This window comes from Acinetobacter sp. YH16031 (assembly GCF_013417335.1).
Classification (GTDB): domain Bacteria; phylum Pseudomonadota; class Gammaproteobacteria; order Pseudomonadales; family Moraxellaceae; genus Acinetobacter.
On the sequence record NZ_VPED01000027.1, the window covers coordinates 1 to 47,306 of the forward strand.

Below are 47,306 nucleotides of genomic sequence, written 5' to 3' on the forward strand. Positions count from 1 at the left end.
ATAATTCAAGTGAATTTGTTTGAAAGAAGAACTTTAAAAGCTTTATTTTCACCCGATAAAATACCCATAAAACAAGAGGAAGCTCATTTGAGCTTCCTCTTGTGAAAAATTGTGGGACAGCAATGGACTTTAAGTCGCCTTTTTTATTGCTTGGATTCTTATTAAGTTATTTAAATGTGCTGCCCGCGATAAGACAAGGCTTCCGATAAATGTCCAGTCTGAATATCTGGACTTTGATTAAGATCGGCAATGGTACGGGCAACACGCAAAATGCGATGATAGCCTCTTGCTGATAAATTCAGTTTCTGCTGCGCCAGTTCAATCATTTTCTGAGCTGATGGATCGAGAGGGGCATATTGCTCCAGTTGTTTTGGACTAAGGCTCATGTTCAAGGCATTTTGCCGTTCGATCTGAATATTATAGGCGCTGATCACACGCTGTCTGACCGTTTCAGAGTTTTCGACAGGTTTATTGTCTTGTAACTCCTGTGCCTGTAAAGGTGGTACGTCAATATGCAGGTCAATCCGGTCCAGTAATGGACCAGAAATCCGGTTCTGATAACGCTTGATGCTTTCAGGTGAACATTGACAGCGGCTGTCCTGATTAAATGCATAACCGCATGGACAAGGATTCATGGCTGCCACCAGTTGAAAATTGGCTGGAAAAGTAATTTGCCGGGAAGCACGTGAGATTACAATTTCTTTGGACTCAAGCGGCTGACGTAATACTTCTAAAACCTTGCGGTCAAACTCAGGCAGTTCGTCTAGAAATAAAACGCCCAAATGTGCCAGTGTGATCTCTCCAGGTTTAGGATGTGAGCCACCGCCGACCAGTGCAATGGCAGACGCAGTATGATGCGGTGCCCGAAATGGCCGCTGGCCAAAGGGATGATTGGCATTGGCAATTGAATAGATACTAGCAACTTCCAGATTTTCCTGAGTATTTAAGGGAGGTAAAATACTGGCGAGGCGCGATGCTAATAAGGTTTTACCTGTACCAGGTGGGCCGCGGAACAGCAGGGAATGGCCACCTGCAGCTGCAATTTCCAAGGCACGTCGTGGTCGCAATTGTCCTTTCACATCCGCAAGATCAAATTTATAAAAAGAGTGCTGATCTAATGGACTGGTCTTAAACGGGGGCAAGGTTTCTGCTTGAGCCAGATGTGCACAGACTTCCTGTAAATGATTGGCAGCAAATACCTGAAAATCCGGAAGCTGAGAGGCTTCCTGAGCATTCGGACTAGGTAAGATCAGTTGATGCTGTGCCTGCTGGCAGGCGATTGCAATACTCAGGATTCCTGTTACTGGCCGCAATTGACCATCCAAGGCCAGTTCACCAATAAATTCAAGATTATCTGTGCAATTTTCTGGAAGCTGTCCTGAGGCCACTAAAATTCCTAGCGCAATCGGCAAGTCCAAACGTGAGCCATCTTTAGGTAGATCGGCAGGTGCCAGATTAATGGTCAGGCGTTTGGTCGGAAACTGAAAGCCACTATTCAGAATGGCAGAGCGAACCCGGTCCTTACTTTCCCTGACTGCGGCTTCAGGAAGCCCCACAATAGTGAGGGAAGGCATGCCAGAACTGACATGAACTTCGACTTCAATTAAAGGTGCATGCAGGCCTAACAGGCCTCGCGTATAAATTTTGGCAAAAGACATATTGTTGTTCCAATATAGTGCATTATTTTTATTGTTCTCGTGTCTTTTGTGCACTGTAGTTGTGCTTATTTTTTAATCGAGACTTTTTCTTCTAGCTCTTCGACTTGTTTTAGTAAATCATTTAAACGCTGATTGGCATTATTTAGGGCAGTGCGTTGACGTTCGAGCTCTTCTTTAGACACTAAATCCATTTTACTGACGGCTTCATTGAGCAGGGCACGCAGATTGTGCTCCAGGTCCTTTTTAGGGTGTTCAACTTGCTGCAAAATTGCTTGTAACAGGGTTTCAATCATAATCTGATCCATCGCCATATAAATGCGCGGACAGTGTAGCATTGCTGCAAGAGTGACTTACAGTATTTCAGATAAAATATAGGCTGCTTCGATTAGTAATATTGTAAAAATCCACATAAAAAATATCCAATTTGTGCAGATTCCAATACGTTATAAGTATAAAATAAAAGAGCAAGAAACATCGTGCCGGGCTTTCTAATTTCCCCCGACCTTAGGAATCTTGGCATGAAATTTGAACATAAAACCTTACTGGTGAAATAAGCCGAAGGAAAACAAACATGAAGCTCGTAACTGCAATTGTAAAACCTTTCAAATTGGATGATGTGCGTGAAGCATTATCTGAAATTGGTGTTCAAGGCATCACTGTGACTGAAGTCAAAGGCTTTGGTCGTCAAAAAGGCCATACTGAACTTTATCGTGGCGCTGAATACGTTGTAGATTTCCTACCGAAAGTCAAAATTGAAATCGCAATCAGCGACGAAATGGTTGATTCGGTAATTGAATCAATTACTCGTGTTGCAAGCACTGGCAAAATCGGTGACGGAAAAATTTTCGTAACTAACTTAGAACAAGTCATCCGTATTCGTACCGGTGAAACAGGTGCAGACGCTGTTTAATTTGGCACGAAGTTTGCTGAGTACCTAATAACTCACAAAAAACATGGTTGGGGGATACGAATGAAAAAAATGCTAATGGCGTTCGGCTTGTCCAGCGCTCTTTTAGGTGGTTCTGTTGCGTGGGCTGAAGAGGCCGTAACAGCACCAACACCTACTGAAGAAGTCGCACTCGTTGCAGAGACTGGTGATACTTCACTTACAACAACAGACACAACTACAGCAGAGATTGCTGAAGTGGCGCCAGCTGAACCAGCAGCGCCTGCAGAAGAAGAAGCTACTCTCGATACTGGCGATACAGCCTGGATTCTCACTTCAACAGCCCTTGTATTACTGATGACCATTCCAGGTTTAGCCCTGTTCTATGGTGGTATGGTCCGTAAGAAAAACGTGCTGGCAACAATGGCACACAGTTTTGTCGCTGCAGCCGTAGTCAGTATTGCCTGGGTCGTGATTGGCTATACATTGGCCTTTGGTGAAGGAAATGCCTTTATCGGCAGTCTGGACAAGCTCATGCTAGCCGGAATAACTACCGATGCGCTTTCAGGCACGATTCCTGAAATCCTGTTCGTGATCTTCCAAATGACGTTTGCCATCATTACGGTTGCCATCATCAGCGGTTCGATTGCAGAACGTATGAAGTTTGGTGCTTTTGTGGCATTCATTGCACTCTGGGTGATTCTGGTTTATGCACCAATTACTCACTGGGTATGGGGTGGCGGCTGGTTAGGCAACGACGGTGCGCTTGACTTTGCTGGTGGTACAGTCGTTCACATCAACTCAGGTGTAGCGGGTCTGGTTGCAGCCTACATGCTTGGTAAACGTATGGGCCTTGGCCGTGAATCAATGGCGCCACATAATCTGACTTTAACTGTAGTCGGTGCAAGCTTACTTTGGGTAGGTTGGTTTGGCTTCAATGGTGGTTCAGCATTGGGTGCGAATGGTTCTGCAGGTTATGCGCTGATCGTAACTCAAGTTGCAGCAGCGGCAGCAGCGATCTTTTGGTTAATTACTGAAAAAGTAGTACGTGGTAAAGCCTCTGTATTAGGTGGGGCTTCTGGTGCGGTAGCAGGTCTGGTGGTGATTACTCCAGCGGCTGGTTTCGTTACTGTCGGTGGTGCACTGGCAATGGGTTTGATCGGTGGTGTGGTATGTTTCTGGGGTATTACTGCTCTGAAACGCGCACTAAAAGCCGACGATTCTCTAGATGCCTTTGGTTTGCACGGTGTGGGTGGTATCGTTGGTGCGATTCTGACAGCATTCTTCGCAAGCGAATTCATCATGGGTGATGCTGCTCCAGCAAATGTAATGAGCCAACTTTGGGTTCAAGTTGAAGGTGTACTTGCAACCATCGCTTACTCTGCAGTATTAACTTTCGTGATTCTTAAAGTGATTGATCTGATCATCGGTATCCGTGTTTCTTCTGATGATGAACGTATGGGTCTGGACTTGAGTCAACATGGCGAACGCGTAGAATAATCTGCTAAAACAATAATCAATATATTGTGTAAAACAGCCCATCTGGGCTGTTTTTTTTCTATATATTGCGTAAAACTCTACAAAGTTTAGAATTTTTGCTACACTCGGAAATCATCAGGATTTGTTCAATTAAACCGCTATGCATTGCCCATTTTGCAATACACCAGACAGTAAAGTGATTGATTCACGCCTGGCCGCTGAAGGTTGCCAGATTCGCCGCCGTCGTGAATGCGTCAGTTGTAATGAACGTTTTACTACCTTTGAAAGTTATGAAGTGGTGATGCCGCGTGTCATCAAATCCGATGGCAAGAATGAACCCTTTGATGAAGCCAAATTGCGCCGTTCCCTGATGCATGCCTTGCAGAAACGTCCTGTGACGCAAGAACAGATTGAAACGGTGCTCAGTGATATCCAGTTGCAGATTCGCCGTCTGGGTGAGCGTGATGTCAAATCACGTACCATTGGTGAAATTGTCATGCAATCTCTATTTGCACTTGATCATGTCGCTTATGTCCGTTTTGCTTCGGTGTATCAGGACTTCCAGGATGTCGAGGCTTTTCGTCGTCAAATCGAACAGATGCAGCAACGTGGTGAGTTTCAAGAATAAGCATGACTGAACTCACTCAAGATCAAATCTGGATGCGCCGTGCCATCGAACTGGCACGTCAGAGACAGTACTCCACCAAACCCAATCCGAATGTCGGCTGTGTCATTGTCAAAGATGGCGTAGTCGTGGGTGAAGGTTTCCATCCTAAAGCCGGTCAGCCTCATGCTGAAGTGTTTGCCATGCGTCAGGCCGGAGAGCAGGCACGTGGCGCAACAGCATATGTGACTTTGGAACCTTGTGCTCATTATGGCCGTACACCACCATGTGCTAAAGGATTGGTTGAAGCAGGTGTGGCAAAAGTTGTGGTGGCCTGTCCTGATCCAAATCCATTAGTTGCTGGCAAGGGTGTGCAAATCCTGAAAGATGCCGGTATCGATGTTGAAGTTGGCATCTGTGAAAATGAAGCACATCCCCTGAATGATGGCTTTCTGAAAGCCATGGCAACCGCTATGCCTTATGTGCGTCTAAAAATTGCATCGAGTCTGGATGGCCGTACCGCCATGGCATCGGGTGAATCAAAATGGATTACCGGTGTGGAGGCTCGACAGGATGTACAGCATTGGCGTGCGATTTCTGGTGCCGTGATTACCGGCATCGACACTGTACTAGCAGATGATTGTCAGTTGAATGTCCGCAGTCTGAAGGGTATCGATGACATCAGCAGCATCGTTCAGCCAAAACGGATTATTCTGGATCGCCAAGGCCGTTTTCCACTGAATGCCAAAATTTTAGAAAATCCAGAAACGGTGATGGTGATGGGGCCTTATCGTCAGGAACTTGCCGATCTGGGGGTGACCCAACTGGCAATTCAGCCTTTAAAAGAATTGTTACAGCAACTGGTTCAGCAGCATCAGATTTATGATGTGCTGGTGGAAGCAGGAGCGACCTTATCTACCGCATTTTTACAGGCAGGACTGGTCGATGAACTCATCAGTTATGTTGCACCGACCTTATTGGGGCAAACTGCGCGTAGTATGTTCAATGCAGAATTTAGCCGAATGGCAGAACAACTTCGATTCAAGTTGCAGGACGTGACCCGTTTGGGTGATGACGTGCGCTTCAGGTTAATTCCTTCTCAAGAGACACTATGAATTCAGAGTCTACGGTTTATCACAAACGTCGCCATGCGGCACGTACCACAGATGAATATCTTTTCCATCAGTTGGTTCCTTATTTGGGGAACAAACGCCGTTTACTACATTTAATTCTGGAAGCACTTGAGAGCACGGGAACCTTAAAACGTGAAGATGGCCGTGCGCCGATATTTGCCGATTTCTTTGCCGGTTCCGGTGTGGTTTCGCGTCTGGCACGTCAAAATGGCTATCGTGTGATTGCCAATGACTGGGAACCCTATAGCCATGCGCTGAATCATGCAGTTCTGGCTTGTACTGATGCACCTGCATTTAAAGAACTGGGTGGCTATCAGAAAGCAATTGATTATCTGAACCGTCTGCCTGAAGTCAAAGGCTGGGTGACGCATAACCTGTGCCCACGCAATGATGAGATCTATGATCCGACCCGGGACCGTTTGTTCTTCAAACGCCGTAACGGGATGCGTATCGATGCGATCCGTCAGCAGATTGCCACTTGGCAAGCGCAAGGTGCGATTGATGACGTGGAAATGAGTGCCTTGCTGGCACCATTACTTTATTCAGCCAGTTTTGTCAGCAATACCTCAGGCGTATTTAAAAGTTTCCACCATGGTTGGGGCGGTAAAACCCAGACTGCACTAGAACGTATTGAATCTTTACTTTGGTTAACGCCAAGCCGTTTCTGTGAAGATGCTAAGCATCAAGGGCCTGCCGCAGAAATGTGGTGTGTCGATGCCCAGCATCTGGCCAATCAGATGAGTGGTTTTGAAGTCGATGTAGCTTATCTGGACCCACCGTATAACCAGCATGCCTATAGCAGCAACTATCATGTGCTGAATGCTTTAACACTATGGGATCAGGTAGATCTACCGACACCAGATACTAAAGGCTTCAAGAGCGGGATTGACCGTGCATGGCGTAAAGAACGTCCAAGTCAGTACAACTCATCCAAGCATGCCAAAGAGGCCTATGAAACTTTGTTGGCAACCATTAATGCGCGTTTTATCCTGACCAGTTATTCGACTGATGGTAATATCAGTGCCACAGATTTGCTGCAGGCTAACCTGAAACGTGGCCGTGTAACCTTGCTCACTCAGGATGTGCCACGTTATCGTGTCAGCAAACAGCGCCAGTCTGAACGTGCACGCGTACTGGAATTTATCGTGATTACCGACACGCATGCCAAGTCAGGACCGCCAATCCGTCAATTACTGAGCCAGTTGCATCATTATGCCGAGCTGGGCGGTGTGGATACGACCGGCGTGAGCACCCAGTTGGCCTTGTGGTAAGCGCAGAGAAAAAGGAAATAAAGATGTTTACAGGTATTATTGAAAGTCTGGGCAAGGTCGAGAGCCTGCAAAGCGTTGGCGGTGATGTGCGTTTACGCATCCAGACGGATCTGGATATGTCCGATGTACATCTGGGTGACTCGATTGCCACCAATGGCATCTGTCTGACCGTAATTGAGTGGGGCGAGAACTGGTATGCTGCAGATGTATCACGTGAAAGCCTGGACCGGACTACACTGGCTAACTGGAAAGTCGGCCAGCCTGTAAATGTCGAAAAGGCAATGCTGCCAACTACACGTTTTGGCGGACATATCGTCTCTGGTCATGTCGATGCTGTAGGTGAAATTACGGTGGTACGTTCAGATGCTCGTTCCATCTACTTTGAAGTGACTGCACCAAAAGAAATTGCCAAATATCTGGCAGAGAAGGGCTCTATAACAGTAGATGGCATCAGCCTGACCATCAATCACTTGCGTGGAAATATCCTTAGTCTGAATCTGATCCCGCATACAGCCGAACGTACCAATATTGGTACCTGGAAGTTAGGCACTAAAATCAATCTGGAAGTGGATGTACTGGCACGTTATATCGAGCGTTTATTGCTTGGTGAAAAGGCCGCAGAAACTTCAGAGCAGTCTAAAATCAGCATGGAATTCTTAGCCGAAAATGGTTTTTTGAAATAAATCCACTGAGCAATTACCAGACAGTCTAATTGAAAAATTAGACTGTCTTTTTATTTTTCGGGATAATACGTTGCTCAACTCGCGATTTTAGCCCCAGTGGACAGGTCGAATGCTCGATTTTTTACTTCATCTTGAACAGTCTTTACCTCTATTGCTAGAGCAGTATGGGGTGTGGATCTATGCGATTTTGTTCCTGGTGATTTTTGCGGAAACAGGTTCGCCGTTTTTCTTCTTCTTGCCCGGTGACAGTCTGTTGATTGCTGTCGGTGCGCTGTGTTCCAGCTCCGATTTGATTACCTTGCATTCTATGGGTTTATTGCTGCTGATTGCTTCGATTCTGGGTTATACCGTGAATTATTATTCGGGCAGGGTGCTCGGATTAAAGTATTTCAATGAGCATTCACGGTTTTTCAAACCTGAATATATGGTTAAAACCAATCATTATTTTATGAAACATGGCGGTAAGACGATTCTGATCGCGCGTTTTATTCCCTTTGTCCGTTCCTTCGGACCTTTTGCGGCAGGTTCTGGGCATATGAGCTTTGCGACTTTCAGTTTTTATAATGTGACTGGGGGAATTCTTTGGATTAGCACTTTGCTAGGGGCAGGCTATCTGCTTGGTAATACCGCATTTTTACTGGCTGACTTGTTTTAATTTTAAAGTAGATTTTAACTAGATAGAATAAGTTTAAATAAGGCAAGCAAGAGCTAAGGCTGAAAAATAAAAAGACTCTTTCAGCCAACTGACTATCAACTTTACTCAGCCAGATCAGAATTTTTCAGAATATAGTCAATTTCTTCCTTGGCTGCAGCGCGTAATTTCTCACGCAGTGCATTGACGGTTTGTTCAATCACAGTTTCTGCTTCGAGTTCCAGACGTAACCGTAAGCTTTCCAGCTCAGACAAAATCTGGGTATCGTCGATATTTAAGCGACCTTTGGCAAAGTCAAGCACCTGGTCCGGATTTTTCTGATAACGCGCGGCATAATCCTGAACCTCAGTATCCAGCATATGACGCATTTCAGCCAGCTTCTGGGTTTGCTCGGCAAATTTTCGCTCTTCATCACGGCGTAGCTGTTCAGCATAAGCCTGTTCTTCAGCACGTTTTTCGGCTAAGGCTTTTTCGAGTGCCCGTTGTCTGCGAATGCGTGCTTCTTCAATCAGTTCGGCCTTGCGCTGTGCATACGCTGCTTCAATTTTACGCTCAGACTCTTTCTGTAACTGTTGGTCGCGAACGAGCCATTCTTCTACAGCAGTTTCAGGCTTAAGTACTTCACAGATGCGCGAGAGGTCATCGATAAAGGTCTGACGTACAGCCTCAGGCGTGTTTAACCAGCGCTGTTTAAAATCTGGACCTACATTTAATGCCACTTGCATCTCCTTGTTCACGTGATTACTTAGAGCTTAAAGGTATTTGGCTGAATGCCAAAGCGACGATATTGTTTATATTTCTCACGTCCCAGCTGTTTAGCCGGTTCATTGTTTTCAATAATCTCAATAATGTGACTAAATTTCGCATCAGGTTCAAGTGCTTCCGGATTAAAATTAAAAATAATCCAGCCAGGCTGCTCTGGTAATTGAGCCGATATACAAACGGTCGCATCTGGCTGATCGATTCCATGCGGAATAAAGCTGGCAGGATCAAAGTTCCATAGCTTTTCATCCAGTTCCTGCTGTAAGGCAGGATCGGCACACAGCAGCCAGATACGCTCTGGCTGACGCAAAATTTTACGGCATAAACGACAAGTGCTGTCCACTTGTCGTTCAGGGCTTTTTTCAAATAAATAAAAGCTGACCTTAGCCATGCTTTTGAACGCGATTAGCCAGGAATTGCATTAATAGAGGTACTGGACGGCCAGTTGCGCCTTTATTTGGACCTGAATTCCATGCAGTGCCTGCAATATCCAAGTGAGCCCAGCGATATTCACGCGTGAAACGTTGCAGGAAGCATGCAGCTGTTACAGAACCGGCTTTAGGGCCACCAATATTGGCAATATCAGCAAATGGTGAATCCAGTTGTTCCTGATAGTCGTCCAGTACTGGCATGCGCCATACACGGTCAAATGCATTTTGGCCGGCGGTTTCAAGCTCTGCAGCCAGCTCATTGTCTGGCGTAAACATACCGGTCAAGACTGAACCTAAGGCCACTACACAAGCACCGGTTAGAGTTGCAATATCAATCACCAGGGCAGGGTTGAAGCGTTTCACATAAGTTAGCGCATCACAGAGTACCAGACGGCCTTCAGCATCAGTATTTAAAATTTCAACAGTTTGACCACTCATGGTGGTTACGATGTCACCTGGACGGGTAGCTTTGCCCGATGGCATATTTTCCGCTGCAGCAATCGCACCTACCACATGAATTGGTAAACGAGATTCGCATAGTGCACGAAGCGTGCCCAGAACTGAAGCTGCACCGCACATATCGTATTTCATTTCATCCATGCCAGCGCCTGGTTTTAATGAAATACCGCCGGTATCAAAAGTAATGCCTTTACCCAGTAATACAACTGGTGCTTCTTCACGATGAGCCAGATATTCAATTGTAATAATACGGCCTGGACGGTCTGAACCTTTGCTAACTGCAAGGAAGGCACCCATACCAAGGTCAGCCATTTGCTGTTCATTAAGTACAGTTACTTTAAGCAGGTCCGGATATTGAGCCGCCAGCGCTTGCGCCTGTTCTGCCAGATATTCTGGGAAACAAATATTGCCAGGACGATTACCCAGATCACGCGCCAGATTCTGACCAGTCTGAATGGCCTGAATCAATTGCAACTGTTCAGCTGTTAGCGGAGTTTCGGCAGCGATGAAATCAATCTGCTGCAGAATAAATTCGTTCTTTTTTGACTTGTATTCGTCATAGCCGTAGCTGGCTTGAGTTAAAGCCAATGCAAACAGATAGTGCAATTCTTGTGGAAGTTGTGTCAGATCAACAGAAATCTGTTTGAATTTTTTTTGAGAGCCTTTAATAATGGCTTGGGCAATTTTCGCCAGTTTTCCCGCTTGTAATTCGGCAGTCTTGCCGAGGCCGATCAGGGCCGCATGCTGAGACTGGCTGACCTGTCCAATCAGGCTTAAACTTTCTGCCAGACCAGCCTTGAATTGAGATGCTTCAATTAATGTATCTAGGCTGTTGATTTGGTATGTTGATGCAGCGCTCTGAATCTGTTCTGAGTCGACTAAAATCAACAAAGATTGACTTGATCCATTCTCTGGGAATGACGTATTAATTGTAAGGTTCATATCTTGTTTTCACGCCTGTTTAGATTTGCAAATCATTCAAGCATTGAAACATTTATCCGAATAGATTTTCAATGGGCAGAGCCACCTAGGTTTTATATTTTTGCTATTCGGGTAAACTAGCACTCGTTTTATGGAGCTCATTTTGGAAGAACTAATTTGATTATTCGGCGTTATCTGGTCAAGCAAGTGGTATCGACCTCCTTGGTGGTGATTGCCTTACTGACCCTTATCATGATGGGCGGTCGTTTGATCAAGTATTTTGGTGTGGCCGCACAGGGGCGTCTGGATGCTGGAATCCTGTTCAGCATCATTGGTTATCGTTTGCCTGAATTCCTGACCTTGATTCTTCCACTTGGGTTCTTTATTGGCTTAATGCTGGTCTTTGGTCGTCTCTATGTTGATCATGAGATGGCGGTCTTAAATGGTAGCGGAATTAGCCGGCATCAGCTGGCACGTCTTTTGATTCCGATGACTTTGGTCTATCTCCTTGCACAAGGCTTTCTCATGTTGTGGGCTTCACCGTGGGGGATTCGACAGTTCGAAGCCTTGACCAGTGAGCAGGCAGTACGAACCGGCTTTGATCTGGTTCGGCCCAAAGAATTTATCTCTTCCGGACCTTATACCATTTATGCCGGAGATCTATCCGAAGATCGCAAAAACCTGAAAGATATCTTCTTCTATCAGCGTGCGGAAAAAGAAGGCAAGCCAGATGTGATGATTCTGGCGCAGGAAGCGACCCGAATTGAAATGCCGAATGATGCGGCCAATGTGGTCGATCTCGTCAATGGCCGCCGCTATGAAATTTATCCAGGCACGCCGCAATATACCCAGGCTGAATTTGAAAGCTATCGTTTACGGATCGAAAGTGATAAAGAAGCAGAACTGGCCAGTGATGAAGTCGAGGCCTTGCCGACCGGACAGCTTTGGAAAAACCGTCAGGATCCGGTGGTAGCCAGTGAGCTTGGCTGGCGTGTCTTTGTACCATTTGCCATTGTAATTGCCCTGATTTTGTCTGTAGCCCTGTCTGAAGTGAGCCCACGTCAAGGTCGCTATCTCAAATTATTCCCGGCACTGATGATCTTTGCCAGCCTGATCGTCGCCCTGATGGCGATCAAAACCCGGGTCAGCAAGGCGGAAATGGGCATTTGGGCTTATCCATTGGTCCTGATCATATATGCCATAGCCGGTGCATTGTTCTCACGTAAACAGAATTTGGCGCCAAAAATTAAAAAACGGATTCAGCGAGTGAGGTCTTAACAATGTTAGCACGTCGTATAGTTGCCAAACATGTGACCGGAACCACCGCGCTGGCGATGCTTGGGGCAACCGCTGTTCTTTCAGGTCTGCAGGTCTTATTTACGTATTTAGGTGAATTGGGTTCCCTGAAAGAAGGCTATGGTGCCTGGGATGCCTTGAAATATGTACTCTGGGGGGCACCGAATTATCTTTATGAAATCCTGCCAATTTCGGCACTGATTGGCGCGGTACTCGGTTTAGGTACATTGGCTTCCAATAGTGAACTGATCATAATGCGTTCAGTCGGAGTCAGTCTGTGGCGGATTGTCGGCTGGGTGATCCGTTCAGCATTGCTATTGGTCGTATTATCGTTTGCCCTGAGCGAGTGGGTGATTCCATATACCAATGAACAGGCCAAAGCAGTCAAAAGCTATAACAAGCCAGTCAAAATTGGTGAAGTGAAAGGTTACTGGACGCGTGAGGGTAATCGCTTTATCTATATTGATTATGCCAACGCCAAGGGCCAGCTGAAAAATGTACAGATGCTGGACTTTGATGACAATTACCGACTGCGGGGTACTCTGGATGCCAAGCAGGGTGAATTCGTCAAAGATGGGGCTTGGAAACTAGATAGCACAGAACAGTTTGATATTTTACAAAACGGCAATGCGACACTGGTACAGCATGATGAGCAACCACTGGCTTTGGCTTTGCAGCCGAAATATGTGCATATGGTCACGATTGATCCGGAAGATTTATCACCAAGTCAGTTAGTGAGCTTTATGAGCTATATGCATGAATATAGTCAGGTACCTAAAACCTATCACCTGGCCTTCTGGCAGAAAGTCGGTTCGCCATTTGCCCTGATTGCGCTGGTAGTGATTGCCTGTTCATTTATCTTTGGGCCATTGCGTCAGCAATCGATGGGCTTCCGTTTGGTGATTGCGTTATTCGCAGGGTTAGGCTTCTTCTATCTGCAGGATTTTCTCGGTTATGCCAGTCTGGTCTATGCGCCGTCACCGGCATGGTTTGTATTTATTCCTATTTTGCTGATGTTTGCTATTGGCGGCTACTTGCTCCATCGGGCCCGCTAAACTACAGGAAAATAGAAGAAATCAATCGCAACAAGAGGCTTAAACCATCGTCTGGTCATGGCCTCTTTTTGCAAAATTCGGTAAACTAGAGCGATTAATTCGTAGACGAAAAGAGTATTTCATTATGACGGATGCAACTGCTGGCAAAATCCCTCACGTGTTGGTGATTATGGATGGTGTGGGTCATCGCGAAGCGGTCGAAGACAATGCGTTTTTAGCGGCTAAACGACCAAATTTAACTGCTATGCAGGAAAAGCATCCGCATGGTTTGATCTCAGGTTCAGGTGAAGATGTCGGCCTGCCTGATGGTCAGATGGGGAACTCTGAAGTCGGTCATATGAATCTTGGTGCTGGCCGTGTGCTGTATCAGGACTTTACCCGTATTACCAAAGATATCCGTACTGGGGCTTTCTTCGAGCATGAAGTGCTGGTAGATGCGGTTGAGAAAGCCAAAGCAGCAAATGGCGCAGTCCACATTATGGGTCTGTTGTCTGAAGGCGGTGTGCACTCACACGAAGATCATATCGTGGCGATGGCTGAACTGGCTTTAAAACGCGGTGCTCAGGTTTATCTGCATGCGTTCCTCGATGGCCGTGATACACCACCAAAAAGTGCGCAACCCTCTTTAGAAAAACTGGATGCATTATTTGCTCAATATCCGGGCCAGGGTCGTATTGTCAGCATGATCGGTCGTTATTTTGCCATGGATCGTGACAACCGTTGGGATCGTGTAGAGCAAGCGTATCGTCTGCTGACTGAAGGTGAAGCAATGCGTACTGCAGCTACTGCAGTTGAAGGTCTGGAACAGGCTTATGCTGCAGAGGAATCAGATGAATTCGTAAAAGCGACTCGCATTGGCGACACTGTGAAGATTCAGGATGGCGACAGCGTCGTATTCATGAACTTCCGTGCTGACCGTGCCCGTGAATTGACTCGTGCCTTTGTTGAAAAAGATTTTGCCGGTTTTGAACGTAAGGTTGTACCGAATCTGGCGAAATTCGTAATGTTGACCCGTTATCAGGCGACCATTGATGCACCAGTAGCCTATATGCCAGAAGCGCTGGTAAATTCTTTAGGTGAGTATCTGTCGAACCTGGGTAAAACTCAGCTACGTATTGCAGAAACTGAGAAATATGCGCATGTAACTTTCTTCTTTAGCGGTGGCCGTGAAGATGAATATCCAGGTGAAAAACGTATCCTGATCCCATCTCCAAATGTTGCGACTTATGACCTGAAACCGGAAATGAGTGCCTATGAAGTAACAGATGAACTGGTGGCAGCGATCAATTCAGGCGAGTTTGACCTACTGGTTGTAAACTATGCCAATGGTGATATGGTCGGTCATACAGGTGTATTTGATGCAGCAGTGAAAGCCGTTGAAGCCGTGGATACTTGCTTAGGCCGAGTTTATGAAGCTGTGATGGCGAAAAAAGGTCATATGATTATTACTGCAGACCATGGTAATGTGGAGCAGATGCAGGATTATCAGAGCGGTCAAGTGCATACCCAGCATACCACTGAACTGGTTCCATTTATCTATGTGGGTCCAAGCTCTGCAACAATCGCAGAAGGTGGCGTATTGGCTGATGTCGCACCAACCCTGCTGAACTTGATGCAAATTCCGGTACCAGCTGAAATGCAGGGTCGCAATCTTATTGAGCTGCACGCTTAATCTTTTATAAAACAGGTATAAGAATGATAAAAACACATGGCAAGTCTGTAGTCTTATTCTGCTTACTGATGTGTTTGAGTCATTCCGCCTGGAGTGCTGTTTCGACCGAGATGGCACTCGATGAACTGGAAATGGATGAACAGGTCTATAATGAAATTCCTGTTACATCCATCCAGGAATTTGTTCAGATTTATGGCATCGTCAAAGATAATTATATTCAAGACAAAAATGACGATGTGCTTTTCCAGCAGGCCATTCAAGGTCTGGTAAGTGGCTTAGACCGCTATTCCCGCTATTTATCTCCTGAAGACTATAAGCAGCTACGTGAATATACCGAAGGTGATTTGGCCAGTATTGATTTTGATCTGCACTTTAATCCGCAGTTAAAACAATGGATGGTACAAGGCTTGAGTCCGGATGCTGACTCTGCCAAGCAAGGCCTTCGCAATGGTGTCACAGTTTACAAGATTGATGATCAGGTCTTGAGTACACTGAAACGTGAGCAGGTGCGAGATTTATTGACTGGTGCTATTGGCTCTACTTTAACGCTACAGCTTTCTGCGCAAAGTGTTCCAATCACATTGGTTCGCAATACTAAAGTGGATACCGAGATTAAATCGACCCTACACAGCAATCAGGTTCTGGTGCTGCAGGTCAAGGTCTTCCAGCAGGATACCGCTAATGAAATCAAACGGATTATTGAAAGTTATTCAACTAATCGCCTGAAAGCGGTGCTGTTTGATCTGCGTAATAATCCCGGTGGTTTATTGTCCGCAGCTGTTGAATCGGCAGATTTATTTCTGAATCAGGGTATTATTGTTTCGACTAAGAGTCGTTCTGAAGGCAATCAGCAATTTCAGGCACTACCAGGAATTGAGTTTCAGAACCTGAAAGTCGGGATTCTGATCAATAACCGTTCCGCTTCTGCTGCAGAAGTATTTACTGCTGCTCTGAAAGAACATAATCGTGCCTGGGTGGTAGGGGAAAAGAGCTATGGCAAAGGGGTGGTACAGAAACTGTTTCCTTTGAGCAATGGTTCCGCTTTGCAGATGACGGTGTCGCAATACTTTAGCCCGAGCGGCAATATGATCGAAGGACAGGGGATTCAGCCACATTTCACCTATCCTCTCGGTCAGGATGCGCGTGAGGAGAGCTATCTGGAGCACGTCACAGACTTGCTGCTCCTGCAAAAATAATTATTCCTCTTCTTCGGTATCCAGTCCAAATTTTTTCAGACGGTAACGTAAAGAGCGAAACGACATACCGAGTTTTTTGGCGGCCAATGTACGATTCCAATGCGTCAGATTCAAAGCATTCAGCAGAATTTCTTTTTCAATCTTTTCTAAATACAGTTCCAGACCTTCCTCGGGGAGTTTCTTGGGAATAATGATCTGATCCGTAGATGAGGTCGGCTCTGCCAGATTTGCCGTTTCTGATTGGACGGATACCGTATGACGCAGTGGAGCAGTTTGCAAATGCTGAAGGTCAATCTTATCTTCATCACTCAAAGTAATGGCACGTTCAATGATATTGCGCAGTTCACGCACATTGCCCGGATAATATTGCTCCAGTAAAAATTCCTTGCTCCGTTCCGTCAGTTTTTTCGCAGGAATCTCCCATTCCTGGCAGATCTTTTGAATAAAATGCTCAGCGAGGAGCAGAATATCCTGGCCGCGCTCACGCAATGGTGGTAAGACCAGATCCATCACATGAATACGGAAGAATAGGTCCTGACGAAATTTGCCTTGTTGTACCAGCGCATCGAGATCCTGATGGCTGGCGCTAATAACACGGAAATCGACATCAATTTCAGTATCAGAACCGACTGGACGAATGCGTTTTTCCTGAACTGCACGTAGCAGTTTGACCTGCATAGACAGGGGTAATTCAGCAATCTCATCTAAGAACAGACTACCTCCATGGGCAGACTGAATTAGTCCTTGTTTGTCCTGTGTCGCACCCGTAAAGCTGCCTTTCTTATGGCCAAATAGTTCGCTTTCCATTAGTTCGGTCGGAATCGCGCCGCAGTTAATTGCGATAAAAGGTCCTTCATTGCGATTGCTGAGACGATGGACCAGATTGGCCACCACTTCTTTCCCGGTCCCTGATTCGCCAGTAATAAATACCGGAGCCTGAGAACGGGCAATTTTTTTCAAGGTAACACGTAATTGCTGAATAGGCAGGGATTGCCCAATCAGCAATTTATGTTCTAGTGAATCATTGGAATTATTCTGATAATAGTCTACTGGTTTATTCAGTGCTTTTTGCAGCAGTTGTTCTAGATGCTTTTGATTGATCGGTTTGCTGACAAAGTCAAATGCACCTGCCTTGAGTGCAGCAATAGCAATATCCATATTGCCATAGGCCGTTAGAACAGCTACCGGAAGGTGAGGGGAATGCTGGTTAATCCAGTCCAGTAATTGCAGACCATTGCCATCAGGAAGATTTAGATCCGTCAGACATGCATCATATTGATGATCTGTCAGAAATTTTTTTGCATCTTCCAGACGATGGGCAATATGCGTACGGATTCCCATGCGCATCAATGACATTTGCATGAGGGTACACAGATCTTCCTCATCATCCACCAATAAGACCAGTGGTTGTTGTTCCACAATATTTCCCCTTATTCCTTTTATGCTGTCACACGTTGACAGCTAATCCGAAAGCATGCGCCCTGTTCTTGTGAAATGTAGTTGAGTTGTGCCTGATTGGCTTCACAAAAACTGTGTGATAAATATAGTCCGAGTCCCGTTCCATGGATAGATGTGCTGAAAAAAGGTTTAAATAATAATTCCTGATCATGGGTGGCAACACCAGAGCCAAAATCCCGGACATCTATCCATACCTTATGTTCATATGGGTGAATATTCAATTGAATATGGGGTGAATCCGGTGAATTATGCCGGATAGCATTACGAATCAGATTAATCAGAATCTGACGTAACTGGGCTTCATCGAACTGAATTGCCAGTGGTGCATCAATATTAAATTGAATCTGGTCCGCCACATCTGCTAAATCTTCCTGAATAAACAGTGGCATAAACTCATTCAGCTGAATCACGACCGGATGGGTTTCTTTATTCTTCACCATATTCAGGGTGTCTTGGATAATCCGGTCAATCCGGGTAGCCTGTCGGCTGATCATCTGATGCAGGACCTGTTGCTGTTCAGGTTCAGAATCGAGATAAAGATCATTGGCCTGTACAATGGCAGCCAGAGGATTGCGAATTTCATGGGCAATACTGGCGGAAAGCTGGCCTAGAGCAGCAAGCTTTAACTGTTGCACCTGCTGATTAAGTTTGCGGGCATCTTGCAGCACGAGGAGAGTCAGAGTCTGGTGCGGCACAATCAGCTTTTGTACCTGCACATGAATATTATAACGACTCTGCTGGGATTCAAATTGAAACCGCTCGCCATTTTCTAGATTTTCAAAACGGATCAGTTCAAATAAGTCATTTTGAGATTGGTATAACGAAAACCTTTCATGGGCATACATTGGCTCAATGCCCAGCAGATGACAGGCAGCTGGATTGCTGAGCACCACATGGTAATTCTCATCTAAGACCAGATAACCAGTTTCAATCTGTTCCAGAATATAGCGGTTAATATTCTGTAAGCGATATAGTTCTAGCGATTGAGAAAAATTCAGGTTTTCCAGAATCTGAAAGCGCCGTACCGCAATTTGTCCCGAGCCATAGACGACAAAAAACAGAAAGGCCAGCAGGGCACTGTTGCCGATATTGGTAAGCGAGGAGAAAGCGAAAATACTGCCGATAAAATGCTGGTAGATGATACTAATCACCGCAATCAGGGTGATGATCAGGGCCTTCTTGGCATCCAGTAATAATGAGGCTGAAAAAATGGTAATAACAAAAATCAGTCCGAGATGGACATTTGGACCCTGACTGGCCAAGGTCAATAAACTCAGAAAAAAGACATCGCTGGCAAAAATCAGAATGAACTGTGGCTGAATCAGGCGCTTTACCCATCTCAGCGTAAACAGCTGCACAGTATTGACGGCGACGCCAATTATTAAGGCATAGTGATAGAGTTTAGGATACTGATAATCCGCAGTCATATCAGGATAAGTCAGCAGAAAAATCAACAACAGACCCGTGCTGATAATCAGGCGGTAGGCGCTATACCATAGGCCCAGATGATATTGATTCAGTTCAGAATAACTGGATGTTTGCGCCATAGGAACCGCATTAAGCAGAGGGTTAAATTAAGGTTTAATCAGGCCATAGCGCATTGCAAGATGGGTCAGTTTAACATCACTATCGATATTGAGTTTTTCGAAGATCCGGTAACGGTAAGTATTGACTGTTTTAACACTTACAAACAGCTTGTCGGCAATTTCCTGCGCGCTGATACAGTTCACTACCATCATGGCTACCTGCATTTCACGTTCAGACAATGCGTCGAAAGGAGACTGCTGTGTATCAGACAGGTAGGAGCTAGCCAACTGTTCTGCGATATCAGCACTGAAATATTTACCGCCCTGCATGACTTTATTGATGGCACGAACCATCTCTGATACAGGTGCACCCTTGGTGATATAACCTTTGGCCCCTGCCTTAAGTAAAAGAGAGGGATAAGGTTCTTCAGCCAAACCACTCACCGCAAGAACTTTGGTTTCAGGAGCAGTCTGTAGTAAACGGCGTGTGGTTTCTACACCACCGATACCTGGCATGTTGACATCTAATAGAACCACATTGGGATGATGCTGACGGACGAGGGTAATTGCTTCTTCACCAGATTCAGCCTGTCCAATCACCTGAACATCCGCATGGTCTTCCAGCATTCTGCAAATTCCAGTACGAACTAATTCATGGTCGTCGACAACTAAAACTGTGATCACCTAGACTCTCCCTCATTAAAAAATCATTTTTTTGTTACATAAAGCAAAATAAGCTTGCAATGAAACTACAAAATTAGCAATCCTATTCGCAGATTAAATCTGAAACTTATCACATAGTGTCAAGAACAAAAAATGTTCGGCATTGTGTTTAAATGTAAGGCATATTAGAGGTAATACGCAAATCAATCTTACCTCTGTTAGTTGAGTGAAGGAATAGTGAAGAAAATAAACAAGTCTTTAAGGCATCTACTCGGCCTGTCCGTGTTAATCAGCATGAGCACGACAAGTTTTGCTGAAATCATTATGAATTCTGGCACAACAGAGGGCGGATCCAGCATCAGCTGGTCTTCTGATGAAGTCAATCAGCTCATGAATGATAATTTGAGCGTATCTGCTGCAGAACCTTCACCACCAGGTTCAGCAACTGTTACGACGACGATTCGTCAGGGCGGCGCACCAGCACCAGTACCGACAAAACCTGTGCAGATTATTGATAATAGTCATTTTATTAATCAACCTGCTGTAAGTGCGCGTGCAGCTCTGGTGATGGATTCACAGACGGGTGAAGTGTTATTCAGTAAAAATACCAATAATGCTTACCCGATTGCGTCGATTACTAAATTGATGACTGCAGTAGTGATTTCAGATGCGCGTTTGAATATGTCTGAAAAAATTACCCTGCAACAGGCTGATTTTTCCTGTGCAGGCTGTAAGAGCTCAAGTTCTACCTTAAGAGCCGGGGACAGCATGAATCGTGCTGAAGCCTTATTATTTGCTTTGATGAAGTCTGAGAACCCGGCTGCAGCCGCATTGGCGCGTACGTATCCAGGTGGTCGTGCAGCCTTCATTGCGAAGATGAATGCCAAAGCTAAAGAGCTGGGCATGAATTCAACCCACTATATGGAATCTACCGGCCTGCATCCTGGCAATGTGTCTTCTGCACGCGATTTGGGGATTCTGGTGAATACCGCTTCACAGTATGGTCTGATCCGTCAGTTCTCTACGACTGCCAGCTATGATTTCAACTTGGGTTACCGTGTATTGAAATCGAACAACACCAATTCACTGGTACGAAATGGTGGCTGGAATATCAATCTGTCTAAAACCGGTTATATTAATGAAGCAGGACGTTGTGTCGTCATGCACACGACCTTGAATAACCGTCCTGTAGTGGTCGTGGTATTAGGTGCGGATTCAACTGCTGCACGGACCAATGATGCGACTCGTCTCATGACCTGGGTGTCTAGCCTGCCTAAACAACGTGTTTAATCTTTTCTAAGCGCATATAAAAAGCCCTGCAATTGCAGGGCTTTTTTGATTCTGTATCTTACATATTAGAAAGAATAGATTCACGAACCTGTTCTAAAGTTGCGTCGATAGACAGCATTACGGCATCAGAACATTGTTTGATCGCAGTATCCGGATCTTTCAGACCGTTACCAGTTACGGTACACACGATCACAGAACCTTCAGCAATTTTACCTGCTTTAATGTCACGGATTGCGCCACCGATTGAAGCTGCAGATGCAGGTTCTACGAATACGCCTTCATACATAGAAAGAAGACGTTGCGCTTCCAGAATCTCGGCATCAGTCAGTTCATCGAACCAGCCTTTAGAATCACGAACAACCGCTTTCGCATGGTTCCAGCTTTGTGGATTACCGATACGGATTGCAGTTGCAACAGTCTCAGGATTTTCAACAGGTGCACCACGAAGGAAAGGTGCAGCACCAGAAGCCTGGTAACCTACCATTGTTGGCAGACCTTCAGGTTTAGGACCAGTGAAGGCATCAGTAGCAGCGTCGTAAACCACTTGCTCAAACTCGCCAGCAGGCTGATTTGCAACCGCTTCGGTATAACCCATCCAGTGCGCAGTAATGTTACCCGCATTACCTACAGGCAGGCAGTGGTAATCTGGTGCACGGCCCAATTCATCCACGATTTCGTAAGCAATGGTTTTTTGACCTTGCAGACGGTATGGGTTGATTGAGTTCACGATAGTGACAGGTGCTTTGTCAGCGATTTCTTTTACCAGACGCATACCGTCATCGAAGTTACCGCGGATTTGCATGGTGATCGCACCATACATCATCGCTTGCGCCATTTTACCCATCGCAATTTTGCCTTCTGGGATTAAAACAAACGCCTTGATACCTGCACGCGCTGCATAAGCTGCTGCAGCTGCTGACGTATTACCTGTAGAAGCACAGATAATCGCTTTAGAGCCTTCTTCAACCGCTTTTGTTACCGCCATGGTCATACCACGGTCTTTAAATGAACCAGTCGGGTTTAAGCCCTCGTACTTCACATAAATTTCAACATTTTTGCCAATAATGCGCGGAATATTCGCAAGCTTAATCAGTGGCGTGTTACCTTCACCCAGAGAAACGGCTTTAGTAGTTGCAGACACTGGTAAACGGTCGCGATAGCGGTCAACTAAACCAGTATAACGATTGGCATTCGACATGATGATGTTCCAATTGTGTGTAGAGCTTGGCAAGGGGAGAGTGTCCCCTCGACCCGATTAATTATCAAGCGATTCTAAACGAATTCGTACAATTTCGCCATGAATGACAGGAAGAGCTTGAATTTGTTTTAACGCTTCATCCATTTTCGCTTCCTTGACTGGATCAGTCAGGATCACGATAGGAATAAGATCTTTCAGACGTGACTGCTGCAGAATTGCATCAATACTGATGCCTTCGCGGCTTAGAATAGAGGTTACTTCAGCCAGTACTCCGGTCTGATCCTCAGCATTGATCCGGATGTAGTATCCAGTCGTCATTTCTTCACGTGGCAGGATTGGCAGGTCACTTAAACTTTCAAAAGCCAGTTGTGGAATTGTACCAGCACCATCTTCAGTATAAGAAATATCACGTACGATATCCACGACATCTGCAACTACTGCAGAAGCTGTAGGGCCCGCGCCAGCACCCGCACCGTAATACAGTGTAGGACCAACCGCATTGGCTTGAACCAGAACTGCATTTTTCACACCATTCACATTAGCGATCAATTGCTCTTCAGGAATCAGAGTAGGATGTACGCGGAGTTCAATACCGGTTTCAGCACGACGGGCAATACCGAGGTGTTTGATACGGAAGCCCAAGTCTTCAGCATATTTCACGTCTTGTGCAGTAATTTTGCTAATGCCTTCAGTAAAGACTTTATCAAACTGCAACGGAATACCAAAAGCAATAGAGGCCAGTAATGTCAGTTTATGTGCTGCATCGATGCCTTCAACGTCAAAGGTTGGATCAGCTTCTGCATAACCCAGTTCTTGTGCTTCTTTCAGTACATCAGCAAAGGCACGGCCTTTATCTCGCATTTCAGTCAGGATGAAGTTGCCTGTACCGTTGATGATGCCAGCCAGCCAGTCAATCTTGTTGGCTGCCAGACCTTCACGCATCACTTTAATAATTGGAATGCCGCCAGCCACCGCTGCCTCGTAAGCAATTTGCACAGCGTTGTCATCGGCAAGTTTGAACAGTTCATTCCCGTGTTCAGCCAATAGGGCCTTGTTGGCAGTCACGACCTGTTTGCCATGCAAAATGGCTTCTTTAATCACTTCATAAGCAGGGTGAATACCGCCCATGACTTCCACCACCACATCTACATCAGGTTGACGTACGATGTCGAGCAGATCTGCACTTTGTTTGACTGATTCAGGTAGATCCAGATCAGGACGCGGACGACGCGTACCAACATGGGTAATTTGAATTTCACGACCGGTGCGACGTTTAATCTCAGCAGCATTTTCTTTTAATAGTTTAAGGGCACCACCACCCACAGTACCAAGACCGAGGATTGCCAGACGAACTGGTTTCACGTCACACTCCAAATATAAACAGTTTTTTACGAGAGCCTAGATCATAGCTAAAAAAGCGGCCTGACTCTAGGGTCATTTCAGAATATCTTCATCTATAAAATAAAGTTAAATAACTAATTAAAATGAGTTATTTAAGTCGATTCAATAATTCTGATGTACTCATATAGCCACCGAGGTAAAGTCCTTCAGAACTGTATACGCCCGGCGTACCATTGACACCAATATTAAGACCCATTTGATATTGATCTTTCACAGGATTTTTACAAGTCGTTGGTGTAATAGATCCACCGGCAATGGCTTGGTCGAAGGCTGCACGACGATCGGAATTACACCAGATGGCTTCCATGGCAGGCATATGCTGCTCGCCACGTGGCCAGGCAATATAGCGTACTTCGATGCCTTTGCTGTTCATTTCATCCATTTGTTCATGGAATTTGTGACAATACGGACAGCTGACATCGGTAAAGACATAGATCACATGCTTGGTTTTGCCTTTGGCTGGATAAATCAGCAGGTCTTCCGCTTTAAGGTTTGCAAAGATTTTCTTGTTGACGTCAGATTGCAAAGTTTCACTGACATTGTGCAGCTCTTTATCTCCAAGGCGAATGACATCGCCCTGAATCAGATATTTGCCATCATTTGTCACATAGACGGGTGCCATACCTTCCAGGCTGACCCATGACATGTTGGGTACTTCAGTGGTTTTAATACCCGTGATTTTTGCGTTAATTCCCGCTTTTTTGAAATGACCTTCGAGCGTTGAAATCAGGCGTTGCTGTGCATTACGTTCGCTAAGGTTAGAGGCTTCACCCGTCGCCGGTGCACTTGCTGTAAGCGTATCTTGCTTTTTATCTGAATTATTGGAATTGGAACATGCGCTCAGTCCCAGACCGGTAGCAAGCAGACAAGCGATAAAAATTTTGGTGCGGGCAAATGTCATAATAACCCTTTTTTTTCTTGGACTAAAAACAGAGCATTAGCATAGCAAAAAAAGATAGAGCTACGTCAAACTTCTCAGTTTATTCTATTCAAATCAGCTCTTAAGCCCGTGGATGATGGGTTGCATGCAGTTGCTGCATTCTAACTTGTGCCACATGGGTATAGATCTGTGTGGTGGATAAATCACTATGACCTAGCAACATTTGTACTACCCGTAAGTCAGCGCCATGATTAAGTAAATGCGTGGCGAAGGCATGGCGCAAAGTATGTGGAGACAGTTCAGCCTGAATTCCGGCTTGTAGTGCGTAGCGTTTAATGGCATACCAGAAATTCTGCCGGCTCATGATCCCACCATGCTGGGTGAGAAACAGATAATCAGTCGCTGTCTTATAAAGTTGCGGACGTGCTTCCTGTAAATATTTTTCTACCCATTCACAGGCCATCTGTCCCATCGGCACTAGACGTTCTTTATTGCCTTTACCGACAATACGCAAATAGCCCTGTTTTAAATTAATCAGATCCAGACGCAGATTAATCAGTTCCGTCACCCGTAAACCGCACGCATAAAGCACTTCAAACATGGCACGATCACGTAAACCAAGGGCAGTATTAATATCAGGTGCATGAATCAGCGCTTCGACATCAGCTTCAGACAGGTCTTTGGGCAGGGCACGGCCCAGTTTTGGTGTTTTATGGGCAGCAACCGGATTGTCACTCCGCAGTTTTTGTTCCCGCAGGAATTTATAAAAAGAACGTAAGGCGGACAAACATCGTGCAATTGAACGTGGACTTTTTTGCTGTTTGGTTAGTTCAATCAGCACATCGGAAATATCATCATGGTTCCATTCTGGTAAAGGTTTAACCAGACATTCAGCACACTGGATCAGATCAGACAAATAGGCATTTCGGGTATGAGGGCTCACTGTCTGGGCAATCAGATAATCACGAAAACCCTGTAAGTAACTGAAAGCTTCAGGAATCTGAACTGGACTAGGAATGCGAGGTTTTTTATTCAGCATGATGTTTAATAAAGATAATTTTTAAAGCGAGAAGCCTGATTGCTATTCTCCACTCTAGTTTAATTTTACTGACATGTCGATGTGCTATACAGCCAAGAAGAAATGTAATTAATACTTATTTGTTAATTATTCTCATTTGTTTGTATACTGTACAAAAGTCTTAGGAATTTTCACGGTGCGTTTGTCTGATTTGAAAGCAAAACAAACTGCCATCATTCGAAAAGTTAATCGAACTACTGATGGTAAAGGCGCTTCCCACGATGTTGTGGCCAGTCGCTTGGAAACTTTAGGTTTTGTACCAGGGACACAGGTACAAGTCATTACCAAAGGTATTTTTGGTGGGGATCCGATTCTTATTCAGGTGGGGTTTACGCGTTTTGCTTTACGAAAATCGGAAGCGGCCAAGATTGAAATTGAACAGGGAGTCGCGGCATGAGTGATACCTTACGTATTGCCCTTGTCGGTAACCCAAACTGCGGTAAAACTTCTTTATTTAACCATTTAACCGGATCTCGTCAAAAAGTCGGCAACTATGCCGGGGTTACGGTTGAGCGTAAAGTCGGGAATTTTACGCTTCCTTCAGGCAAACCGGTACGCGTACTGGATCTGCCAGGAACTTATAGTCTGGATGCGACCAGCCCGGACGAAGAAATTACCCGTAATGTGGTTCAGGGTAAAATTGCAGAAGAAGGCCAGCAGGATACTTTCCTGTGCGTTGTAGATGCAACCAACCTAAAACTGCATCTGGGACTGGTACTGGAAATGATTCAGCTGGGTCGTCCAATGCTGGTGGTGCTGAACATGATGGATGAAGCACGCCGTCGCGGGATGCAGATTAATACCCAGAAACTGTCTGAACGTCTGGGTGTGCCAGTGGTTGAGACCGTTGCCGTGCGTACTTCAGGCATTGAAAACCTGAAAAATGCACTGGATAAAAACAAGTTTTCTGCTCCGCAAACTGAACTCAGCGGTTTGAGTGGCGATCACCATCATCAGATTGCCAGCATTCTGAAAGATGTGGTGAATTATGCCGATCAGGAAGATAAACGTACTGATTTCCTGGACAAGATATTCCTGCATCCGGTATTGGGCCTGCTTAGTCTAGCCATCATGATGTTTGTGGTGTTTCAGGCGGTCTTTGCCTGGGCTGCGCCATTTATGGACGGAATTGAAACTTTCTTCGGCTGGTTGGGCGAGTACATGGGTGGACTGATCGCTCATCCTTTATTAAACAGCCTAGTGGTTGACGGGATTATTGCCGGTGCGGGTGGAGTGGTAGTCTTCCTGCCGCAGATTCTGATTCTGTTCTTCTTTATTCTGGTTTTGGAAGAGTCCGGGTATTTACCACGTGCCGCCTTCCTGCTAGATAAATTGATGTTTAAAGCAGGTCTTTCAGGCCGTGCTTTTATCCCTCTATTGTCCAGCTTTGCCTGTGCCGTGCCGGGGATTATGGCTTCAAGAACGATTAGTGATCCACGTGACCGTTTGACCACGATTTTTGTGGCGCCACTGATGACCTGTTCAGCACGTCTGCCAGTATATGCTTTGCTGATTGCAGCCTTCATTCCTGAGCAAACCGTGTGGGGCTTCATGAACCTGCAGGGTCTGGTGTTATTTGGTCTGTATATGGCCGGTATTCTAAGTGCGTTGATTGTGTCCTTTATCCTGAAATTTTTCCATAAAGACAAGTCTCAGCACATGCTGTTGATGGAGCTGCCAAGTTACCGTTTCCCGGATGTGAAAAACGTCTGGATTGGGTTGCTGGACCGCGGCAAAATTTTCTTGAAGCGTGTCGGCGGCATCATCTTTGCGTTATCCATTCTGCTATGGTTCCTGTGTACGTTCCCGCAGCCACCAGAAGGTGCAACTTTACCGGATATCGATTATTCCTTTGCCGGGATGCTCGGCCATGTGATGCAACCTATTTTTGCACCATTGGGCTTTAACTGGCAGATCTGTATTGCACTGATTCCGGCGATGGCAGCGCGTGAAGTTGTCGTGGCAGCATTGGGTACGGTTTATGCCTTGTCTGCAGTCGATGAAGATGCCATGTCTGAGGGTCTGGCGGCACTGATTAGTGGCGGTGGTGATCTGGGCTGGTCGATCGCGACCGGCTTGTCTCTACTGGTCTGGTTTATCTATGCGCCGCATTGTTTGGCGACTTTAGCCACTGTGAAGCGTGAAACCGGTTCATGGAAAACGGTCAGCTTTATGACCTTCTACTTGTTTGGTTTGGCATATTTCATGTCATTCCTGACTTATCAAATTGCATCACATTATTTGGGTTAAACTGGCTGAAGGGAAACCTTGGCTAGATCTGACTGATCATGTGAATGGGAGATTGAGATGATTGAAATTCTGATTGTAGCGGTACTGGTTGTCTGGAGTGCGCTCGTGGTATTTAAAAAGGTATTTCCGAATACCTCACGCTCAGTCTTCCAGAAGTTGTCTGATGCCTGTGCAGCCAAAGGCTGGCATACGCTGGCGAAATGGTTAAAACCGGCTATGGCTGGTGGCTGTGGCGGTAACTGCGCCTGTCCGGCATCGGAACAAAGCTCAAGTACAAAACCTAAAGCTCAGGCAGTGAAATGGAAGTAAACTTTCATTCCGTTTGAGAATAAAAACTGAGTATGTAAATGAGTAAGGGAGTTTAGAAATAAGCTCCCTCATTTTTTTATTTTTTAAAAACTTATTGATTTATCTGGGTAAGAAGAATCCAATATTTTTCTATATATGAATGGAAGCGTTGTCTGATTTTCCTTTCAAGTTATGGCTAGCATAGTCTTAACTTTTATTCCCATGATGACTCCAATAAAAATTTATTAATTATTAAACCGATTAAAGATGAAGATTGAACGATATTTTTTTACGCCCTGACACAAAAAATGCCAGAGAAAGTCAAAACAGAAAAAGCATTCAAAACAGCAAAGTGCTACCATTTCGTCAGTTTTAAAATAGACCAGAAAATGGGGCGAAAATGTTAATACAACGTGGTGGATTAAAAGTCGTTGCTGGACTCGGGATTTCAGGTGTTGCAGCAGTCAATTTCTTATATGACCAAGGCTACCGCGTTGCAGTAACGGACTCAAGAGCGACCCCACCGGGACATGACCAGATTCCTACGGAAGTACAGACCAGTTTTGGCAAGTTTGACCAGAATTTGTTGCTCTCTGCCGAAGAAATTATCATCAGCCCGGGACTTGATCTGAAACTGCCTGAAATCCAGGCAGCACTAGGTCAAGGTATTCCTGTGGTGAGTGAAATCCAGATTTTACGTCGTGCGACGGATAAACCGATTGTGGCCATTACCGGTTCCAATGCCAAAAGTACCGTAACTACTTTAATCGGTCTGATGGCAGCGAATGCGGGTAAAAAAGTGGCGGTTGGGGGGAATCTTGGTCGTCCAGCACTGGATCTGACCAAAGATGATCCTGAACTGTATATTTTGGAGTTGTCGAGCTTCCAGTTAGAAACCACATCAAACTTGCAGGCTGAAGTGGCTGTTGTTCTGAATATGAGTGAAGACCATCTGGATCGTCATGGCGACATGATGGGTTATCACACCGCCAAACACCGTATTTTCCAGGGTGTGAAAAAAGTGGTGTTTAATCGTGATGATTCACTGACCCGTCCACTGGTTCCAGATGCAACTCCAATGCAGAGCTTTGGTTTGAATGCACCGGACATCAACCAGTACGGTATTCTCAAAGATACAGACGGCACAATCTGGCTGGCACGTGGTCGTGAACGTCTGCTCAAAAGTTCTGACATGTACATTCAAGGTACCCATAATGTGGCGAATGCCTTGGCTTGCTTAGCTTTAGGTGAAGCAATTGGCCTGCCAATGGACGTTATGCTGGATACGTTAAAAACCTTCAAAGGCTTGGAACATCGCTGCGAATTTGTTAAAGAAGTCAATGGGGTACGTTATTATAATGACTCCAAAGGAACCAACATTGGTGCAACACTGGCAGCACTTGATGGCTTGGGCATGGCAATCGAAGCCCAAGGTGGCAAAGTTGCCATTATTCTTGGCGGTCAGGGTAAAGGTCAGGACTTTACTGCTTTACGTGACTCATTATCTAAGTATGCAAAAATAGCTGTATTAATTGGTGTGGACCGTCCAATTATTGAAGAAGCGATTGCGGGTACGACTGAATTGATTCATGCGGAAAGTCTGCAGGAAGCAGTAGAAATTTGCCAGAAGCGCACTCAGGCACATGATGTCGTGTTATTGTCTCCTGCATGTGCAAGTTTTGACATGTTCTCCGGTTATCCGCAACGTGGTCGTAAGTTTGTGGCCTATGTGAATGAACTCAATTAAGAATAACAAGGATTCGTGATATGGCTGAGTTTGCTCAGACTGCGATCAATAAAATTAATCAATTTTATCAGCAGTGGGTACCTAAGCTCCCCGCTGAAGTTAATCCGCGTAATGTACTGATTTTTTGTGTACTAGCTTTGCTGTGTATCGGTTCGATCATGGTGGCATCAGCATCCATGCCTTATGCTGAACGGATGCATGAAAATGCTTTCCACTATGTAACCCGGCATGCGATCTCGATTCTGGTTGCGGCGGGTGCAGCCTTTTTAGCCTATAAAGTTCCATTAAAAGTCTGGTTCAATAACACTTTCTTTTTATGGATTATTACTATTGTTTTGCTGGTCGCCGTACTCTTTGTCGGGACTGAGGTAAACGGCTCCAAGCGCTGGATTCGGGTAGCCGGTTTTACCTTGCAAGCTTCCGAAGTCGCCAAGATCATGATGGCGATTTTTACCGCAGACTACGTCGTGCGTCGTGCTGAAGAGGTTCGTAATAATATCAAGGGCTTGGTACGTTTAAGTGCCATCATGGGTGCAACCGTTGGCCTGATTATTCTTGAGCCTGACTTGGGTGCAACGGTGGTTATTACCCTGACCATGCTCGGTGTATTCTTCCTGGCTGGTGCACCCTGGATTCAGTTCGGTGTTGCTTTTATAACCTTATTAGGTGCGTTTGCTGCTGCGATTGCTCTGGAACCTTATCGTTTACAACGTTTACTGTCTTTCTCGAATCCCTGGGAAGATCCGCTTGGTACCGGTTATCAGCTTTCCAATGCCTTAATGGCCTTTGGTCGTGGCGAATGGACGGGAGTAGGGCTAGGCCACAGTATCCAGAAAATGTCTTATTTACCGGAAGCGCATACTGACTTTATGTTGGCGATCTTAGGGGAAGAATTTGGTTTCTTGGGTATTTCTACTATTCTGATTCTGTCCTTCACCGTGATGGTCTGCTGCATCCGGATTGGGCATCGTGCCTTGCAGCATCAGTACTTGCGTGCAGGTTATCTGGCTTATGGGATCAGTATCATTTTCCTGTTACAGATTCTGGTAAACGCCGGGATGAATATGGGGCTATTGCCAACCAAAGGTTTGACCCTGCCATTTATTAGTTATGGCGGTTCATCACTTATTGTTTGTGCAGTGATGATCAGTTTGATTTTGAAAATTGATTCGACGACTCAGCAGGTCAATCCAAGCCGGGAAGAATCAAGCTTCTAGATTAGACGGACGCTGTGGATCGGGCTGAGCATGGTCAAGTACTGTGCTCGGCATGACAGTTCCACAGTTCAGGCAACGCACAAAAGCACTTTTCGCCTTGGAAAGTGGAATCAGCGGAATAAAAAATAAAGAAAAATAATTACGCTGCTGTTTGAGTTCATACCCAGAACGGGTTCGGCAGACTGGACAAAGAAACTGACTTTTCTCAATGACTTTGGTTTTCGGTCCTATACCAAAAATAAAAAACATTTTTATGATCCTCACTCGCCTTTATTATTACTTTTAGCTTAACTGAAAACCCCCTTTTATAAATAGTGACCTTGTAGCTCAGTTGTATGCGGGATTCGGGAAATATCCCATTGTGCGACGGCTTGTTCGAGCATACGAGCAGGGCGATCCAGTTCTACGGGCGCCTGACAGAGGGCTTGAAGTGCTTTTTGCAAGAGCTGGGGAGCTTGATCAAGATCCAGTGCCTGGGCCAGATTTTGCTTGGACAGTTTCTGGCCCTGATCATTCATTGCCAGTGGTAAATGCATATAGCTTAAACGTGGATAACCCAGTAATTGACCTAGGTAAATCTGACGTTCCGTGTTGTCCAAAAGGTCTGCGCCACGTACCACATGGGTCATGCCTTGCAAATAGTCATCGACTACGACTGCCAGCTGATAATTGATGATGCCATCACGACGTTTTAAGACAAAATCGCCCAAGTCTTTTTTTAGCTGTGAACAGTGTCGGCCTTGCAGGCGATCTTCAAAACAGATTTCAACATTTTCGACCTTGACCCGAATTGCCTGATGTTCAAAAGGCAAACCTAAGTCACGACAGGTGTCTTGGTAAATATGATTGGAGCCCAACATCTTGCGGGTACATTGGCAGGCATAAACCAGACCCTGCTGGCGCAGTTGCTGGATCACATTTTCGTAAATATCCAGACGATCTTTCTGATAAATGATTTCGCCATCTGGCTCGAATTCAAAAGCATCCAAGGCACGCAAAATATGTTCTTCGCTGCCGGGATAAATTCGCGGGATGTCTGTATCTTCAATACGGACTAGCCAGCGCCCCTGATGGGCTTTGGCATCGCAGTAACTAGCGACTGCGGTAATGAGGGAACCAAAATGCAAAGGGCCGGTTGGCGATGGCGCGAACCGGCCCACGTAATTCTCTTCAGCTTTCCCTCCCTTTGATAAAGGGAGGGTCAGGGAGGGATTACTTAAAGACATGCTTAACCGTTATTTTGCTTCTCTTTGATCTCTGCCAAAGTTTTGCAGTCGATACATAAAGTTGCAGTTGGACGTGCTTCCAGACGGCGCAGACCAATTTCGATACCACAAGTTTCACAGAAACCGTAGTCATCGTTTTTAATCGCTTCGATAGATTGCTCGATTTTGCGGATCAGTTTACGTTCACGGTCACGAGTACGAAGTTCGATGGCAAATTCTTCTTCCTGAGTCGCACGGTCGTTTACATCAGGGAGTGCAGTGTTTTCGTCTTGCATCGTATTTAAAGTACGATCAACTTCTGACATCAGTTCAGCTTTCCATGCCATCAAGATTTGGCGGAAGTGTTCAAGCTGCCCTTCAGACATGTATTCTTCATTTTTTTTAGGTTGATAAGGTTCAATACCAAATAAGCTAGCAGTAGAACCACCCTCAGTCGTTTTCGGCTTAGATTTGCGCACACGTTTTGTAGGTTTTTCCTCTACAACATCAGTTTGTTCATCTAAGACTTGATTTTGGTTGTCATTCGCCATTTAGGGCATTCCTCATCATATGCGTATGTTAGTACGCAAAAAATATGGTGATATGCAATTTTTATCCACCCTGTAGAAAGATTATCCTCCTACGGGGGTCGTCATCATATAGACTTTTTATGCTTTTTGATAGTCTTTGATGTCTGGATTATAGATATCACATTTCCTTTGGTTGCAATAAAGTAATTCAAAAAAAATAAAATGCAAAGTTAATAACCTGAAATTTCGGTATTAATATTTTGCTGGCTTAAGGCCACACGTTCGATATGTGTATCGAACTCCCCATTTTGTTTCAAATGTAATACACGATAGCCAGGTGCTGCCTGGTCTAGAGCGAATTCATTACTCTTAGGTTTGAACTGAACACTGGTCGATGGCGTCGATAAAAACTGGATACCCTGCCATTCATTCCAAGAATCCTGATGCACATGACCAAACAGAACCAGCTTCACATTCTGGTGCCGAGCCAGTACATCTTTCAGGTCTTCAGCATTCTTTAGCCGGTGCTGGTCAATCCAGTGTGACTTCATCGCAAAAGGATGATGATGGCAAGCTACGATCACATGCTGATTATGATATTCAAGCAATAATTGGTCCAGCTGTTCCAGTTGAACCTGTTCTACCCAACCATCTATCCGATCTTGGACTGCACTATTTAGTAAAATCAGGGTCCAGTTGCCAAAATGGATCGCATGTGCCTGATCTCGATCCTGATAAAAAGGGAAGACCTTCATGTCATCATGATTGCCCGGAATCTGGTAATAGGGCATCTGGCAAGACTGGATATACTTTAAATAACGCGTATAGGTTTCTGCGACCGGCACCTGTGCCAGATCACCGGTATGTACGAGTGCATCCATTTCTGGAAAATTATGTTGAATATGCTGCATGACTTCATGGAAGCTCTGCTCGGGATTCATATTCGCGAATTCCAGATTGGGCTGATCCATCAAATGGGTGTCAGAAATCTGGATAATGGTCCATTCTTGTAGCGATGCAGGATTGAATTGTTCCGATGTCATGTCTGCCCCCTTAAACCTGACGGGACAGCCTGTTGATGCTGTTGTAGCCATTGTAACGCCATAATCACAGGTGCATTTCTAAGGCGACCATTACTCAGCAGGGTCGGAATATCGGCATAATCCAGAATGTGCAGCTGGATATTTTCCCCTTCATCCGGCATGCCAAAAACACCGCCTTCTTCAGGCAGTTCAGTCTGGGCGACATAAAGATGAAACAGTTCCGAGCAGGCACCGGCAGAAGGATAGAAACTGAAAAGATGCTGCAAGGAATCAACGGTACAGCCTGACTCTTCGAAAGCTTCGCGGCGAATACAGGTCTCAGGCGTTTCATCACCATCTAGCACACCGGCAATGACTTCTAGTTGCCATGGCGTATCCTGATCATCCAGCCCACCAATACGGAACTGTTCAATCAAGCCGAATTTTTGCTGTTGATCGTTATACAGTAGTACCCCAGCAGCTTCAGGACGATGGATGAGCTCACGCTGCAATGCAGGTGTATAAGATTCCTGATGGAAGACACGATGACTTAACGTGACTTTTTCCACCTGAATAAATCCCCGATATAAAAACTCACGGGCCTCTATCCTAAAATCTTTTTTATTATAAGAGGCTTGTTTAATAATATTCATAACTCAGAAAAGGATGAAATAACTTATTTTTTTCATCCTATCTGAGATTTTTATGAAAACAACTGTTTTTTTTACGGTTTTACACCTTGTGGTACAATTTTTGACCAGAGTTATGAAAATCGTTTTTCATCTGCTTAAGACCGGCTTCAATCTCTGCCTGCGTTACAGCCGGGGTTTCATCAGCAGATAACTGGCTGGCATAATCCCGCACATTTTGCGTGATTTTCATTGAACAGAACTTCGGTCCGCACATCGAGCAGAAGTGAGCCGATTTATGCGCCGCTTTTGGCATGGTTTCATCATGCATGCTGCGTGCCGTGTCCGGATCCAGACTCAAGTTAAACTGGTCTTCCCAGCGGAACTCAAAACGGGCTTTAGACAGGGCATTATCACGTGCTTGAGCACCGGGATGACCTTTGGCCAGATCAGCAGCATGTGCGGCAATCTTGTAGGTAATGATGCCGTCTTTCACATCTTTCTTGTTTGGCAAGCCTAAATGTTCTTTCGGTGTTACGTAGCAAAGCATTGCGGTACCGTACCAGCCGATCATTGCTGCACCAATGGCTGAGGTAATATGGTCATAACCCGGTGCGATATCTGTGGTTAACGGCCCAAGTGTATAAAAAGGCGCTTCCTTACAGACTTCCAGCTGCAGATCCATATTTTCCTTGATCATATGCATTGGCACATGCCCCGGACCTTCGATCATCACCTGTACATCATGTTCCCAGGCACGATGCGTTAGTTCACCCAAAGTGCGTAGCTCGGCAAATTGCGCTTCGTCATTGGCATCCTGAATACAGCCGGGACGTAAGCCATCCCCAAGGCTGAAAGACACGTCATAGGCTTTCATGATTTCGCAGATTTCATCGAAATGCGTATAGAGAAAGTTTTCCTGATGATGTGCCAGACACCACTGTGCCATGATCGAACCACCACGTGACACAATACCAGTCAGACGATTCGCGGTCAGTGGTACATAACGCAATAACACACCCGCATGAATCGTGAAGTAATCCACGCCCTGTTCAGCCTGTTCAATTAAAGTATCTTTAAAAATTTCCCAAGTCAGGTCTTCGGCTACACCGTTGACTTTTTCTAGAGCCTGATAAATTGGTACGGTACCGATTGGAACCGGAGAATTACGAATAATCCATTCACGAGTTTCATGGATATTCTGACCAGTCGACAGATCCATAATGGTGTCGGCACCCCAGCGGGTCGCCCAGGTCATTTTTGACACTTCTTCTTCAATACTTGAACCCAGGGCAGAGTTTCCGATATTGGCATTAATTTTTACCAGGAAATTGCGCCCGATGATCATCGGTTCCAGTTCAGGGTGATTGATATTGGCAGGAATAATGGCACGGCCTGCAGCGACTTCCTGACGGACAAATTCAGGGGTGATTTCCTGTAAATTTTTGGCACCAAAATTCTGTCCCGGATGCTGGCGCATATCGGTCCCTTCCAGCTGACGTAAGTTTTCCCGAATCGCGATATATTCCATTTCCGGCGTAATAATGCCCTGTTTGGCATAGTGCATCTGGGTCACATTCTGGCCAAGTTTAGCCCGGCGTGGTTTCTGGATATGGGCAAAGCGGATATTGGCAGTACGGATATCGCGCAGACGTTGGCGACCAAACTCAGAACTTAAATCATCCAGCATTTCTGTGTCATTACGCTGTTCAATCCAGCCTTCACGCAGATTTGGCAGGCCTTTATTCAGATCAATTTCAACGTTTGGATCGGTATAAACCCCTGAAGTGTCATAGACCATCAACGGTGCATTATATTCACCGCCCAGACCAGTCGGGGTTTCGCTGAGAGAAATTTCCCGCATCGGCACCTGAATATCAGGACGTGAGCCTTGCAGATAGACTTTACGGGAAGCAGGCAGAATGCGGGTCAGATCACGCGCTTCCTGTTCGTGTGGAGTAAGGGGTGTTTCAGAAGAAAGATTCGTTAACTGGCTCATTGCAATGATCCTTATGAATGACATCAACGAATCAAGCACGACCAAAAACGTGGACAGAATTATCTGGGAGTAGATAAAACAAGGGTAGTCGTTTTTAGATGGCTTGATTCCTACGCAGGTATTAACCTGATCAGGTTCAACGGTACTCACTATCAAATGGCCGATAAGGCTGATTTAAGTGATCTCAGCGAGTTATTACTCGCGCTCCGTCAAGCGAAGTTAAATCTTAGCTTAGTTGGTATTTAAAAAGTAGCTTTAAATTGGGAGGGGTTGCTGATTTTCGGCTATCTCATCGATTTTTAAGAAAAGATTGTTTTAAAGACAGATCGCATCTTTAAAGCAGTCTTTATTGTAGTTCTGTGAGGGTGGGGTGACTTGAGCATAATATAAAATCTGTTCAGTGCTGGAACGGTCACGATATTCCGCAGCTAAGGCACGCTGACGCTGTTCAGGATTCATGTCCAGAAACTCTAAAAATAATTGCGCCTGTGTCGATAACTTGGATTTCTGACCACGCGCTAGACCAATAATAGTTTCCAGATGGCTGGTTTCTACCGAATAACGGTCACGATAATCCTCAGAGATTGGCGATTGCTCGCTGCCTCTGAATAGGAAATAAGTATATTGTTTCAGCAGATATTCGGCATCACGCTGATAACTGCTTTTTGGATAGGTTTGCAGATAATCTTCCCAGAATAGAGCGCGAGCGGCAATATTGGCAGCTTCAAGCTGTAAGCGTTTTTCGACCAAGACCGGTTCCATATTCTGCTCAGCCAGATTTTCAATAAATACCTTTTCGGCAGCCGGTAAATAAGGTGCAAAGATACGTGCCAGATATTCCGGGCTACGACGATATTGCAACGTGCCATTGCCCTGATCTAAGAGTTCTACATAGGCCTGACCTTTATGTTTCAATAAATACTGGTCGCGCGTAGTTAACTGTTCAAAGTGGCTTTGCTGAATGGTGGGATGTTGAGCCATATCCAGAGCATATTGCTCGAAAGCACGTTGTTGGAATTCGGTACGTTCCACATGCAGGAAGCGTTGATACATTTCTGTAGAGCGCTGCATCAGGTGTTTCTGCTCGGCCAGTTCCATGAGCGGCAGACACACTTTCAGGTCCTGATTAATCTGTTCCAGTGCAAAAGTGGTGCGCTGTTCATTAATCTGGGACATGTTTTTTTCAATATTTTCACACATGAGAGTGAAATCGTTCGCGGGAGATTGAACGGTTTTAACCTCGGCCTGTTCCATTTCAACTTGCGGTTCTGAGGATTGCTGGCATCCGCCTACGAACAGCAAACTGCTGAAAACAAAACAAACTTTGAATATCGAATGAATTCGCGTTAACACTATGCTTCAGGACTCTATATAGATGAAATCAGAAATAACTGCCTTACTGGGAGCTATATTGTATAGATCTAATTCAAGTTCTATGTGTAGTATTGTGAATGGCTTTGTTAAGCTAGGATGCGGGATGGGGAAAATAGGAGGAATATTGAATAAAATCGTGGATCTATAAGAGAAAAGTAATAAAAGTCATACGTAAAAAATCAAAAGAAATCTTTAGTATTGCTGGGTTTAAAGCGCCTTAATCTGATGATTTAAATGGCTGTAGGGGTGAAAATTATAAAATGAAATTAAAACTCATCGTCAGTGTCTGTTTATTGGGTGTCAGTCCGACACTGTTTGCGCTGGATCTGCTTGAAGCTTATCAGCGTGCCCAGCAGAATGATCCGAACTGGCAGGCGAATCTGTTGCAATACCAGTCGGATCAGCTCAATCTGGGCATTGCCAGCGGAAATTTATTGCCGACTGTGACTTTATCTGGAAATGTAACCCGTAAAAACCAGTCTGCTGATAATTCATCGATAGAAGGTTTGCCTGCCGAATTTGGGGAACTACAAGGTTCGAGTACGACCACGCGTCAGATTGCAGTCACTGCACGTCAGCCTTTATTCCGCTGGGATGCCTGGCAGGGTTATAAGCAGGTCAAAACCTCGGTAGAACTCAGCGAAGTTAATCTGCGTCTGCAAAAGCAGCAGCATATTTTACAAGTGGCAGAAGCCTATTTTAATGTTTTACGTCAGCAGTCTTTAACCACAGCTTATTTACAGGAAGAGCAGGCTTTATCAGAACAGCTAAAAATGATGAATGCCAAACTTCGAGAAGGGCTCGTGGCGAGAAGTGATGTCAGTGAAGCCAATGCCCAATACCAAAGTGCACAAGCTAACCGGATTTCTACACAGGTACAACTGGTGCTGGCACAGGAACAATTGGCTCAGTTGATTGGACCCTATCAGGAAAATCTGGCGGTTCTGCGTGAGGATTTCCAGTTTCAGAAACCTGTTCCGAGTAATATCGGTTCCTGGACTGAACTGGCACAAAACCAGAATCTGGAAATTCTACAGGCCCGTTTGCAGAAACGCTATTCGGAAGATGCCAAGCGGGTAGAGCAGGCGGCTCTCTATCCTCAGGTTGAAGCCGTCGGAACCTATGGCTATTTAAAGCAGACTCCTGAAACAGTGTTATCAACCAATGGTGATTTTGACCAGATTGGCGTCGAGGTCAACTGGAACCTGTTTACCGGGGGCCGAACCCAAAAAAGTATTCGTCAGGCCGGCGTAAATGTGCAGCGAAGTGAAGCCCAACTGGATGCCGCAATCCGCAAAGCCAACACCGATGTCAAACAGTCTTATCTGCAGGTAGAAACGGATGAGGCCAAACTCAATGCACGTAAAGCAGCGATGCAATCTTCAGATATTGTGTCTCAAGCTTCCAGAGCTCAATATCAGGAAGGTTTAAAAACCATGGTGGATGTATTGCTGGCGCAGCGTAATGCCTTCTCTGCTAAGACTGACTATCTGAATGCTAAATATGATTATTTGCTGCATGTACTACAATTACAGGCTTCAGTAGGACAACTGACAGAAAAGGAACTGGCAGAGATGAATGCCTGGCTCATTGAATATGACCGCTCTTAAAAAAGGCTAACAAGTTGTCATCAAACTTTCATGATGGTCATGCTTTAATGATATTTCATGATGTGTTCTTGCCTTTTCCTGTTCAGGAGTAGATTTCCTTGAGTCCCAATAATCCTGTGCTCAGTCATCACATTTCTTCGCAATTTAATGAAGAATTGCAGGACGTAAATACCAAGTTCATGACCATGGGCGGCATGGTAGAACAGCAGGTAGCCAATGCCATTCATGCGCTGCTGGATACAGATGCTGCCATGGCGGTTGAGGTGCAGTTTCAGGACAACACCGTGAACCGCCTGGAAGGTGAAATTGATGAGGCGCTCACCCTGATTTTGGCTCGCCGTCATCCCGCTGCCATTGATCTGCGTATGGTGCTTGCCATGTCCAAGGCCAATACCGATCTGGAACGGATTGGAGATGAAGCATCGAAAATTGCCCGTATTGCCCAGACTTTGTGTGAAGAGGGTGGTTCACCACGCGGTTATATGGAAACCCGACATATTGGTAACCAGGTTCGAGTGATGATTCATGATGCATTGGATGCCTTTGCTCGTCTGGATGTAGACCAAGCGCTGCGCGTGATGCAGGCCGATGCCGACATTGACCGGGAATATCAGTCCGCTACCCGTACTTTAATGACCTATATGATTGAAGATCCACGGCATATTAGTCGGGTGATTAATGTACTTTGGGTACTACGTTCGCTGGAACGCATTGGAGATCATGCACGTAATATTTCGGAACAGGTCATTTATATGGTCAAGGGCCTGGATGTACGGCATAGCAGTGTCGAAGAAATTGAGCAAAAATTTCAACGTTAATTAAAACTAAATAATAGTAAAAAGCCTGCATTGTGTAGGCTTTTTTTATTTCAAAAATATGTTCTTGATATTGTGAAAGCTAGACAGGATAGGAGTTCCCTAATATTACTATGAGAAAAATCACATAAATAATAATTACTAATAAGCTTTATAAATTTAATTAAAAGAAATGTGAACTATTTATCAAAAAAACATACAAAAGTTGTATATAATTTAGCAAAATGCGGGTTGATTTATGAAAATGGAATTATTTTCAGAAAGTGAAAAGATTTTTTCATGTGCTCATCAAACCTATAGATAAGAAAGAAAAACGAAGCTCTTTTGTTATCAGTCACATACTTTTGGTCTAAACCTAACCCTGCATTAATTTACTCAGTGAAATTATATATTTAAGAGAAAATTCATGATCATTGATGAAAGTCAAAGAGAAGCTTCCCGAATTTACTTTTCTGTGCAGTTAAAGTTTGTGATCGCGTTAATGGGTGCGTGTTTTTGGACCGTATTTTCTATCTGGATTGCCCAGGACTGGATGCATGATTTGAGCAGCTATATCGGTTATTTTTGGGCTATTTTCCTGATCTATGGTATTGCCATTATTCCGGGATTTATGAACTCATTTGCGGCCTTAAGCCTGATGATGGACAGACGACCTAAACGTCAGCCATTAGCGGTTTATCCAGGGATTACCATGTTGGTCGCAGCCTACAATGAAGCCGCCTCAATTGAAGATACTTTGGTCAGTATTAGCCAGCAAAAATATCCGGGAAAATTACAGGTTATTGTGATTAATGATGGTTCTCAGGATGAAACCGCAGAGATTGTCCGCAAAGCAGAATCAAGATTTCCCTGGCTGACTTTACTAGATTTAAAGCAAAATGCAGGGAAGGCGCATGCCTTAAACGAAGGTCTGAAACTTGCGGAACATGATCTGGTAATTACCGTCGATGCGGATTCCTATCTCCATCGTGTTGCCCTCATCAATATTGTTGAGCGCTATGTGGCAGATCCTCCAAATACACGTGCGGTTGCGGGTAAAATTCTGGTACGTAACTCGCGTACCAATCTGCTGACCAAAACTCAGGAATGGGACTATTTTCTGGGGATCTCGGCAACCAAACGCCTGCAATCTCTCTATCAGGGAACTCTGGTAGCGCAAGGTGCTTTCTCTATTTATGACCGTAATGCCCTGATTGAAGTCGGTGGTTGGCCTGAATGTGTAGGTGAAGATATTGTGCTGACCTGGGCCTTATTAAATGCAGGTTATCGGATTGGCCATTGTGAGGATGCCTGCCTGTTTACCAATGCACCGACGACGCTTAAAGTGTTTGTTAAACAGCGTCAGCGTTGGGCTCGTGGCATGATTGAAGCATTCATTAAACATCCTAGTATTTTAATCAAGCCAAGACTCTCTACATTTTTTATTTACTGGAACCTGTTTTTCCCATGGCTGGATATTGCCTTTACCTTTGGCTTTATTCCAGGAATCATTCTGGCATGTTTTGGACATTACTGGATTGTCGGAATCATGACTTTAGTGCTATTGCCAATGGCATTCCTGTTGGGTTTCTTAAATTATTCAATTGAACGCAGAATGTTTAATGACCTGGAGCTTAAGGTCCGCAAAAACTTCAGTGGCTTTTTATTGTATGTATTGGCCTATAGCTTCCTGCTTCAACCTGCCAGTATTTTAGGCTATATGGATGAAGTGTTAAGAACACGAAAAACCTGGGGAACAAAATGAACACTATGAAAATCGGATATGTATGTGTTCCTCTGCTCATGAGTTTGAGTACTGCCAGCCTGGCCAATGGATTAGATAAAGATCAGACATCAAGTGAACGAGCGGCTGGAACAGAATTCTTTTTGAGTGACGATAGCGAAGGCTTCCAGACTCGTAAATTGTCAGCGGAATTCTTGCCTCAATATGAAGATGCCGATCATTATCTGGGTGTACGTGGCAGTGCCTATCAATATAGGGCAGATGACTGGAAACGCGATGGTCAGAAAGTCTCATTTATTGGGCGTGATATTGAGTCCGCTACAGCCAATGGCTGGACCTTAGAAGCAGGATTATTTGAGCAAGGTGGTCATACTTTATTGACCTTTGATGGTAGTTACCGTACCGCACTTGCAGAAAAGACAGCAGTAGAACTTTTTGCCAATCGTGACTGGGTTGAAACCCAGCCTGCACTTGATGCAGGAACAAACTTTACTTTTGTTGGTGCTGCACTGGATCAGGGTTTAGGTGAACATGTCACTCTCGTGGGTTTAGCAGGAACACAGTTTTTCTCGGATGATAACCGCCGTGATCATGGTCGCCTTAGACTGATTTATCAGCCTTCACTGGATCTGGGTCTAACGCTTCAGGCTCGTTACCGTATGTATCGCAGCAGTGAAGAAGATGTAGGTAGAGAGTACTTCAACCCAGAAGATTATCAAGAATCGATGCTCGCTCTTGGCTGGCGTCAGCGTTTTGCTGGCTGGTCTGCAGGCTTAACGGCAGGCTTTGGCCGAGAAAAAATCAATCAGGATCCGAGCCAGTCTACCCGGCTATTTGAGCTTAATGTACAAAGTCCTGTTCGTGGCTCGCAATTTCTGCGGATGAATGCCGGATATAACCGCAGTGCTTCTTTCTATGGTCCGAATTACGATTATCGTTATATCAGGGGTGAATGGATTATGCGGTTTTAATACTGGACGATGAATCTTGATTTTAAGCGGTCTTTAAAGACCGCTTTTATTTTTTAGGGATAGTTGAATGAAGAGCTAACTATGCGTTTCTTCCTCTGCATCATCTTCAAAAGTCTTGGCAATTTTTTCAATATTCAGGCTCTTGGCCATTGCATCAAAAATTTCCTTATACACGCCGTCCTGATGATAAAGCGCGTCATGTTCACCGTGTTCGGCAATACAACCTTCTTTCATCACATAGGTATAGTCTGCATCAATAATCTGAGACAGGCTATGCGAAATAATAATCACGGTACGGCCTTGCTTGATCTGATCCAGACTCTGTTTAATTTGTTCTGTTGCAATGGCATCCAGGCTTGCCGTTGGTTCATCCAGAAAAATAATCGGCGGGTTTTTCAGGAACATCCGTGCGATGGCAATCCGCTGTTGCTGACCGCCGGACAGTTGCAGGGCATCGGAATCATAACCATCCGGTAGCTGTAAAATCTGTTCATGAATTGAGGCTTTTTGAGCAGCTGCAATCACCTCATCCATACTGGCATTGGTTTTGCCATAACGGATATTGTCAAAAATTGTGCCCTGGAAAATATGATTTTTCTGTAATACTAATCCGATATGATCACGCAGATATTGAGTGTCATAATCTTTTAAGTCGATCCCATCCAGCTTGATCTGGCCTTCCTGTGGTTCATAAAATTTATCGAGCAGACTGATCAAGGTTGATTTACCAGCACCAGATAACCCTACCAGTGCGGTAATGGTATTGGGACGGATTTCCATATTGATATCTTTTAAAGCATGATGCCCATTTGGATAATAAAAATTCACGCCACTTAGCTCAAATCGGCCTTTAACTGGCGGTTTTTGCTGTCCGCTTTGCTCAATTTCAGCATCCGCTTCCAGAATATTAAAGAAGCTTTCTGAATAGATCATGGCATCATTCACTTCATCATAAATCCGGTGCAACGAGCGAATCGGGGCAGAGACGTTATTAAAGAGCAGCACATGGTACATGATCATGCCGATACTCATCTGGCCATCCAGTACAAAATAGGAGGTCAGAATAATAATCAGGACTATGCCGATCTGTTCAATAAAGGTTTTTAAGCCATCAAACAGGAAGCTGGTTTGCCGGGTTTTCATCTGGTTATCGGTCAGTTCACGCTGCAAGCTCAGCTGCTTGTCTGATTCAATTGATTCCCGGTTAAAGGATTTGATGACTGTAATTGAATTGATGATACTGAGAATCCCTTGGCTCTTTTTTTCCCGGCCATCTCTCAGACTACGGCGCCATCCACCAAGTTTTTGTGCCTGTTTATAGGTGAGCCAGAAGTAGATCGGTACAATCGCTGTGGCGACCAGCCCGACATAAAAATTGGCATAGTACATCAATCCGAGCGCGACAATTGCACTGGTAAATAGAGGAAAAATATCAATGAAAAAGATCTGGACCAGTCGGGTGAGGGAGCCAATTCCGCGGTCGATCCGGGTCTGCAATTTTCCGGCCTGATTATTATCCTGATTAAAAAATGCCAGCCGATACTTTAAAAACTTTTCAATAATGCCTTGAGCCAGATCTTGGGAAATAAAAATCCGCAGCTTTTCTCCATAAAACTTCTGCCCAAACTGTACCAGCGCATTCACCACTTCCTTACCGAGTAAAATGGCAGAGATAGTGATCAGGATATGCCAGCCTTCATCTAGCCCTTGTCCTTGTTCCAGCAGTGCATTGATGCTATCGACTGCATATTGCAGGGTCAGTGCATTGACCTGAGCAGTAAAGGAACCGATCAGGGTCAGAATGAGGGTCGCAATCACCAGGAGCCGATAAGGGCTGACAAAGGGACGAAGTTTTAAAAACAGCTGCCATAAATTCATAAGCAATTATTTTTATTGTCAAAGTTGAATTTAGTCTAGGCAGGAATAAAGGTACTCACAAGAGTAAATGTTGTATTTATTTGTGAAATTAGATTGTAATTTCTCTGGATAAGTCTCAATGTTTTCAGCAAGATACTGAAAATTTTAGACTGATTTTAAAATGACTTTGGACCTGTTTTCGCCAGAACCTCAAGCGAATTTATTACCTTTTGATGGGGTGGTAGAGGATTATGGCCAGATTTTAAATGAGCAGCAGAGCCAGCAATATTTACAGCATTTTTTAGCTCATCTGGCCTGGCAAGCGGATGAAGTCACTTTATTTGGCAAGCATTATATTACTGGGCGAAAAGTCGTCTGGTATGGCGATGAACACTATCAATATCATTATTCCAGAAGTTCCAAACAAGCCCATATCTGGACACCGGGGCTATTTCGGTTAAAGCAGTATATTGAAAAATTAGTGGGCCATTCCTTTAATTCCTGTCTGGCCAATTTATATGAAGATGGTTCGCAAGGTCTGGGCTGGCATAGTGATGATGAAGCGGCTTTATATCAGGGAACGTCACAGGAAAATGTGATTGCATCCCTCAGTTTGGGGGCAACCCGCAAGATGAGCTTTAAACACAAAACAGAGAATGAAACAGTAGATCTGCTTTTACAAAGTGGTCAGTTGATTGTGATGCGAGGACAGACCCAACACTACTGGAAACATTGTATCCGGAAAACGACTCGGGTTTTAGAACCTAGAATTAACCTGACCTTTCGTTATTTTTTTCCTTAGTTAAATCTCTTCATAAAATAAAAAATATTAGTCCATTCGTATTTAAAGTTCTTTCTCTCAGGGAGAAATTAGGATAAGGGAGTTTCTTTGCTCATTGTTGAATAATTAAAAAATGATTGATGAAGGCACTCTATTGTTTTTAGATTAAAAGTACCCCAATGAACTAAAAAAGAGATTCTTCAATTCAAAAAAAATAGCATCTCGAAAGATGCTATTGCTTATATTTAAAAGAAATTTAGGGTTGCAGTCCAGCCGGATACCTATACCAGCTTTCAATCAAGAGGGCAGCAGCAATACTGTCCGCAGACAATTTTTTGCCACGACCTTGAGCCTGATAATGATCCAGTTCATCCCGTGCTTCACGAGTGGTCAGGCGTTCATCCACCATCAAGGTTTCAATATTGGTCTGATGACGTAAACGGCGGGCAAATTTTCGTGCCCGTGTCGACAGTTCAGATTCACTATCATCCATATTCAGTGGCAGACCAACTAAAAATAAGCCTGGCTGATGGCTTTTTACGATTTTCAGTAACTCATCCCAGTTCGGGATCCCATCTTTCATGGGAAATAAAGAGAGGGGATTGGCACTTTCAATCAGCGATTGGCCGACTGCCATTCCCATTTTCTGTGTACCAAAATCAAACGCCATAATGGTGTTTGGCGCATTTACATCAGGCATGTCCAATCTCGGAAGATAACCAGGTTCGGTCTACGCCCATTTTTTTATAGGCAGCATCCCAGCGGTCGTTATAAGGTAAGTTAAAAATCAGATCCATATCGGATTCACAGATCAGCCAGTCACCCCGGGCAATCTCTTCTTCAAGCTGATGTTTACCCCAGCTCGCATAACCTAATGCGATCTGATAGCGGCCTACACCTTCATTATGCGCAATCGCATCCAGAATATCTTTAGATGTGGTAATACAAACATTTTCACCCACAGCAATAGAAGAATGCCAGGTCGGCTGACCGGTATGCAGGACAAAACCGGCCTCAGGTCGCAAAGGTCCACCTTGCAACACTTCATGGGGATTGACATTATCCGCCTCAATATCCAGATCATTCAGCAATTCTTTAATTTGAATACCAGCAGGGCGGTTAATAATGATCCCTTGAGCACCATCTTCATCATGACGGGCCAAATAAATGACCGTATGCGCAAAAAAATCGTCACTTGCATGGGGTGGCGCAATCAGACAACGATGAGTCAGATATTGTTTAGTCACCTGAGCGGCTCTCCAAAAGTCTATATCGTTTGTGATCGTGGTAGATGATTTATCAGGGCAAAAGACTGGATTTTCAATTTGCAAATTGTCTATTCCTTTATTTACTTATCCCACAAAAATGCACCACTGACAACTTAGCTTTGTAGATACTGAGTATAAAAAAACTACAAATAGGTATTTTTTTTATTTTTTCAATAAATCAATAAAATCAGTTTTATTTTATTGAATGGTAAATTCTAGAGTACATTTATTATTGACTAAGAATAGACCTCTTTCATAAATCATTTTTTGCTCAGTTCCAAGTTGTAGATTCCAGCGATTAAATTGAATCTCAAACCAAGCCTTTTACCTCTATTTCGATAACGCTCAGCAAGGATTTTGAAGGTTTT

At 44.8% G+C, this 47,306-nt stretch carries 44 protein-coding genes, 1 pseudogene and 1 riboswitch; of the genes and pseudogenes, 22 read left to right on the forward strand and 23 right to left on the reverse strand.

The window, feature by feature from the left end; translation table 11 throughout:
* Positions 1-170: 170 nt before the first annotated feature.
* Positions 171-1,658 carry a YifB family Mg chelatase-like AAA ATPase gene (locus FTV31_RS11630; RefSeq protein WP_180014991.1) on the reverse strand — a complete coding sequence of 496 codons (1,488 nt, stop codon included), beginning with the start codon at positions 1,656-1,658 and terminating at the stop codon, positions 171-173.
* A 65-nt stretch (positions 1,659-1,723) separates the two neighbouring features.
* The gene (locus FTV31_RS11635) at positions 1,724-1,951 is read right to left on the reverse strand and encodes an accessory factor UbiK family protein (RefSeq protein ID WP_159123951.1); all 228 of its coding nucleotides are present in this window, start codon (positions 1,949-1,951) and stop codon (positions 1,724-1,726) included.
* A gap of 278 nt (positions 1,952-2,229) precedes the next feature.
* On the opposite strand from FTV31_RS11635, the gene glnK reads away from it, so the two are divergent.
* The 7 genes from glnK to FTV31_RS11670 all read left to right on the forward strand — a co-directional run bounded on the left by glnK (position 2,230) and on the right by FTV31_RS11670 (position 8,369).
* The gene (gene glnK / locus FTV31_RS11640) at positions 2,230-2,568 is read left to right on the forward strand and encodes a P-II family nitrogen regulator (protein WP_004650081.1); all 339 of its coding nucleotides are present in this window, start codon (positions 2,230-2,232) and stop codon (positions 2,566-2,568) included.
* Between the two features lie 60 nt (positions 2,569-2,628).
* On the forward strand, positions 2,629-4,044 hold the full coding sequence (locus tag FTV31_RS11645) for an ammonium transporter (RefSeq protein ID WP_180014993.1): 1,416 nt from the start codon (positions 2,629-2,631) through the stop codon (positions 4,042-4,044).
* A 139-nt stretch (positions 4,045-4,183) separates the two neighbouring features.
* Entirely contained in the window at positions 4,184-4,651 is a 468-nt protein-coding gene (gene nrdR / locus FTV31_RS11650) for a transcriptional regulator NrdR (RefSeq protein WP_004787309.1), read from the forward strand.
* Between the two features lie 2 nt (positions 4,652-4,653).
* Complete coding sequence (gene ribD / locus FTV31_RS11655) at positions 4,654-5,742, forward strand: bifunctional diaminohydroxyphosphoribosylaminopyrimidine deaminase/5-amino-6-(5-phosphoribosylamino)uracil reductase RibD (protein ID WP_180014995.1); 1,089 nt, start codon at positions 4,654-4,656, stop codon at positions 5,740-5,742.
* Positions 5,739-7,031 (forward strand): DNA adenine methylase, encoded by a 1,293-nt coding sequence (locus FTV31_RS11660; RefSeq protein WP_004787305.1) that lies wholly within the window; start codon positions 5,739-5,741, stop codon positions 7,029-7,031. The genes ribD and FTV31_RS11660 overlap by 4 nt, the downstream gene beginning before the upstream one ends.
* Positions 7,032-7,054: 23 nt before the next feature.
* Positions 7,055-7,714, forward strand: coding sequence for a riboflavin synthase (locus tag FTV31_RS11665; protein ID WP_180014997.1), 660 nt, complete (start codon positions 7,055-7,057; stop codon positions 7,712-7,714).
* A gap of 109 nt (positions 7,715-7,823) precedes the next feature.
* Positions 7,824-8,369, forward strand: coding sequence for a VTT domain-containing protein (locus FTV31_RS11670; RefSeq protein ID WP_004787301.1), 546 nt, complete (start codon positions 7,824-7,826; stop codon positions 8,367-8,369).
* A gap of 101 nt (positions 8,370-8,470) precedes the next feature.
* Here the strand turns inward: FTV31_RS11670 and FTV31_RS11675 are convergent, their stop codons facing one another.
* From FTV31_RS11675 to FTV31_RS11685, 3 genes are read right to left on the reverse strand one after another with little or no spacing between them, the layout of a single operon-like run.
* The gene (locus FTV31_RS11675) at positions 8,471-9,085 is read right to left on the reverse strand and encodes a hypothetical protein (protein ID WP_180014999.1); all 615 of its coding nucleotides are present in this window, start codon (positions 9,083-9,085) and stop codon (positions 8,471-8,473) included.
* Positions 9,086-9,111: 26 nt separating this feature from the next.
* Positions 9,112-9,519 carry a DNA polymerase III subunit chi gene (locus FTV31_RS11680; RefSeq protein WP_179992212.1) on the reverse strand — a complete coding sequence of 136 codons (408 nt, stop codon included), beginning with the start codon at positions 9,517-9,519 and terminating at the stop codon, positions 9,112-9,114.
* Positions 9,512-10,960 carry a leucyl aminopeptidase gene (locus tag FTV31_RS11685; protein ID WP_180015001.1) on the reverse strand — a complete coding sequence of 483 codons (1,449 nt, stop codon included), beginning with the start codon at positions 10,958-10,960 and terminating at the stop codon, positions 9,512-9,514. Before FTV31_RS11685 ends, FTV31_RS11680 begins: the two co-directional genes overlap by 8 nt.
* Positions 10,961-11,116: 156 nt before the next feature.
* Between FTV31_RS11685 and lptF the strand changes: the two genes are divergently transcribed.
* From lptF to FTV31_RS11705, 4 genes are all read left to right on the forward strand, one after another.
* Entirely contained in the window at positions 11,117-12,217 is a 1,101-nt protein-coding gene (gene lptF / locus FTV31_RS11690; protein WP_034703425.1) for an LPS export ABC transporter permease LptF, read from the forward strand.
* A gap of 2 nt (positions 12,218-12,219) precedes the next feature.
* Complete coding sequence (lptG, locus tag FTV31_RS11695) at positions 12,220-13,290, forward strand: LPS export ABC transporter permease LptG (RefSeq protein WP_180015003.1); 1,071 nt, start codon at positions 12,220-12,222, stop codon at positions 13,288-13,290.
* A 124-nt stretch (positions 13,291-13,414) separates the two neighbouring features.
* Positions 13,415-14,962, forward strand: coding sequence for a 2,3-bisphosphoglycerate-independent phosphoglycerate mutase (gene gpmI / locus FTV31_RS11700; protein WP_180015005.1), 1,548 nt, complete (start codon positions 13,415-13,417; stop codon positions 14,960-14,962).
* 23 nt (positions 14,963-14,985) lie between these two features.
* A complete protein-coding gene (locus tag FTV31_RS11705; protein WP_180015007.1) occupies positions 14,986-16,158 on the forward strand; it encodes a S41 family peptidase in 1,173 nt (390 codons plus the stop codon).
* Here the strand turns inward: FTV31_RS11705 and FTV31_RS11710 are convergent, their stop codons facing one another.
* The 3 genes from FTV31_RS11710 to FTV31_RS11720 are packed head-to-tail and all read right to left on the reverse strand — an operon-like array spanning position 16,159 to position 19,826.
* Positions 16,159-17,580, reverse strand: coding sequence for a sigma-54 dependent transcriptional regulator (locus tag FTV31_RS11710; protein WP_180015038.1), 1,422 nt, complete (start codon positions 17,578-17,580; stop codon positions 16,159-16,161). It abuts the gene before it with no gap.
* Positions 17,581-17,597: 17 nt separating this feature from the next.
* Positions 17,598-19,163: a PAS domain-containing sensor histidine kinase gene (locus FTV31_RS11715; protein ID WP_166136460.1), complete on the reverse strand. Its 1,566-nt coding sequence runs from the start codon at positions 19,161-19,163 to the stop codon at positions 17,598-17,600.
* A gap of 27 nt (positions 19,164-19,190) precedes the next feature.
* Entirely contained in the window at positions 19,191-19,826 is a 636-nt protein-coding gene (locus FTV31_RS11720) for a response regulator (protein ID WP_005233474.1), read from the reverse strand.
* Between the two features lie 216 nt (positions 19,827-20,042).
* Between FTV31_RS11720 and FTV31_RS11725 the strand changes: the two genes are divergently transcribed.
* On the forward strand, positions 20,043-21,095 hold the full coding sequence (locus tag FTV31_RS11725; RefSeq protein ID WP_034703413.1) for a serine hydrolase: 1,053 nt from the start codon (positions 20,043-20,045) through the stop codon (positions 21,093-21,095).
* Between the two features lie 58 nt (positions 21,096-21,153).
* Here FTV31_RS11725 and thrC read toward each other — a convergent pair whose 3' ends face one another.
* From thrC to xerD, 4 genes are all read right to left on the reverse strand, one after another.
* A complete protein-coding gene (thrC, locus tag FTV31_RS11730; RefSeq protein ID WP_104426956.1) occupies positions 21,154-22,293 on the reverse strand; it encodes a threonine synthase in 1,140 nt (379 codons plus the stop codon).
* A 57-nt stretch (positions 22,294-22,350) separates the two neighbouring features.
* The gene (locus tag FTV31_RS11735) at positions 22,351-23,655 is read right to left on the reverse strand and encodes a homoserine dehydrogenase (protein ID WP_005233480.1); all 1,305 of its coding nucleotides are present in this window, start codon (positions 23,653-23,655) and stop codon (positions 22,351-22,353) included.
* A 127-nt stretch (positions 23,656-23,782) separates the two neighbouring features.
* Positions 23,783-24,595: a DsbC family protein gene (locus FTV31_RS11740; protein ID WP_159124367.1), complete on the reverse strand. Its 813-nt coding sequence runs from the start codon at positions 24,593-24,595 to the stop codon at positions 23,783-23,785.
* A 100-nt stretch (positions 24,596-24,695) separates the two neighbouring features.
* The gene (xerD, locus tag FTV31_RS11745; protein WP_159124366.1) at positions 24,696-25,613 is read right to left on the reverse strand and encodes a site-specific tyrosine recombinase XerD; all 918 of its coding nucleotides are present in this window, start codon (positions 25,611-25,613) and stop codon (positions 24,696-24,698) included.
* Between the two features lie 175 nt (positions 25,614-25,788).
* Here xerD and FTV31_RS11750 point away from each other — a divergent pair, with 175 nt between their 5' ends.
* The 5 genes from FTV31_RS11750 to ftsW all read left to right on the forward strand — a co-directional run bounded on the left by FTV31_RS11750 (position 25,789) and on the right by ftsW (position 31,154).
* Positions 25,789-26,049, forward strand: a complete 261-nt coding sequence (locus FTV31_RS11750; RefSeq protein ID WP_180015009.1) for a FeoA family protein — start codon at positions 25,789-25,791, stop codon at positions 26,047-26,049.
* Positions 26,046-27,902, forward strand: a complete 1,857-nt coding sequence (locus FTV31_RS11755; protein ID WP_004787264.1) for a ferrous iron transporter B — start codon at positions 26,046-26,048, stop codon at positions 27,900-27,902. Before FTV31_RS11750 ends, FTV31_RS11755 begins: the two co-directional genes overlap by 4 nt.
* 57 nt (positions 27,903-27,959) lie before the next feature.
* Entirely contained in the window at positions 27,960-28,211 is a 252-nt protein-coding gene (locus tag FTV31_RS11760) for a DUF6587 family protein (RefSeq protein WP_180015011.1), read from the forward strand.
* 379 nt (positions 28,212-28,590) lie between these two features.
* Positions 28,591-29,937 carry a UDP-N-acetylmuramoyl-L-alanine--D-glutamate ligase gene (murD, locus tag FTV31_RS11765; RefSeq protein ID WP_180015013.1) on the forward strand — a complete coding sequence of 449 codons (1,347 nt, stop codon included), beginning with the start codon at positions 28,591-28,593 and terminating at the stop codon, positions 29,935-29,937.
* 20 nt (positions 29,938-29,957) lie between these two features.
* Complete coding sequence (ftsW, locus tag FTV31_RS11770; protein WP_180015015.1) at positions 29,958-31,154, forward strand: putative lipid II flippase FtsW; 1,197 nt, start codon at positions 29,958-29,960, stop codon at positions 31,152-31,154.
* On the opposite strand, the gene FTV31_RS11775 is transcribed toward ftsW, so the two are convergent.
* The 7 genes from FTV31_RS11775 to FTV31_RS11805 all read right to left on the reverse strand — a co-directional run bounded on the left by FTV31_RS11775 (position 31,143) and on the right by FTV31_RS11805 (position 37,892).
* Positions 31,143-31,403 (reverse strand): zinc ribbon domain-containing protein, encoded by a 261-nt coding sequence (locus FTV31_RS11775; protein ID WP_180015017.1) that lies wholly within the window; start codon positions 31,401-31,403, stop codon positions 31,143-31,145. The two genes, ftsW and FTV31_RS11775, sit on opposite strands and share 12 nt — an antisense overlap.
* Before the next feature lie 56 nt (positions 31,404-31,459).
* Positions 31,460-32,380: a tRNA glutamyl-Q(34) synthetase GluQRS gene (gene gluQRS, locus FTV31_RS11780; protein ID WP_257227180.1), complete on the reverse strand. Its 921-nt coding sequence runs from the start codon at positions 32,378-32,380 to the stop codon at positions 31,460-31,462.
* Positions 32,381-32,382: 2 nt separating this feature from the next.
* Positions 32,383-32,910 (reverse strand): RNA polymerase-binding protein DksA, encoded by a 528-nt coding sequence (dksA, locus tag FTV31_RS11785; protein ID WP_004787252.1) that lies wholly within the window; start codon positions 32,908-32,910, stop codon positions 32,383-32,385.
* Between the two features lie 209 nt (positions 32,911-33,119).
* On the reverse strand, positions 33,120-33,932 hold the full coding sequence (cpdA, locus tag FTV31_RS11790) for a 3',5'-cyclic-AMP phosphodiesterase (RefSeq protein WP_180015019.1): 813 nt from the start codon (positions 33,930-33,932) through the stop codon (positions 33,120-33,122).
* Positions 33,929-34,564, reverse strand: coding sequence for an NUDIX domain-containing protein (locus FTV31_RS11795; RefSeq protein ID WP_180015021.1), 636 nt, complete (start codon positions 34,562-34,564; stop codon positions 33,929-33,931). The genes cpdA and FTV31_RS11795 overlap by 4 nt, the downstream gene beginning before the upstream one ends.
* 79 nt (positions 34,565-34,643) lie before the next feature.
* Positions 34,644-36,539, reverse strand: a complete 1,896-nt coding sequence (gene thiC, locus FTV31_RS11800) for a phosphomethylpyrimidine synthase ThiC (protein ID WP_125279497.1) — start codon at positions 36,537-36,539, stop codon at positions 34,644-34,646.
* 90 nt (positions 36,540-36,629) lie between these two features.
* Positions 36,630-36,758: riboswitch (TPP riboswitch) on the reverse strand.
* A gap of 96 nt (positions 36,759-36,854) precedes the next feature.
* On the reverse strand, positions 36,855-37,892 hold the full coding sequence (locus FTV31_RS11805) for a hypothetical protein (protein WP_180015023.1): 1,038 nt from the start codon (positions 37,890-37,892) through the stop codon (positions 36,855-36,857).
* Between the two features lie 281 nt (positions 37,893-38,173).
* On the opposite strand from FTV31_RS11805, the gene FTV31_RS11810 reads away from it, so the two are divergent.
* The 4 genes from FTV31_RS11810 to FTV31_RS11825 all read left to right on the forward strand — a co-directional run bounded on the left by FTV31_RS11810 (position 38,174) and on the right by FTV31_RS11825 (position 43,032).
* Positions 38,174-39,523 (forward strand): TolC family outer membrane protein, encoded by a 1,350-nt coding sequence (locus FTV31_RS11810; RefSeq protein ID WP_180015025.1) that lies wholly within the window; start codon positions 38,174-38,176, stop codon positions 39,521-39,523.
* Between the two features lie 98 nt (positions 39,524-39,621).
* Positions 39,622-40,341, forward strand: a complete 720-nt coding sequence (gene phoU / locus FTV31_RS11815; protein WP_180015027.1) for a phosphate signaling complex protein PhoU — start codon at positions 39,622-39,624, stop codon at positions 40,339-40,341.
* A 403-nt stretch (positions 40,342-40,744) separates the two neighbouring features.
* Positions 40,745-42,082 (forward strand): glycosyltransferase family 2 protein, encoded by a 1,338-nt coding sequence (locus FTV31_RS11820; protein WP_257227182.1) that lies wholly within the window; start codon positions 40,745-40,747, stop codon positions 42,080-42,082.
* A complete protein-coding gene (locus FTV31_RS11825) occupies positions 42,079-43,032 on the forward strand; it encodes a hypothetical protein (RefSeq protein ID WP_180015029.1) in 954 nt (317 codons plus the stop codon). Before FTV31_RS11820 ends, FTV31_RS11825 begins: the two co-directional genes overlap by 4 nt.
* A gap of 75 nt (positions 43,033-43,107) precedes the next feature.
* Here the strand turns inward: FTV31_RS11825 and FTV31_RS11830 are convergent, their stop codons facing one another.
* A complete protein-coding gene (locus FTV31_RS11830) occupies positions 43,108-44,910 on the reverse strand; it encodes an ABC transporter ATP-binding protein (protein ID WP_180015031.1) in 1,803 nt (600 codons plus the stop codon).
* Between the two features lie 160 nt (positions 44,911-45,070).
* Between FTV31_RS11830 and FTV31_RS11835 the strand changes: the two genes are divergently transcribed.
* On the forward strand, positions 45,071-45,691 hold the full coding sequence (locus FTV31_RS11835; protein WP_180015034.1) for an alpha-ketoglutarate-dependent dioxygenase AlkB: 621 nt from the start codon (positions 45,071-45,073) through the stop codon (positions 45,689-45,691).
* Positions 45,692-45,926: 235 nt separating this feature from the next.
* Here FTV31_RS11835 and ruvX read toward each other — a convergent pair whose 3' ends face one another.
* From ruvX to FTV31_RS11850, 3 genes and pseudogenes are all read right to left on the reverse strand, one after another.
* Positions 45,927-46,370: a Holliday junction resolvase RuvX gene (gene ruvX, locus FTV31_RS11840; RefSeq protein WP_180015036.1), complete on the reverse strand. Its 444-nt coding sequence runs from the start codon at positions 46,368-46,370 to the stop codon at positions 45,927-45,929.
* Positions 46,363-46,917 (reverse strand): YqgE/AlgH family protein, encoded by a 555-nt coding sequence (locus FTV31_RS11845; protein WP_004787233.1) that lies wholly within the window; start codon positions 46,915-46,917, stop codon positions 46,363-46,365. The genes ruvX and FTV31_RS11845 overlap by 8 nt, the downstream gene beginning before the upstream one ends.
* A gap of 281 nt (positions 46,918-47,198) precedes the next feature.
* Positions 47,199-47,306, reverse strand: a pseudogene (locus FTV31_RS11850) (IS5/IS1182 family transposase); the annotation flags it as partial.

Coding starts and splice junctions, on each gene's coding strand:
- FTV31_RS11630 (WP_180014991.1), bottom strand. CDS start 1,658: ATGTCTTTTGCCAAAATTTATACGCGAGGCCTGTTAGGCCTGCATGCA.
- FTV31_RS11635 (WP_159123951.1), bottom strand. CDS start 1,951: ATGATTGAAACCCTGTTACAAGCAATTTTGCAGCAAGTTGAACACCCT.
- glnK (WP_004650081.1), top strand. CDS start 2,230: ATGAAGCTCGTAACTGCAATTGTAAAACCTTTCAAATTGGATGATGTG.
- FTV31_RS11645 (WP_180014993.1), top strand. CDS start 2,629: ATGAAAAAAATGCTAATGGCGTTCGGCTTGTCCAGCGCTCTTTTAGGT.
- nrdR (WP_004787309.1), top strand. CDS start 4,184: ATGCATTGCCCATTTTGCAATACACCAGACAGTAAAGTGATTGATTCA.
- ribD (WP_180014995.1), top strand. CDS start 4,654: ATGACTGAACTCACTCAAGATCAAATCTGGATGCGCCGTGCCATCGAA.
- FTV31_RS11660 (WP_004787305.1), top strand. CDS start 5,739: ATGAATTCAGAGTCTACGGTTTATCACAAACGTCGCCATGCGGCACGT.
- FTV31_RS11665 (WP_180014997.1), top strand. CDS start 7,055: ATGTTTACAGGTATTATTGAAAGTCTGGGCAAGGTCGAGAGCCTGCAA.
- FTV31_RS11670 (WP_004787301.1), top strand. CDS start 7,824: ATGCTCGATTTTTTACTTCATCTTGAACAGTCTTTACCTCTATTGCTA.
- FTV31_RS11680 (WP_179992212.1), bottom strand. CDS start 9,519: ATGGCTAAGGTCAGCTTTTATTTATTTGAAAAAAGCCCTGAACGACAA.
- FTV31_RS11685 (WP_180015001.1), bottom strand. CDS start 10,960: ATGAACCTTACAATTAATACGTCATTCCCAGAGAATGGATCAAGTCAA.
- lptG (WP_180015003.1), top strand. CDS start 12,220: ATGTTAGCACGTCGTATAGTTGCCAAACATGTGACCGGAACCACCGCG.
- gpmI (WP_180015005.1), top strand. CDS start 13,415: ATGACGGATGCAACTGCTGGCAAAATCCCTCACGTGTTGGTGATTATG.
- FTV31_RS11705 (WP_180015007.1), top strand. CDS start 14,986: ATGATAAAAACACATGGCAAGTCTGTAGTCTTATTCTGCTTACTGATG.
- FTV31_RS11715 (WP_166136460.1), bottom strand. CDS start 19,163: ATGGCGCAAACATCCAGTTATTCTGAACTGAATCAATATCATCTGGGC.
- thrC (WP_104426956.1), bottom strand. CDS start 22,293: ATGTCGAATGCCAATCGTTATACTGGTTTAGTTGACCGCTATCGCGAC.
- FTV31_RS11740 (WP_159124367.1), bottom strand. CDS start 24,595: ATGACATTTGCCCGCACCAAAATTTTTATCGCTTGTCTGCTTGCTACC.
- xerD (WP_159124366.1), bottom strand. CDS start 25,613: ATGCTGAATAAAAAACCTCGCATTCCTAGTCCAGTTCAGATTCCTGAA.
- FTV31_RS11755 (WP_004787264.1), top strand. CDS start 26,046: ATGAGTGATACCTTACGTATTGCCCTTGTCGGTAACCCAAACTGCGGT.
- FTV31_RS11760 (WP_180015011.1), top strand. CDS start 27,960: ATGATTGAAATTCTGATTGTAGCGGTACTGGTTGTCTGGAGTGCGCTC.
- murD (WP_180015013.1), top strand. CDS start 28,591: ATGTTAATACAACGTGGTGGATTAAAAGTCGTTGCTGGACTCGGGATT.
- ftsW (WP_180015015.1), top strand. CDS start 29,958: ATGGCTGAGTTTGCTCAGACTGCGATCAATAAAATTAATCAATTTTAT.
- FTV31_RS11775 (WP_180015017.1), bottom strand. CDS start 31,403: ATGTTTTTTATTTTTGGTATAGGACCGAAAACCAAAGTCATTGAGAAA.
- gluQRS (WP_257227180.1), bottom strand. CDS start 32,380: ATGTCTTTAAGTAATCCCTCCCTGACCCTCCCTTTATCAAAGGGAGGG.
- dksA (WP_004787252.1), bottom strand. CDS start 32,910: ATGGCGAATGACAACCAAAATCAAGTCTTAGATGAACAAACTGATGTT.
- cpdA (WP_180015019.1), bottom strand. CDS start 33,932: ATGACATCGGAACAATTCAATCCTGCATCGCTACAAGAATGGACCATT.
- FTV31_RS11795 (WP_180015021.1), bottom strand. CDS start 34,564: ATGAATATTATTAAACAAGCCTCTTATAATAAAAAAGATTTTAGGATA.
- thiC (WP_125279497.1), bottom strand. CDS start 36,539: ATGAGCCAGTTAACGAATCTTTCTTCTGAAACACCCCTTACTCCACAC.
- FTV31_RS11810 (WP_180015025.1), top strand. CDS start 38,174: ATGAAATTAAAACTCATCGTCAGTGTCTGTTTATTGGGTGTCAGTCCG.
- FTV31_RS11820 (WP_257227182.1), top strand. CDS start 40,745: ATGATCATTGATGAAAGTCAAAGAGAAGCTTCCCGAATTTACTTTTCT.
- FTV31_RS11825 (WP_180015029.1), top strand. CDS start 42,079: ATGAACACTATGAAAATCGGATATGTATGTGTTCCTCTGCTCATGAGT.
- FTV31_RS11830 (WP_180015031.1), bottom strand. CDS start 44,910: ATGAATTTATGGCAGCTGTTTTTAAAACTTCGTCCCTTTGTCAGCCCT.
- FTV31_RS11835 (WP_180015034.1), top strand. CDS start 45,071: ATGACTTTGGACCTGTTTTCGCCAGAACCTCAAGCGAATTTATTACCT.
- ruvX (WP_180015036.1), bottom strand. CDS start 46,370: ATGCCTGATGTAAATGCGCCAAACACCATTATGGCGTTTGATTTTGGT.